Here is a 56543-nt window from a genome sequence, read left to right on the forward strand (position 1 = left end):
GGGTGGCTCTGGATTTTGGTGCCTACAGCCGATGAAGCTGCCAAGCCAAATGCCAAACGGCCAGCGTCCCCCATTGCTCCAACGGTGAGTTCTCCGGGATTCGCTTCGCACGTTGGCGCTACACCTGGCTCATATTCCTCGACTTCGGGCGCAGCTGGTGTCTCCGGCGCATCGTGGACGCGCACCTGGAACAAAGTTCGTCACGGCAAGGAAATCCTGCTGGGCGCCGGGCTCATTCTGGTTGGAACAATCTTGATCGCCCGCCAATTCGGAGTGGATGTTCCTCTGGGAACGTTGATCCCTGCGCTCGCCATCCTTGCTGGTGCCGCAATCGCGTGGATTCAGCTAGACGAAACCCGCCGATCCGGTCTCGTGGACAAAACCAAAGCGAACCAAGCCGGTGGCTGGGCCCGACTCGGTGCGGGTTTGGCGTTGGTCATTGCCGGTGTCCTAGTGATCGTTTCAGGATCAGGCTCTTGGGAACAAAGCGGCGTAGCTCTACTGGCTTCAGTCGCCGTTCTGGGCGGCGTGGCACTTGTGCTTTTGCCGTGGGGACTGAAGTTTTGGCGCGACCTAGAAGCCGAACGAGCAGGGCGAGTACGCGAGACCGAACGGGCGGAAATTGCGGCCCACCTCCATGATTCGGTTCTTCAAACCTTGGCGCTCATTCAACGAAGGGCTGGGAACGAGCAAGACGTCGCCCGCTTGGCGAGAGCCCAAGAACGTGAACTGCGCGAGTGGCTGTTCCGTGACTCAGCCAAAGATGCTGCGGAATTTGGTGAGCAGCTCAAAGCCTTTGCCGCCGAAGTGGAGGACGCCCACGGAGTCCAAATCGACGTCGTTCTTGTGGGGCAGGCCACCACCACCGAACCGTATGAAGCGCTCTTGCAATCAGCGCGAGAAGCCATGCTGAACGCCGCCCGGCATGCTGGCGGCGCCATCAGTGTCTACGCAGAAACCTCGGACACGGGCACGCAGATTTTCGTCAAAGACCGTGGTCCCGGTTTTGATCAAAACGCAGTTCCAGCCGATCGGATGGTTGTACGTGAATCGATTGTGGGCCGAATGAAACGCCATGGCGGAACAGCCGAGATCGTGAGTGGAAGTGACGGCACTGAAGTTCGACTCAGCTTGCCCGCTACACCGCCAGAGAAGAACGAAGGAGCAGCATGAGCGAGCCCGTTACGCCGCGGAACCGTCGGGTGAGAGTAGTCGTTGTGGATGATCACGCCATCTTCCGCTCGGGCCTCAAAGCTGATCTAGACGAAGGCATCGAGGTGGTCGGTGAAGCAGCCAGCGTGGAACAGGCCATCGCAGTGATTACGGCATCGAAACCAGAAGTGGTGCTCCTTGATGTCCACTTGCCAGGTGGTCTGGGGGGTGCCTCTATGGTTTTCGTCAAGTGGCCGAGGGCAGTCGCGGTTCGTAGAAGGTGCCGTCCCTGAGCATTGCGAAGAGGGTGTCGCAGCGGCGGCGTGCCAGGGCGATGAGTGCTTGGTTGTGACGCTTCCCTTCGGCGCGTTTCCGGTCGTAGTAGACCCTCGATGGCGGGTCCTTCAGAGCGGCGAAGGCCGAGAGGAACAGGGCTCTTTTGAGGACCTTGTTGCCTTTTCTGGATGGATGATCGCCGCGAATGGAAGAGCCGGATCGCCAAGTCACCGGGGCCAGCCCCGCATAGGACGCCAGGTGCCCTGCGGTGGCGAAGTCTTTGCCGACGACTTCGGTGAGGATCCGTGCCGCGGTCCTGACGCCCACCGCCGGCAGCGACGTCAGGACCGGATGAAGAGGGTGTGCCTCCACGAGGGCTTCAACCTGAACGAAGACGGTGTCCCGGGATTCGTGGATGTCGGCGAGCATCCGTGCCAGCTGTGGGAGCACAATCGTGGCAGCATTCGTCCCGACCACTGTGACCGTCTGCTGGTCCAGGGCCTCGATGATCTCGCCGGCAAGGCGTTCACCCATCCGGGGCGCGAGCTTTGTCAGCCGGTTCCCGATCCGGCGCCTGCCCGCGTGGCGGAGCGCTTCGGGCGTCGGCCAGGTGCGCAGCAGATCCAGCACGGCAGGATGATCCAGGCGCGGCCCCAGCACGCGCTCCAGTGCGGGATGGATCTGGGTCAGCAGGCCCCGAATCCTGTTCGATGTCGCGGTGGCCTGCTTCGCCAGGTCGTCATCGAAGCCGCAGAGCATGGTCAGTTCGGCGAGCTGCTCGTCTCCGATCTGAAGGGAACGCAGCGTGTGGGGCATGGTGCGGGCCGCTTCGGCGATGATGAACGCATCCCGGGCATCGGTTTTCGCCTCTCCCGGGTGCAGGTCAGCGATCCGGCGCATCGCCAGCCCGGGCAGGTAGCCGACGGTGACGCCGGCCGCCTGGGCGACCGCGACCGGGAGTGCGCCGATGGTGGCGGGCTGGTCCACGACCAGAAGGATGCTGCCGTGCCTGGCCAGCGAGGAAAGTATCTCGCGCAGTCTAGCTTCGTCGTTCGGCAGGGCCTTGTCGAAAAGCTTCTTCCCTGCCCGGTCCAGTGCCACGGCGTGGTGTTCGCCCTTGCCGACATCCAGACCGATGAAGACCTCAATGCTCCCGTGGTTCCCGATCATCTGTACCTCCCAGTCCCAGCAGCTGATAGTAGTGCTGGACTGTCCGCGGTGTCAGAGCCCGGCATCCACGTTACGCACGACGATCCCACACTGTCCTGCCTCTATTAGCGGTCTCTCCGGCACCTGCCGGGCCCCGGTGACAACACCCCCCGGATCATTGACGACTGGGGGCGGCAATCATGCCGGGGCCGGCAGGCCAGCACACCCTTATCCTGCAACAGGAACGGGCTACGAAAAAGGTAACGGGTGGCTCTGGATTTTGGTGCCTACAGCCGATGAAGCTGCCAAGCCAAATGCCAAACGGCCAGCGTCCCCCATTGCTCCAACGGTGAGTTCTCCGGGATTCGCTTCGCACGTTGGCGCTACACCTGGCTCATATTCCTCGACTTCGGGCGCAGCTGGTGTCTCCGGCGCATCGTGGACGCGCACCTGGAACAAAGTTCGTCACGGCAAGGAAATCCTGCTGGGCGCCGGGCTCATTCTGGTTGGAACAATCTTGATCGCCCGCCAATTCGGAGTGGATGTTCCTCTGGGAACGTTGATCCCTGCGCTCGCCATCCTTGCTGGTGCCGCAATCGCGTGGATTCAGCTAGACGAAACCCGCCGATCCGGTCTCGTGGACAAAACCAAAGCGAACCAAGCCGGTGGCTGGGCCCGACTCGGTGCGGGTTTGGCGTTGGTCATTGCCGGTGTCCTAGTGATCGTTTCAGGATCAGGCTCTTGGGAACAAAGCGGCGTAGCTCTACTGGCTTCAGTCGCCGTTCTGGGCGGCGTGGCACTTGTGCTTTTGCCGTGGGGACTGAAGTTTTGGCGCGACCTAGAAGCCGAACGAGCAGGGCGAGTACGCGAGACCGAACGGGCGGAAATTGCGGCCCACCTCCATGATTCGGTTCTTCAAACCTTGGCGCTCATTCAACGAAGGGCTGGGAACGAGCAAGACGTCGCCCGCTTGGCGAGAGCCCAAGAACGTGAACTGCGCGAGTGGCTGTTCCGTGACTCAGCCAAAGATGCTGCGGAATTTGGTGAGCAGCTCAAAGCCTTTGCCGCCGAAGTGGAGGACGCCCACGGAGTCCAAATCGACGTCGTTCTTGTGGGGCAGGCCACCACCACCGAACCGTATGAAGCGCTCTTGCAATCAGCGCGAGAAGCCATGCTGAACGCCGCCCGGCATGCTGGCGGCGCCATCAGTGTCTACGCAGAAACCTCGGACACGGGCACGCAGATTTTCGTCAAAGACCGTGGTCCCGGTTTTGATCAAAACGCAGTTCCAGCCGATCGGATGGTTGTACGTGAATCGATTGTGGGCCGAATGAAACGCCATGGCGGAACAGCCGAGATCGTGAGTGGAAGTGACGGCACTGAAGTTCGACTCAGCTTGCCCGCTACACCGCCAGAGAAGAACGAAGGAGCAGCATGAGCGAGCCCGTTACGCCGCGGAACCGTCGGGTGAGAGTAGTCGTTGTGGATGATCACGCCATCTTCCGCTCGGGCCTCAAAGCTGATCTAGACGAAGGCATCGAGGTGGTCGGTGAAGCAGCCAGCGTGGAACAGGCCATCGCAGTGATTACGGCATCGAAACCAGAAGTGGTGCTCCTTGATGTCCACTTGCCAGGTGGTCTGGGGGGAGGCGGACGCGAAGTTCTCAATGGGTGCCTTGCACTCCTAGGCGAAGTCCGATTCTTGGCCCTGAGCGTTTCCGATGCCGCCGAAGACGTGGTCTCCGTTATTCGATCCGGCGCTCGCGGCTATGTCACAAAAACCATTTCAGGCGCAGAAATTTCAGATGCCGTTCGCAGAATCTCCGACGGTGACGCAGTGTTTTCGCCACGATTGGCTGGGTTTGTTCTAGATGCCTTCGGGACAGTACCAGCGGAGATCGCGGATGACGAGCTAGACAAACTTTCAGCGCGAGAACTTGAAGTGATGCGGTTGATTGCTCGCGGTTACAGCTACAAAGAAGTGGCTAAAGAGCTGTTCATTTCGATTAAAACTGTGGAAACACACGTCTCAGCGGTACTGCGAAAGTTGCAGCTCTCCAACCGTCACGAGCTCAGCAAATGGGCTGCAGACCGCCGCTTGCTTTAGCAGCGATGTGACAGTTCCAGTTTTTTATTCCACTTTTCCGGAACGCTCCCGCACCAAGGCGAGGGAGCGTTCCGGTTTTTCTTGGAGCAAGTGAGCGAGTGTCGTACTTGGTGGCGCCGTATTACTTAGCGGTGCCCAGGAAGTCCTGCAAACGGCGCACACCTTCGGCAAGGTCTTCGTCACCCAGCGCGTAGCTCAAGCGAACAAAGCCCGAGGGGCCAAATGCTTCGCCCGGGACTACAGCCACTTCAACTTCGTCCAGAATCAACGAGGCCAACTCGGCAGAGGTTGTAGGAGTCGCAGTTCCAGCAGCAGTCTTGAACTCCTTACCCAGCAGGCCGCGGACGTCTGCGTAGACGTAAAAGGCGCCCTTCGGCGTCGGACATTCAACACCTTCAATGGCGTTCAAACCAGCAACAATCGCCTTGCGGCGGCGGTCAAAGGCCACCTTCATCTCATCCACTGCCGTCAACGGGCCCGAGACCGCAGCGAGGGCCGCGATCTGCATAATGTTGGAGACGTTGGAGGTGGCGTGGGACTGCAAGTTGGTTGCGGCCTTGATCACGTCCAGCGGGCCAATCATCCATCCCACACGCCAACCGGTCATGGCGTAAGTTTTTGCCACACCGTTGAGGATGACCACTTTGTCGCCTAGCTCAGGGGCTGCGGTGGCAATCGAGGTGAAGGGAACGCCGTCGTACGTCAGGTGTTCGTAGATTTCATCGGTGACCACCCACAGGCCCTTGGAAGCAGCCCAGCGGCCAATCGCTGCCACTTGCTCGGGGCTGTAGACCGAGCCGGTGGGGTTGGACGGGGAAACAAACAGCAAGATTTTGGTTTTTTCGGTGAGCGCCGCTTCGAGCTGCCCAATCGAAACCAAGTAATCCTGCTCGGGGCCAGCGAAAACTTCTACCGGAACACCGCCGGCCAAACGAATGGCCTCCGGGTACGTGGTCCAGAAGGGTGTGGGAACAATTACTTCGTCTCCCGGATCAACCAAGGTCGCGAAAGTGTTGTAGACGGCTTGTTTACCGCCGTTGGTGACAAGAACCTGGGCCGGATCAACCTGGTAGCCAGAATCCCGGAGCGTCTTTTCCGCAATGGCTTTTTTCAGTTCAGGAAGCCCGCCAGCGGGGGAGTAGCGGTGAAACTTGGGCTGCTTCGCGGCTTCAACGGCGGCCTCCACAATGTAGCCGGGTGTGGGGAAGTCAGGCTCACCCGCACCAAAACCGATGACGGGCCGGCCAGCTGCCTTGAGGGCTTTGGCCTTAGCGTCAACGGCAAGCGTCGCTGACTCGGCAATGGCGGAGATCCGGCGGGAAACACGGGCTGCAGTCATCACGATTCCATTTCTGGTGGGACTCGAGGGTGGTCGATTCGACACAACCAACTCTATGCTGGCAAGGCGGGTTCGACGTAGCCGGAGAAGTTGCGTAGACTTATTCCTCGGTGTTGAAAACGCCACGATGGTTTGCGCCTGAGAATCGGTGCATAAATCATTTTGTATCTCGTATACGATTGATTGACGTTCCGCCCGGGAAGCTGGTTGGACAAACACCGGAGTGGTAGTTCGCTCCATAGGGTAGTGGCGCAATTGGTAGCGCAGCGGTCTCCAAAACCGCAGGTTGCAGGTTCGAGTCCTGTCTGCCCTGCGCATGGTTGTCACGGCATGTAGATATGCCGAAGCAAGCACAACTAGTGCAATGAGCAAAGTAATCGGGGCCCGATTGGGTTTCGGTTGAATACATTCCCCAAAGGGAATGGATCACAACAGATGAGTGAGGATCACGGTGACCGATACAGCTGCCCGCAGCTCCAAGGGTCGTCCCGCGAAGCCTAGTTTCTTCGCTCGCATCGCTCTGTTCTTCCGCCAAGTCATTGGTGAATTGAAGAAGGTTGTGACCCCCACCCGCTCGGAATTGATCAATTACACGCTCGTTGTGTTGGTATTCGTTGTGATCATGATGATCATCGTCACTCTGCTGGATCTGGCTTTTGGCACAGGTGTTGGCTGGGTCTTCGGTGGCTCAGGATCGCTGGACAACTAGCTAAAACTGTCCGCAGGCCGCGCGCAAAACACTGAAATTTCAGGTGAAAATGCGGGGTCTGTGGAATTGAGCCATTTAACAGGGCATAAAATGCAATTTGAGGAAGCAGGAGACCAAGTGTCTGAGCAGGAGCTCGAGGTAACCGAGACTGAGCAGGATGAGACCACGTCTGTAGCGGCTGAAGCTGGTACTGACGCAGAGTCGGAGTCTGCTGCGCCCGAAACCGCGGAAGATACTGAGGTCGCCGAGGAAACTGAAGTTTCCGAGGACCAAGACGCAGTAGAGGACGACGCCGATGCGTTGGCTGCCGCTGCAGCCGTCGCTCCCGTTGACCCCGCGGAGGAGTTCAAAGCCAAGCTTCGCCGCCAAGAGGGTGACTGGTACGTCATTCACTCTTACGCAGGCTACGAAAACCGCGTTAAGACCAACCTTGAGACTCGTATCCAGACCTTGGACATGGAAGATTACATCTTCGAAATCCAGGTTCCCATGGAAGAAGTTGTTGAGATCAAGAACGCTCAGCGCAAGGTCATCAACCGCGTTCGTATCCCCGGCTACGTATTGGTTCGTATGGACCTGACTGACGCATCGTGGGGTGCAGTTCGCCACACGCCAGGTGTAACCGGCTTTGTGGGTAACGCTCACAATCCCGTACCGCTGCGTTTGAACGAAGTTTTCTCCATGCTCGCTCCGGTATTCGAAGAATCGCAGGCAGAAAAGGGTTCGCCCATCAAGCAGCCTTCGGCTCAGGTGGATGTGGACTTCGAGATCGGCGAGTCCGTCATTGTGAAGGAAGGTCCGTTCGAGACCCTCAACGCAACGATCTCCGAGATCAAGCCCGAGTCTCAGACTTTGGTGGTTTTGGTTTCGATCTTCGAGCGCGAAACTCCTGTAACCCTCGCATTCAACCAGGTCACCAAGATCTAGTTGAACCACAGTTTTCGCTCCATAACCGTGTTGCTTTAGCGGTTGCGGAAGCGTTCGGTCGCCTCGCCATGGCGGCCACCCAGCTAAGGCGCACTCCTGTTCCTTAGTAAGTTATTGAGAGAAGGACCCTACATTGGCTCCCAAGAAGAAGGTCACCGGCCTCATCAAGCTGCAGATCCAGGCAGGTGCCGCTAACCCGGCTCCTCCGATTGGTCCCGCGCTTGGTCAGCACGGTGTCAACATCATGGAATTCTGCAAGGCCTACAACGCGGCAACGGAAGCCCAGCGCGGCAACGTTATCCCGGTTGAGATCACCGTGTACGAAGACCGTTCATTTACGTTCATTACCAAGACCCCCCCGGCTGCAGAGCTCATCAAAAAGGCTGCAGGCGTTGCAAAGGGTTCGGCTACCCCGCACACCGTTAAGGTTGCCAAGCTGACCCAGGCACAGGTTGAAGAAATCGCAACCACCAAGATGGAAGATCTGAACGCCAACGATGTCAAGGCTGCCGCCAAGATCATCGCCGGTACCGCTCGTTCCATGGGTATCACTGTCGAGTAATTGACACTCAGCTTTACCCTTGCCGGACTTCCGGCGAATCGAAAATTAGAGTGTTGGGCATCTTTGGATGGCCAACTGTGGCAGGGCCCAGCGCGGTCCGCGGACCACAACTGCACAAGGAGAAACAAGCAGCATGGCAAAGCGCAGCAAAGCATATGAGGCAGCCGTAGCCAAGATCGAGGCAGACAAGTTCTACGCCCCGTTCGAGGCCATTACGCTCGCCAAGGACACCAACCCGTCCAAGTTCGACGCGACCGTTGAGGTTGCTTTCCGTTTGGGTGTTGACCCTCGTAAGGCTGACCAGATGGTTCGCGGTACTGTCAACCTCCCGCACGGTACCGGTAAGACCGCCCGTGTTTTGGTTTTCGCAACCGGTGACAAGGCTGAAGCAGCAATCGCTGCCGGCGCCGACTTCGTTGGTTCCGATGACCTGATCGAAAAGATCCAGGGCGGCTGGACAGACTTCGACGCAGCCGTAGCAACCCCTGACCTCATGGGTAAGGTTGGCCGCTTGGGTAAGGTTCTTGGTCCTCGTAACCTCATGCCGAACCCCAAGACCGGTACGGTTACCCCCGATGTAGCCAAGGCTGTGAATGACATCAAGGGCGGTAAGATCGACTTCCGCGTTGACAAGCACTCCAACCTGCACTTCATCATCGGCAAGGTGTCCTTCGACGCTCTCAAGCTGGCCGAGAACTACGCAGCAGCATTGGAAGAGGTGCTTCGTTTGAAGCCGTCCGCTTCCAAGGGCCGCTACATCCAGAAGGCTACGGTTTCCACCACCTTCGGTCCGGGCATCTCCGTTGACCCGAACGTTACCCGCGTGGTGACTGAGGCTTAAGTCTCACTTTTAGTGAAAGACCCGCTGGCATCTGCCAGCGGGTCTTTTTCTTTTTGCACGGGTTCTGTTGGGCGGGGCTCTTTTGGCCGGACTGTTTTGGCCGGGCACCGGTGGAAGTCACGCTCGCTCTATTGCTCGATGTGACTTGAGATCGAGTGGCTCGCCGTTAGGCTGACTGGATGGATGCGCATGGGGTAGTGATCGAGGAGCTGAAACTTCCAGAGACAGTTGGCAGTACGGATGCCGGCGCCTTTTTGGAGTTTAGCGCGCTCACTGACGCGCTGGTGATTGAAACCTGGGGCAGTCTTGATCGTGCTACGCCCATTACCCAGCGGCTTGCAAGCTGGAAGCCTAATGAATATTGGGAATTGAAATTCTGTTTTGTCCGAGTTCAGGGGCAGATGGTCGCCAGGGCGTGGATAATGTTTTCGCTTCAGGACAATCTTGACTCGTGCTACCTCCAAGTCGACGTCCTGCAAGCCTTCCAAGGCCGCGGCCTGGGCAAGATGCTTCTGGACCATGTTGAGGCGGTGGCTGAACAGCGCGGTCGGCATGTGCTGATGGGTTCCTCGGGACACCAAGCCACTTTTGATCCCGACGCCGATGGCTTACTTTCCGCCTCTACCGGCAGCGGCGGACTACCCAAGAACAGCCGCGCCGTACGGTTCGCTCTTACCTCTGGCTACCGGCTAGAACAACCCGAGCGGGTGAGTGCCCTAGAATTCGGTTCTGGCGCTGAGGCCCTGTGGGACCAGCTGGAAGCTGATGCCCTTGCCATAGTGGGGGACAGCTTTGAACTCTTGCACTGGGTAGACGAGTGTCCGGAGGAGTTTGTAGATCAAATGGCTGTGCTGATGTCCAAGATGAGCACCGATGCACCGGCTGGTGGGGTGCAGCTTGAGGCGGAACTATGGGATGCACAGCGGGTGCGTCGAGTAGAACAAGTTGCCAAGGGCGGTGGTGTGACATCTCTGGTGAGTGCTGCTCGGCATGTGGCCACTGGAGAATTGGCAGCGTACACGGTGCTTGAGATCAGTAGCGAGGCGCCCAACGTGGCCAAACAAGATGACACCTTGGTTGCCGCGGGGTACCGCGGGAATCGCTTGGGTGTTCTGGTGAAGTTGCTGAACCTGAGGCGTTTGCGCGCCAATTATCCGCGCGTTGTCCAAATTGTCACAGAGAATGCTGCTGAGAACAGCTACATGCTCAATATCAATATCGCCCTGGGGTTCTGTCCATCTGGATACTCCGGGGAATGGCAAAAAGTTGTGGAGCAAGCCCGTGAACAGTGAGCTGAAAATCGAACAACTGTGGATCCCGGATTCCCTTGAGGATCCGGATGCTGAAGACTTCCTAGCTGCCGTAGAAGTGGCTAGGAAAGTTCGTATGCAAACGTGGGGCACCGACGATCTGGCATACACGCCAATCGAAAAACTATTGGAAGCTCATGATCCTTATGATCGGCTGATTGTTTTGGTGGCCAAGTTGGACGGGCAGATCGTTGGGGTGGTAGATATTTCCTTGCCGTTGGTGGACAACTCTGATCTCGCCGAGCTCACACTGGATATCCTGCCGGACTACCAGCACCGGGGCCTCGGGCGGGAATTGGTGGAAGCCGCAGAACTCTACGCTCGGGCCGAAGGGCGGCGCATGATTCTGGTGGATACGAACCACCCCCTAGCGTCGCTTCCGGACCTTGAAGCCGAGCAGCTACCGCCGGAAACGGGGGCCGGGTATGTTCCCTTGAGTAGCCGTGAGGCCAACTTTGCGCGCCGGACTGGATACACCCTTGAGCGGATCGAGCAGTTCAGCGCCTGTAATCTACCGTTGGACTCGGCCCTGATCGCTGAGCTGGAACTTGAAGCTGACCAAGCCAACGATGATCGGTACCGCCTTCACCACTGGACTGATCATTGCCCACAGAGGTGGCTCAACGCCGTCGCCCAGTTAGAGAATTCGGTGGGTGAAGACGGACGGTACCTCGGAGCCGATTCTGAGCAGATGACTTTTGATTCTTCGATGATGCGTGAAACCGAAGAACTCTCAATAGCGCAGGGGCGGCGCATGGTGGTTACCGCCGTCGAACATATTAACTCGGGTGCGCTAGTTGGAATCACAACTATCGCTGTCCTCGCGCACCGGCAGGACGTGGTCTTTCAAGACGATACTCAGATACTGGAGGAGCATCGCGGCAACAAGCTGGGATTGCTGATTAAAGTAGCCAACATGGAGCGCTTGTGCGAGCAGTTTCCGGACGCGCGGGTGATTTACACCTGGAACGCTCTCGAAAACAGGTACTTGCTGACCGTAAACCGGCAACTGGGCTTCGTGTCAGCGGGCGTCACCGGGATCTGGCAAAAGGAATTGCCGGATTTCTCGCCGGCAACTACGTCTTAACCCTCGGTGCGGGAGACCGGGCCTTTGATTTGGCGCTGCTCGGCCTCTCAGCTAAGCTTGAAGAACCAAAGACCGTCGGTTATTTGGAAATTCACCCCAGATGTTATGACACAACCGTGTGCGCATGCCGCTGGGAACCGTGAATTTTCAATCGAAGGCCCCTAACTTTAAGGGCGGCCGGCGCAGGTGAACGAAGCAACGCTCCATTCTTGAAAGAGAATGTTGAGCCAAGCCCCGTGCATCTGCGCGGGGCGTTTTTAGTTTGTGCGCACATGCGTTAGCCCATCCGGGCGGGGACCAGCAATACTGACTTTATTCCCCGGAAGGAGGGTTATGACAACGCCGAACAAGGTGACCGCAGTTTCTGAGATCACCACCGATTTCAACGAATCGAACGCCGCTGTTCTGACCGAATACCGTGGGCTCTCTGTTGCACAGCTCAAAGAGCTGCGTCGTTCGCTCGGCCAGGACAACAAGTACTCGGTCGTCAAGAACACCCTGACCGCAATTGCAGCCAAGGAAGCTGGTGTCGAAGCATTCGACGGTCAGCTTTCCGGACCTACTGCTATTGCCTTCATCAAGGGCGACGCTGTTGCTGCCGCAAAGAGCCTGACGGACTTTGCCAAGGCCAACAAGCAGCTGGTCATCAAGACCGGTTACTTCGAGGGCAAGGCATTGGACGCCAGCGAGGTTGCCGCACTGGCAGCTCTCGAGTCCCGCGAACTGCAGTTGGCCAAGGTTGCTGGTGTCCTCAAGGCACCTGCTGCTGCTGCTGCACGCATCATTGATGCACTGCGCCTCAAGCTTGAAGAAGAAGGCGGCGCTCCGGCTCCCGCTGCTGAGGAAGCTCCGGCTACCGAAGCTGCAGCCGAAGAAGCTCCCGCTGAAGAAGCTGCTGAAGCAGCTACCGAAGAGAACTAATTCTCTTCTCTCTCATCAAATTCTTGGTGCGCAGGCACCAACCAAAGGAAGGACGCCAACATGGCGAAGCTCAGCAACGAAGAGCTCATTGAAGCTTTCAAGGAATTGACCATCATCGAGCTCTCCGAGTTCGTTAAGCTCTTCGAAGAGACCTTCGAAGTTACCGCTGCTGCTGTTGCAGTTGCTGGCCCGGCTGGCGCCGCTGCTGCTGAAGAGGAAGAGAAGACTGCATTCGACGTCATCCTCGAAGCTGCTGGCGACAAGAAGATCGCAGTGATCAAGGAAGTTCGTGCAATCACTTCCTTGGGCCTGAAGGAAGCTAAGGACCTCGTTGACGGTGCTCCCAAGGCTGTGCTGGAAGGCGCAACCAAGGACGCTGCTGACAAGGCCAAGGAGCAGCTCGAAGCTGCCGGCGCAACCGTTACGGTCAAGTAGTCGATTCCGTTTCACTCAAAACCCCGTCCACTTCGGTGGACGGGGTTTTTTGTTGTCTCCTCGGCGGCGCCTCCCTCGCCGAATGGGTAGATAAAGCTCTTTTGCCCGGCGCCAAAGGGACATTATCTACCCACTCGGCGAAGGTTAACCGCAAGTGAAAGATTGCTATCCGATGCCTACCGATCCGCCGAAACCCTCGCTATCAGCGAGCTTCACTCCTAGACTGTCCAACGCAGCCGGAACAACCAGCCGCACAAAGACCTCGGTCCCACAGGAGCAAACCACCATGCACTCACCAGAGACGAAGATTAGCCGCAGAGCCATGATCACGGCAGCAGCAGTCGGCGGAACCACAGCAGCAGCAATTCTTGGAGCCGCACCAGCCCAAGCCGAGGCCAACGGCGGCCCAGCGGGGCACAACAAGAACTTCCGGCTAACAATCTTGGGCACAACGGATCTGCACAATAACGTTCTGAACTGGGACTACTTCAAAGACGCGCCGTACTCGGATAAAGCAGGGAACCAGATCGGTGTTGCCCAAGCCGCCTCCTTGATCCGTGCAGTTCGGGCTGAACGCGGTCACGCCAACACTCTGACCTTGGATGCCGGAGACATTATCCAAGGCACACCTCTGGCCTACTACTTTGCCAAGATCACTCCGGCTTCGAGCAGCGTCAAGCACCCCATGGCACTGGCCATGAACGCGGTAGGTTATGACGCCGTCGCGCTTGGAAACCACGAGTTTAACTACGGTATTGACCACTTGCGGACCTGGGAAAGCCAACTCACATTCCCAGTCCTGAGCGCCAACGTTCATAGCGCTACCACGGGGGCCAGGGCCTTTAAGCCGTACACACTCAAACGAGTCAAAACAGGCAATGGTTGGGTCACGGTGGGCCTAGTTGGTTTGGTTACCCCGGGCTGTGCCTTGTGGGACCGTGCCAACGTGGAAGGCAAGTTGACCTTCAACGGCATCGTGGAAGAAGCCAAAATAGTTATTCCGGAGGTCAAGCGAGCTGGGGCGGACATTGTGGTTGTCTCTTGCCACTCTGGCGCTACACCCGGGTCCTCCTACGGCGACGCATTGCCGTTCCCGGAGAACGCTTCAAGCCAATTGGCAGAAGAAGTGCCAGGAATTGACGCGATCCTGGTCGGCCACGCACACCAAGAAATTGCGGAACGTTTTGTCACGAACAAGACCACCGGGCAGCAAGTGCTCTTGAGTGAACCGCTGCGATGGGGCATGCGAGTAACCGTGATGGACTTGGACCTGATCAAGGACCGCGGCCAGTGGAAGGTCAACACAGCTCACGCACACCTTTTGGATTCGCGCACAGCTCCTGAAGATGCCGCAGTGGTTGCTGCAGTACGTTCCGGTCACGACGCCACAGTGAAATACGTCAACACTGTGATTGGCAATTCAACGGCAGCACTGACAACTAGAACGGCTTGCTGGGAAGACACGGCAGCTATTGATGCCATCAATTTTGTTCAGGCTTCCACCATCAAGGCGGAATTGGCTGGCGGACCAAACGCTGATCTGCCTGTCCTCTCAATTGCCGCTGCGTTTTCACGTGAAGTTGACGTCAAAGCTGGGGCGCTGACCATCCGGGACATTGCGGGCCTGTACATCTTCGACAACACTCTGCTGTCCATCAAGGTCACCGGTTCCCAAGTCAAGGATTACCTTGAGTGGTCTTCGCAGTATTACAAGACCGTCTCTTCAACCACCGTGCCAGCGGCGGACCTGACCAACGCAGTTACCAACCTGGCGCCCGCCGGGACACCTGACTACAACTACGACGTTGTGTACGGGCTCGACGGATCGCTGAGCTATGACATCGATGTAGCCAAGCCCAACGGCCAGCGGATTGTGGGCCTGAGCTACAACGGAGCCCCCATCGACCCGAAACAAGAATTTGCCATGGCGATTAACAACTACCGCCAGAGCGGCGGTGGGGGATTCCCGGGTGTCACTACCGCCCCGGTCCTGACGAACAGCCAACAAGAAATCCGCCAGCTCATCATCGACTACGTGGTGAACACCGGCACCTTGGACGCCGCTATTTTCGCCAAGACTGACTGGAAGCTCACGGTCAACGGAAGCCCCCTGACCGTCACCCCGTAGCCGGATAGAGTCCCAGAGAAAAACAGTTCAGCAAAAACAACCGAGTAAACACAAGGCGGGCTCCGGGGATACACCCGGAGCCCGCCTTCGTCAGACCCAATAAGAATTACATCGGCTCGCTAATGTCAGCAACCACAGCATCCAAGGACTCCAGCAGAGCATCAGCGTCCACAAATGCACTTCGCCCGTGCGCCCCGGCACCCAAGGAAATCCGTTTGCCCTGCATTGAAGCGTCAGCATAAACCGGCCAAGCGGTTGTGCTGCCCACCGGTGTGATGGTGCCGCGCTCGTATCCCGTGGCCTCGAGGGCAACCTCTGCCGGTGGAAGGGATAACTTGTTGACGCCCAATAGCGTGCGCAACTTCGGCCACGAAATTTGCCTGTCGCCCGGAATGAGCGCAAACAAGAACGAACCATCTTTGTGCTTGACCACCAGCGATTTCACAATCTCTGCCGGATCAATTCCCAGAAGTTCGGCCGCATGCTCAAGGCTCCGCGCAGCGGGCCTCTCCACAATCTCTATGTCCAGACCCCGCAGCTGAGCGTCCTCAACAAAGCGGCGTGCGCCGTCGTGGTTTTCCATGGTGACTACTTAGTCGCGGAAGAGCAGGAGCGCTTCGCCCTGACCGCCACCGCCACACAGCGCCACAGCAGCTTTACCGCCTCCACGTCGCTTGAGTTCGAATGCTGCGTGCACGGCCAGCCGGGCGCCTGAAGCGCCAAGTGGGTGGCCGATGGCAATGGCGCCACCGTGAATGTTGCACTTTTCCAGCGGGTAGTCGAGGTCCTTGAGTGACTGGACAGCTACCGCACCAAAGGCTTCGTTGATCTCAACAAAGTCCAGATCATCTATGCTCCAGCCAGCCTTCTTCAACGCACTGGAAATCGCATTTGCAGGCTGTGAGTGCAAAGAGTTATCCGGGCCCGCAACCTGACCCGGATCACCAAGCACTGCCAAGTATTCGAGCCCGTGGTCTTGAGCGTACGCCCGCGAGGTCAAGACCAACGCGGCAGCGCCATCAGAAAGCGGCGAGGAGTTACCGGCGGTAATCGTTCCATCGGCGGCAAAAGCCGGGCGCAGGGGAGCGAGCGAATCAACAGTGGTCTGTGGGCGCACACCCTCATCGGCGTCGAGCACTAGCGGTTCGCCCTTGCGCTGAGGCACTGTTATCGGTGCGATCTCGGCGGTGAATACGCCATCGGCCTGCGCGGCCGCCGCGCGCTGGTGGGAGGCCGCGGCAACTTCATCCTGAGCAATGCGGCTGATGCCCAGTGAGCCGTTGTTAGTCTCGGTGGACAGCCCCATGGACTGACCGTCGAAGGCGTCGGTGAGGCCGTCATGGGCAGCAACGTCCAAGGCCTCAATGGAGCCGTACGTCCAGCCTTGGCGGGAGCCAGGCAGCAAGTGCGGTGCGCGGGTCATGGACTCTTGGCCACCGGCAACCACGACGGCGGCCTCGCCGCTGCGGATTAATCTCGCCGCGTCGATCACGGCAGTGAGCCCGGAGAGGCAAACTTTGTTGATGGTCAGTGCCGGGACATCCCAGCCGATTCCGGCGGCAATGGCGCTCTGGCGGGCGGGGTTTTGACCTGTGCCAGCCTGAAGGACGTGGCCCATAATGACGGTGTCTACGTCCGCAACGTCAACGCGGGAGTTTTTCAAGGCTGCACGGATAGCATGTGCTCCGAGTTCGACTGCGGTAAAAGGTGCGAGTTGTCCATTGAGCCTGCCCAGCGGGGTGCGCGCGGCGGAAACGATGACAACGTCGTTGTTGTTTTCAGCGGTGCTCATGTGATGTAGCTCTTCCGTTCTTGATCCGTATATGGCCAGATTACCGCCCGGAACGGTGTGAGCTAAATGACATCCCGGTGGTGAACTTCGCTAGTGCGCTTTGCCGAGGGGTCTGGCGGCTGAATAGCCATTTGACTAGCCATTCAGCATAGTTGCCTCCAGAGCAATTCTGGGGTAGACACGCGCCTGAAGATGCCGTATCGTTGATATTTGCGTCTTCCCTCAATACCTTCAGCCTTCATATAGCGGTGGGCTAGCTGTGCTATTGCCGTTTAAGCGGTGCGATTCACACGGATCGTCCCGTAGCGGTTGTCGCCAGCACCGGGTCATATAGCGGAACCGGTCAGGTAGCACCACCAGGTGCCATGCGGGGGAGAGCTGAACAAGCCTGAAGGTCTGTGGAAGGATCCCTCTTGGTCGCCTCGAGCACCTCTAATAACCAAACCGCTAACAACGCCGGCACCACCGATGGTGCGACTCGCCGGCTCTCATTCGCGAAGATTCACGAACCGTTGGATGTTCCGAACCTCCTTGCCCTGCAGACGGACAGTTTCGACTGGCTCGTTGGGAACGAACGCTGGCAGGCAAAGGTTGCAAAGGCCGTAGAAGTTGGGGACGACTCAGTCGCTACCACTTCTGGCCTCTCGGATATCTTCGAAGAGATCTCCCCGATCGAGGATTTCCAGGGCACCATGTCCTTGAGCTTCTCGGAGCCGGAGTTCGCTGACCCGAAGTACACCATGGCTGAGTGCAAAGACCGCGACGCCACCTACTCGGCCCCGCTGTACGTCAAGGCCGAGTTCATGAATAACAACACGGGCGAAATCAAGCAGCAGACCGTGTTCATGGGCGATTTCCCGCTGATGACTGAAAAGGGCACCTTTGTGGTGAACGGCACCGAGCGTGTTGTCGTTTCCCAGCTGGTTCGCTCGCCGGGTGCTTACTTCGAGCGCACAGCTGACAAGACCAGCGACAAGGACATCTTCACTGCGAAGATCATCCCGTCCCGTGGTGCTTGGTTCGAGCTCGAAATCGACAAGCGCGATCAGGTCGGCGTCCGTTTGGACCGCAAGCGCAAGCAGTCTGTGACTGTTTTGCTCAAGGCACTTGGTTGGACCGAAGGCCAGATCCTCGAAGAATTCGGCCAGTACGATTCCATGCGCGCCACGCTTGAGAAGGATGCCACTGAGACGCGCGAAGACGCGCTCTTGGATATCTACCGCAAGCTGCGCCCGGGAGAGCCGCCCACCGTTGACGCCGCTCAGGCTTTGTTGGACAACTTGTACTTCAACGCCAAGCGCTACGACCTTGCCAAGGTTGGCCGTTACAAGATCAACCGCAAGCTCGGCATCGACAAGCCGCTCGGCGACCCGGATGCTTCTGTATTGCACATCGAAGACATCGTGGCAATGATCAAGTTCCTTGTTGCTTTGCACGCCGGCGAGAAGACTCTCAAGGGCAACCGCGAAGGTCAAGAAGTTGATTTGCGCGTTGAGATCGATGACATCGACCACTTCGGTAACCGCCGTATTCGCGCCGTTGGTGAATTGATCGAAAACCAGGTCCGTACCGGTTTGTCCCGTATGGAGCGCGTTGTTCGTGAGCGTATGACCACTCAGGACGTTGAGGCCATCACGCCGCAGACCCTGATCAACATCCGCCCGGTTGTTGCTGCGATCAAGGAGTTCTTCGGAACTTCCCAGCTCTCGCAGTTTATGGACCAGAACAACCCGCTTTCGGGTCTGACCCACAAGCGTCGTTTGTCAGCATTGGGCCCGGGTGGTTTGTCCCGCGACCGTGCAGGCATGGAAGTTCGAGACGTTCACCCGTCCCACTACGGACGTATGTGCCCCATCGAAACTCCTGAAGGCCCGAACATTGGTCTGATTGGTTCTTTGGCTTCCTACGGACGTATTAACCCCTTCGGTTTCATTGAGACTCCGTACCGCAAGGTCATCAACGGCAAGGTAACTGACGACGTCGATTACCTCACCGCCGATGATGAGGTTGAGGTCGTTATTGCTCAGGCAAACGCACCTTTGACCGAGGACAACCACTTCGCTGAAGACATGGTTCTTGTGCGTGAACGTGGCGGTTCGGGTGAGCCTGTGCTTATCCCGGCTGCAGACGTTGAGTACATGGACGTTTCGCCGCGCCAGATGGTGTCCGTTGCAACGGCTTTGATTCCGTTCCTCGAGCATGACGATGCTAACCGTGCACTGATGGGTGCCAACATGCAGCGTCAGGCTGTGCCGTTGGTTCGCTCCGAGGCCCCATTTGTGGGTACCGGTATGGAACGTGCAGCTGCAGTAGACGCCGGTGACGTTGTTATCGCTAAGAAGGCCGGTGTGGTTAGCGAAGTTTCCGCTGACCTCGTGGTCATGCTGAACGACGACGGTACCGAGACTAACTACCGCATCGACAAGTTCTCCCGCTCTAACCAGGGCAACTGCTACAACCACCGCGTTTTGGTCAACGAAGGCCAGCGTCTGGAAGTTGGCGGCATCATCGCTGACGGTCCTGCAACGGACCAGGGTGAATTGGCTCTTGGTAAGAACCTGCTCGTGGCATTTATGTCTTGGGAAGGTCACAACTTCGAGGACGCCATCATCCTTTCTCAGCGCATTGTTGCTGAGGACGTTCTCTCTTCGATTCACATCGAAGAGCACGAGATCGACGCCCGCGACACCAAGCTTGGTGCCGAGGAAATCACTCGCGACATCCCGAACGTTTCCGAGGAAGTCCTCGGCGGATTGGACGAGCGCGGCATCATCCACATCGGTGCTGAAGTTGAAGCTGGCGACATTCTGGTTGGAAAGGTCACACCTAAGGGTGAAACCGAACTGACTCCGGAAGAGCGTTTGCTGCGTGCCATCTTCGGTGAGAAGTCTCGCGAAGTTCGCGACACTTCCCTCAAGGTGCCCCACGGTGAGTCCGGAACTGTTATTGGTGTTCGCGTCTTCGACCGCGACGCTGATGACGAGTTGCCCCCGGGCGTGAACCAGCTGGTTCGCGTTTACGTTGCTGCTAAGCGCAAGATCACCGATGGTGACAAGCTTGCTGGCCGTCACGGTAACAAGGGTGTTATTTCCAAGATCCTTCCGATCGAAGACATGCCCTTCCTTGCTGATGGAACCCCGGTTGACATCGTTCTGAACCCCTTGGGTGTTCCGGGACGTATGAACGTCGGTCAGGTTTTGGAAACCCACCTCGGTTGGGTTGCTAAGACCGGTTGGAAGATCGAAGGCGAGCCGGAGTGGGTCAAGAACCTCCCGAACTTGCCTCGTGAAACCGGCCAGACCACCGTTGCTACTCCGGTGTTCGATGGTGCGCGTGAAGAGGAAATCTCCGGCTTGCTGGATTCCACCAACGTCACCCGCGATGGCGAGCGTCTGATCGACTCCTCCGGAAAGACTCGTCTGTTCGACGGCCGCTCCGGCGAGCCGTTCCCGGACCCGATCTCCGTTGGCTACATGTACATCCTGAAACTCCACCACTTGGTGGATGACAAGATCCACGCACGCTCCACTGGCCCGTACTCCATGATCACGCAGCAGCCGCTGGGTGGTAAGGCACAGTTCGGTGGCCAGCGCTTCGGTGAAATGGAAGTTTGGGCGCTCGAAGCATATGGCGCCGCTTACACGCTCCAGGAACTGTTGACGATCAAGTCGGATGACATCCACGGCCGCGTTAAGGTCTACGAAGCCATCGTCAAGGGCGAGAACATCCCGGAGCCTGGTGTTCCGGAATCGTTCAAGGTCCTCATCAAGGAAATGCAGTCGCTGTGCTTGAACGTGGAAGTACTTTCCACCGATGGCACCACGATTGAGATGCGTGACTCTGATGACGCAGTCTTCACGGCTGCGGAGGAACTGGGTATTGATCTGTCTCGCGCAGAGCCCAGCTCCGTAGAAGAGGTTTAATACCGCGACGACGGCGGGTGGGAACCCGCCGTCGTCCACCTCTTTACCGTAACCACAGACTTGAAGAATTTAGAGAACAAGAGAGAACAGGGACCATATGTCCAGCGAATCCTCCTTCGGCCTCATGCAGATTGGCCTCGCCACTGCGGATGACATCCGTGGTTGGTCTTACGGCGAGGTTAAGAAGCCGGAAACCATTAACTACCGCACGCTCAAGCCTGAGAAGGACGGCCTCTTCTGTGAGAAGATCTTTGGCCCGTCCCGCGACTGGGAGTGCTACTGCGGTAAGTACAAGCGCGTGCGCTTTAAGGGAATCATTTGCGAGCGTTGTGGCGTTGAAGTCACCCGCGCAAAGGTTCGCCGCGAACGCATGGGCCACATTGAGCTTGCCGCTCCGGTAACCCACATTTGGTACTTCAAGGGTGTTCCTTCCCGTTTGGGCTACCTCCTTGACTTGGCACCGAAGGACCTCGAAAAGGTCATTTACTTCGCTGCTTACATGATCACCAGCGTGGACGAAGAAGCTCGTCACAACGAACTGCCTAACCTCCAGGTTGAGCATGACGTTGAGAAGAAGCAGCTCATCGACAACCGCGACTCTGACATTGCCACGATCGCCCGTGACCTCGAGGACGAGCTTGCTCGCCTTGAAGGTGAAGGTGCTAAGGCTGCCGACAAGAAGAAGGCCCGCGACTCGGCTGACCGCCAGATGGCGAACGTCCGTAAGCGTGCCGATGCTGAGATCGAGCGTCTCGAGCAGGTTTGGGACCGTTTCAAGAACCTCAAGGTTGCTGACCTTGAAGGTGACGAGGGGCTGTACCGCGAGCTGCGCGACCGCTACGGACTCTACTTCGAAGGCTCCATGGGTGCCGAAGCTATCAAGAAGCGTCTTGAGAACTTTGACATGGCAGCAGAAGCTGAGCTCCTGCGCGACATCATCGCCAACGGTAAGGGCCAGCGTAAAACCCGCGCCCTGAAGCGTTTGAAGGTTGTCAACGCCTTCTTGACCACGAACAACAGCCCTCTGGGTATGGTTCTTGACGCTGTTCCGGTGATCCCGCCGGAATTGCGCCCGATGGTGCAGTTGGACGGTGGCCGCTTTGCGACCTCTGACCTCAACGACCTCTACCGTCGTGTGATCAACCGCAACAACCGTTTGAAGCGTCTGCTTGATCTTGGTGCACCCGAGATCATCGTTAACAACGAGAAGCGCATGCTGCAGGAAGCTGTTGACAGCCTCTTCGACAACGGTCGTCGTGGACGTCCGGTAACTGGCCCGGGTAACCGCCCGTTGAAGTCCCTGAGCGACATGCTCAAGGGTAAGCAAGGCCGTTTCCGTCAGAACCTTTTGGGTAAGCGCGTTGACTACTCTGGCCGTTCGGTTATTGTTGTTGGCCCGCAGTTGAAGCTGCACCAGTGTGGTCTGCCTAAGCAGATGGCACTTGAGCTCTTCAAGCCGTTCGTTATGAAGCGCTTGGTTGATCTCAACCACGCTCAGAACATCAAGAGCGCTAAGCGTATGGTGGAGCGTTACCGCCCGCAGGTTTGGGATGTTCTCGAAGAGATCATCACCGAGCACCCGGTACTGCTCAACCGTGCACCTACCCTGCACCGTTTGGGTATCCAGGCGTTCGAACCGCAGCTTGTTGAAGGTAAGGCAATCCAGCTTCACCCGCTGGTTTGTGGCGCATTCAACGCTGACTTCGATGGTGACCAGATGGCAGTTCACTTGCCGCTGAGCCCCGAAGCTCAGGCTGAGGCTCGTATCTTGATGCTGTCCTCGAACAACATCTTGAAGCCTTCTGATGGCCGCCCGGTGACCTTGCCTTCGCAGGATATGATCATCGGTCTCTACCACTTGACCACCAAGCGTGTTGGTTCTGCTGGCGAAGGCCGTATCTTCTCCTCGGTTTCGGAAGCCATCATGGCCTACGATTCCCGCGAGCTCCACTTGAACTCGCAGGTCAAGATCCGCCTTGAAGGCTTTGTGCCTTACGCAGGTTGGGAAGCTCCGGAAGGCTGGGAGCCCGGTACTCCGGTTCTCGTTCAGACTTCGCTGGGACAGGTGATCTTCAACGACACCTTGCCCGAGGACTACCCGTGGGTTGAAGCTGTTGCTGACAAGGGCGAACTTTCCCGGATTGTTAACGATCTCGCAGAGCGTTACCCGAAGGTAGTTACCGCAGCAACGCTGGATAACTTGAAGGATGCTGGTTTCCACTGGGCCACCCGTTCGGGTGTCACCGTGGCAATCTCTGACATTGAGGTTCCGAAGTCCAAGCCGGCCATCCTGGCCGGTTACGAGACTAAGGCCGCCAAGATTCAGGGCCAGTACGACAAGGGCTTGATTGACGACGACGAGCGTCGCCAGGAACTCATCGAGATCTGGAACTCGGCTACGAACGAGATCGCACAGGCCATGCGCGATTCGCTCTCTCCGATGAACACGATTAACCGCATGGTGTCCTCTGGTGCACGTGGTAACTGGATGCAGGTTCGCCAGATTGCCGGTATTCGTGGTCTTGTGGCTAACCCTAAGGGTGAGATCATCCCGCGTCCGATCAAGTCTTCCTACCGCGAAGGCTTGTCCGTTCTCGAGTACTTCATCGCTACTCACGGTGCTCGTAAGGGTCTTGCTGATACCGCTCTGCGTACCGCCAACTCGGGTTACTTGACTCGCCGTCTGGTGGACGTTTCTCAGGACGTTATTGTTCGTGAAGAAGACTGTGGCACCGAGCGTGGTCTGATGACCCCGATCGCTGTTGCTGACGCTAACGGCGAGCTGGTTCTGGGCGAGAACGTTGAGAACAGCGCTTACGCCCGTACCTTGGCCGTTGATGTTCTTGACGCTAAGGGCAACGTTTTGGCTGCTGCCGGAACTGACTGCGGTGACGTTGTTATTGCTGAGCTCTTCGCTGCAGGCATCACTGAGATCAAGGTTCGCTCCGTGCTGACCTGTGAGTCCAGCGTTGGAACCTGTGCACTGTGCTACGGCCGCTCCTTGGCTACGGGTAAGACCGTAGACATCGGCGAGGCCGTTGGTATTATCGCCGCGCAGTCCATCGGTGAGCCCGGTACTCAGCTGACCATGCGTACCTTCCACACTGGTGGTGCTGTTTCTGCCGGTGGTGGAGATGACATTACTCAGGGTCTGCCCCGTATCCAGGAGCTCTTCGAAGCCCGTACCCCGAAGGGTGTTGCACCGATCGCTGAAGCGGCCGGCCGCATCACCATTGAAGAGTCCGAGCGTCAGATGCGCTTGGTGATTACCCCGGACGATGGTTCCGAGGAAATTGCTTACCCGGTACTGCGCCGTTCACGCCTTCTCATCGAAGATGGCCAGAACGTCACGGTGGGCCAGAAGCTGATCCAGGGTCCGGTTGACCCCAAGCAGGTTCTGCGCATTATGGGTCCGCGTGCTGCACAGAAGTTCCTTGTGGACGAAGTGCAGGGTGTGTACTTGAGCCAGGGTATTGGTATCCACGACAAGCACGTCGAGGTTATCGTCCGCCAGATGCTGCGTCGCGTTACCGTCATTGAGTCCGGCGACTCGAACTTGCTTCCGGGCGAGCTCGCAGAGCGTGGACGCTTCGAAGACGAGAACCGTCGTGTTGTATCCGAGGGCAAGACGCCTGCTGCAGGTCGTCCTGAACTGATGGGTATCACCAAGGCATCGTTGGCTACCGAGTCGTGGCTCTCCGCAGCCTCCTTCCAGGAAACCACCCGCGTTCTGACGCAGGCGGCTATGGAAGGCAAGAGCGATCCGCTCTTGGGTCTAAAGGAGAACGTGATCATTGGTAAGTTGATCCCGGCCGGCACGGGTCTCCCGCGCTACACCGACGTCACCGTGGAGCCCACTGAAGAAGCAAAGGCCAATCTGTTCACCGGCCCCAGCGCATTCAGCGACTTCTCCTACGACACCTTGGGTGGTGACGGAGCTCCTGAGTTCCACGCCATTCCTTTGGACGACTACGACCTCGGCGCAGGATTCTCTAACTAAGATTCACGCCTAGTTCACATCAGTAGTTCAATCACGACGGCGGTCACTCACCTTAGGTGAGTGACCGCCGTCGCGCGTTAACGGTTGTAGGGAGAGTTGAAGGTTGAATGCGGGTTAGCGGTTGGAGCGTGGCTGGCTGGCTGACTGGGGGATATCAACCTGTGCCGGCTCCATTGGGCGTCTGGCCCCGCGCATGGTAGGCTAGTGACTAATTGTTAGTGTGGCAGTGGATGAATTCCGGGTTGCAGGGTCCTTGTGCAACGAATGCCACATTTTTGCATGCCTAGGAGCTGTTTGATCCCGGGATGCCGATGGTAGGTCTTTGACCGGCGTTGGCAGTGGATCTTCCCCGATCATGCGATCCGACTATTAAGTGCTTCGCCTCGACTGCTAAGAGATTCATCTTTAGGCTCAGGCGGCGGGGCAAAGCAACAAGTGAACGGCCGGGAACGGCCGTTCCAGACAAAACGGAGAACACGAAAGTGCCTACGATTCAGCAGCTGGTCCGCAAGGGCCGCTCGCCTAAGGTCTCCAAGACCAAGGCTCCCGCCCTGAAGGGCAGCCCGATGCGTCGCGGTGTTTGCACCCGCGTATACACCACCACCCCGAAGAAGCCGAACTCGGCTCTGCGTAAGGTTGCACGTGTGCGCCTTAACGGTGGCGTAGAAGTAACCGCCTACATCCCCGGTGTTGGTCACAACCTCCAGGAGCACTCCATCGTGCTCGTTCGCGGTGGTCGTGTTAAGGACCTTCCCGGTGTTCGCTACAAGATCGTTCGTGGCGCACTGGATACCCAGGGTGTAAAGAACCGCAAGCAGGCTCGCAGCCGCTACGGCGCAAAGATGGAGAAGAAGTAATATGCCTCGCAAGGGTCCGGCCCCTAAGCGGCCGCTTGTTGTAGATCCCGTATACGGTTCCCCTTTGGTCACTCAGCTGATCAACAAGGTGCTCGTAGACGGCAAGAAGTCCACCGCAGAGCGCATTGTTTACGGCGCACTCGAAGGTGCTCGTGAGAAGAGCGGCGGCGACCCCGTTGCAGCCCTCAAGAAGGCCATGGAAAACATCAAGCCGAGCCTCGAGGTGAAGTCCCGCCGTGTTGGTGGCGCCACCTACCAGGTTCCGGTTGAGGTCAAGCCGGGTCGCGCCACTGCGCTGGCTCTGCGCTGGCTGGTTGGTTACTCCAAGGCTCGCCGCGAGAAGACTATGACCGAGCGTCTCCGCAACGAGATCCTCGACGCCTCTAACGGTCTTGGCGCTGCTGTAAAGCGTCGCGAAGACACCCACAAGATGGCCGAGTCGAACAAAGCCTTCGCACACTACCGCTGGTAACACTGCAGCGTTCGCCGCTGGTCTACTTGGCCAGCGGCGAACGTGTTGTCCATCCGAAAGGGAAACACTGTGGCACAGGACGTGCTTACCGACCTTAATAAGGTCCGCAATATCGGCATCATGGCCCACATTGATGCTGGCAAGACCACTACCACCGAGCGCATCTTGTTCTACACAGGTGTGAACCACAAGATCGGCGAAACGCACGACGGCGCTTCGACGACCGACTGGATGGAACAGGAAAAGGAACGCGGCATCACCATCACGTCTGCCGCCGTGACTTGCTTCTGGAACCAGAACCAGATCAACATCATCGACACCCCCGGTCACGTTGACTTCACCGTTGAGGTTGAGCGCTCCTTGCGCGTCCTCGATGGTGCTGTTGCTGTATTCGACGGTAAAGAGGGCGTTGAGCCTCAGTCGGAGACCGTGTGGCGTCAGGCTGACAAGTACGATGTTCCGCGCATCTGCTTCGTCAACAAGATGGACAAGCTCGGTGCTGACTTCTACTTCACCGTAGACACCATCATTAACCGCCTCGGTGCAAAGCCTTTGGTTATGCAGCTCCCGATCGGTGCTGAGAACGACTTCATTGGCGTTGTTGACCTGCTCGAAATGCGTGCCTTGGTATGGCCTGGTGACGCTAAGGGTGACGTCACTATGGGCGCCAAGTACGAGGTTCAGGAGATCCCCGCTGACCTCAAGGAAAAGGCAGAGGAGTACCGTGCAGCTCTCGTAGAGACCGTTGCTGAGTCCTCCGAAGAGCTCATGGAGAAGTACCTCGAAGGTGAAGAAATCACCGTTGAGGAACTCAAGGCTGGCATCCGCAAGATGACCATCGCTTCCGAGCTCTACCCGGTCTTCTGTGGTTCTGCGTTCAAGAACCGCGGCGTTCAGCCGATGCTTGACGCTGTCATTGACTACTTGCCGAACCCGCTCGACGTCCCCCCGATGATCGGTCACGATCCTCGCGACGAAGAGAAGGAATTGACCCGTAAGCCTTCCTCCGAGGAGCCGTTCTCGGCTCTCGCGTTCAAGATTGCGGCTCACCCGTTCTTCGGTCAGCTCACCTTCATCCGCGTGTACTCCGGTCACGTTGAAGCTGGTGCACAGGTGGTCAACTCCACCAAGGGCAAGAAAGAGCGCATCGGTAAGCTGTTCCAGATGCACGCCAACAAGGAAATGCCTGTTGAGGGCGCTACCGCTGGCCACATCTACGCAGCTATCGGCCTCAAGGACACCACCACCGGTGATACCTTGTGCGACTCTAACGACCAGATCGTTTTGGAATCCATGAGCTTCCCGGCTCCCGTGATCTCCGTTGCGATCGAACCCAACACCAAGGGTGACCAGGAGAAGCTCTCCACCGCTATCCAGAAGCTCTCCGCCGAGGACCCGACCTTCCAGGTCAACCTTGACGAAGACACCGGCCAGACCATCATCGCCGGCATGGGCGAGCTCCACTTGGATATCCTTGTGGACCGCATGCGCCGCGAATTCAAGGTTGAAGCCAACGTTGGTAAGCCTCAGGTTGCCTACCGTGAAACCATCAAGAACCCTGTTGCGCGTCACGACTACACGCACAAGAAGCAGACTGGTGGTTCGGGTCAGTTCGCAAAGATCCAGATTGCGATCGAACCGTTGGATACTTCCGATGGAGAACTGTACGAGTTCGAGAACAAGGTCACCGGTGGCCGTATTCCTCGCGAATACATCCCCTCCGTTGACGCTGGTATCCAGGATGCACTCAACGATGGTGTCTTGGCCGGTTACCCGGTTGTTGGTATCAAGGCAATCCTGCTCGATGGCGCCTACCACGACGTTGACTCTTCGGAAATGGCGTTCAAGATCGCCGGCCGTATGGCTTTCAAGGAAGCTGCACGCAAGGCTAACCCGATCTTGCTTGAACCGATGATGGATGTTGAAGTCCGCACCCCTGAGGAATACATGGGTGAAGTTATTGGTGACATCAACTCTCGCCGTGGCCAGATGCAGTCCATGGAAGATGCACAGGGTGTAAAGGTCATCCGTGCGCACGTCCCGCTCTCCGGTATGTTCGGATACATCGGTGACTTGCGCTCCAAGACCCAGGGCCGCGCCGTGTACTCCATGACGTTCCACAGCTACGCTGAGGTCCCGAAGGCATTTGCTGACGAGATCATCCAGAAGAACCGCGGAGAGTAGTCCTAGGACTAAGTTCCACAAAAACTTGGCTATTGGTCTGGCAACAGACCCATAGTCAGTGCAGATGGCCGGACGAAGCTAGCCGGACTCCGGCCATCTGCGCAAACAGGCTCTAGGGATTAGAATTAATTCCCGAATCTGCAATTTCATCAAACCCCAAGCCCCCAAGTAGACTTGCTAGAGTTTCTGCCGCGAGAAGCGCGGCCGGCAAGTAAGTCTTTTGAAAACGTTCTAGGAGGAACCTGTGGCAAAGGCAAAGTTCGAGCGGACTAAGCCGCACGTTAACATCGGCACCATCGGTCACGTTGACCATGGAAAGACCACGTTGACGGCAGCCATTTCCAAGGTGCTGTACGACCAGTACCCGGATCTCAACGAGCAGCGCGACTTCGCGTCGATTGACTCTGCTCCTGAAGAGCGCCAGCGCGGTATTACGATCAACATCTCCCACGTGGAGTACCAGACCGAGAAGCGCCACTACGCACACGTAGACGCCCCCGGTCACGCTGACTACATCAAGAACATGATCACCGGTGCTGCTCAGATGGACGGCGCAATCCTCGTGGTTGCTGCTACCGACGGCCCGATGGCTCAGACCCGCGAGCACGTTCTGTTGGCCCGCCAGGTTGGTGTTCCCTACCTGCTCGTCGCACTGAACAAGTCCGACATGGTTGACGACGAAGAGCTCTTGGATCTCGTTGAAATGGAAGTTCGTGAGCTCTTGAGCTCGCAGGGCTTCGATGGCGATGAGGCTCCGGTTGTTCGCGTTTCCGGTTTGAAGGCTCTGGAAGGCGACCCGGTTTGGGTTAAGTCTGTTCAGGACCTCATGGCTGCTGTTGACGAGTCCGTTCCGGACCCCGTACGTGACCGTGACAAGCCGTTCTTGATGCCGATCGAAGACGTCTTCACCATCACCGGTCGTGGAACCGTTGTAACGGGTCGCGCCGAGCGCGGTACCCTCGCGATCAACTCTGAGGTTGAAATCGTTGGTATCCGTCCGGTTCAGAAGACCACCGTTACCGGTATCGAAATGTTCCACAAGCAGCTCGACGAAGCTTGGGCTGGCGAGAACTGTGGTCTGCTGCTTCGCGGTCTGAAGCGCGACGACGTAGAGCGTGGCCAGGTTGTTGTAAAGCCGGGTTCCATCACCCCGCACACCGACTTCGAAGGCAACGTCTACATCCTCTCCAAGGACGAAGGCGGACGTCACAACCCGTTCTACTCCAACTACCGCCCGCAGTTCTACTTCCGTACGACTGACGTTACCGGTGTTATCACCTTGCCTGAGGGCACGGAAATGGTTATGCCTGGCGACAACACCGAAATGACTGTCGAGCTGATTCAGCCGATCGCCATGGAAGAGGGCCTCGGCTTTGCTATCCGTGAAGGTGGCCGCACCGTTGGTTCGGGACGTGTTACCAAGATCATCAAGTAATTATTACTTGAGATTGGCCCACTGAGTACCTGGTACTCGCCGGTGCCGCAGGGCCCCGGTCCACACACTTTCGAGTGTGAGGACTGGGGCTTTTCTGCGTCTGCGGTCTGGCTTGTGGTGTGGAGTTCATCACCTGACTGGTAGCCTTCAGGGCATGGGATTCTTGATTTTTCTGGTTGTTGTTGTAGTTGCCGTTGGTGGATACTTTTACATCAAGCGCAATTTTGCCTCGGAGATTGACCGCGCCAAGCGGATAAACCGCGCCAACAAGCGCGGGGAGTAGTCTTCCAAAGGTCGACGAGGGGACGGCACCTTGAGTGCAGCCCCAAATTATCGCGTCCAGCCGGCGAGTGGATTAATCCCTGGTGCAAAGTGGGGGAGCGGAGCTGGATTCGCTATCTTGGCGAAAATCAGCAATACTGGATGAGTTGTTCAAGCGCTTCTTCGTGTCCCGATTCGGATAATGCCGAGTGTCAGGGTCCAGGTTGAAGCCCAAACATAACCCACCCCCATGGAATGTGGCGCAGGTCTGTGACTTTTTTGTCCTAGAAACCGCGACACGCCCGACCGCGGGGGTCGGTTGCTTCGGCAGGTTGAGGAACCCGGATTAAATTCGGATTCAGCCTGTGCGATGGGTGGTAGTTACGACTTCGAATGCTTCGGCAGCCACATGCAACAGGAAAGTGAACAGAGCAGCCCTAATACCTAGAGCCGCACTTACTGAAAGCGAGTCAGGCGACATGGCGGGACAAAAAATCCGCATCCGGCTGAAGTCATATGACCACGAGGTCATTGATGTTTCAGCACGGAAGATCGTTGAGACGGTCACGCGCGCAGGCGCAACGGTTGTTGGCCCAGTGCCGCTTCCGACCGAGAAGAACGTTTACTGTGTAATTCGTTCTCCCCACAAGTACAAAGACAGCCGCGAGCACTTCGAAATGCGTACTCACAAGCGTCTGATCGACATCATTGACCCCACGCCTAAGGCTGTAGATTCGCTCATGCGTCTCGACCTGCCGGCTGACGTGAACATCGAAATCAAGCTTTAGGGAGGTGCTGAGAGACTATGACCGCAACCCGTAATGTAAAGGGCCTGTTGGGCACGAAGCTCGGCATGACCCAGGTCTGGGACGAGAACAACAAGCTCATCCCAGTAACTGTCGTCCAGGCTGACTCAAACGTCGTTACCCAGCTGCGCAATGCAGAGGTAGACGGATACGTCGCCGTACAGATCGGCTACGGCCAGATCGACCCGCGCAAGGTCACCAAGCCGCTTGCCGGCCACTTCGAGAAGGCTGGCGTTACGCCTCGCCGTCACGTTGTTGAAATGCGCACCGCAGACGCTGACACCTACGAACTGGGTCAGGAGCTCTCCGTAGAGCTCTTCGAAGCCGGCCAGAAGATCGACGTCGTCGGAACCTCCAAGGGTAAGGGCTTTGCCGGTGTTATGAAGCGTCACGGCTTCCACGGTGTTGGCGCTTCCCACGGTGCTCACAAGAACCACCGTAAGCCCGGTTCCATCGGTGGCGCATCCACCCCGAGCCGCGTCTTCAAGGGTATGAAAATGGCCGGTCGCATGGGCGCCGTCCGTCACACCACGCTGAACCTCACGGTTCACGCTGTTGACGCTGAGAAGTCGCTGCTCCTGATTAAGGGTGCCGTCCCCGGTGCCCGCGGCCAGGTCGTATTCGTACGCACCGCCGTGAAGGGAGCCTAGTTCAATGGCAAACACAGTCAAGGTAGACCTGCCTGCAGAGATCTTCGACGTACAGACCAACGTGCCGTTGTTGCACCAGGTTGTCGTTGCACAGCTCGCTGCTGCTCGCCAGGGTACTCACAAGACCAAGACCCGCGCTGAAGTTTCCGGTGCAGGCCGTAAGCCGTTCAAGCAGAAGGGTACAGGTCGCGCTCGTCAAGGCTCGATCCGCGCTCCTCACATGACCGGTGGTGGCATTGTCCACGGCCCGACCCCGCGTGACTACAGCCAGCGGACCCCCAAGAAGATGAAGGCTGCCGCACTGCGTGGCGCTCTCTCTGACCGCGCACGTAACGGCCGCATCCACGTGGTTGCAGACTTGGTAAATGGCTCCGCGCCGTCCACCAAGGAAGCACAGATCACGCTGCGCTCCGTATCCGAGCGTAAGAACCTGCTCGTTGTTATCGACCGCGCCAACGATGTTGCAGCACTGTCTGTGCGCAACCTCGAGAGTGTTCACGTTCTCTACGTAGATCAGTTGAACACCTACGACGTGCTCGTCGCCGACGACGTGATCTTCACCCAGGCTGCCTACGAAGCATTCGTTGCTCAGAAGGACAGCAAGAACGAGGAGGATGCCAAGTGAGCGCAGCCACCATCAAGGACCCGCGCGACGTCGTATTGGCGCCCGTGGTTTCGGAGAAGAGCTACGGCCTGATCGACGAGGGAAAGTACACCTTCTTGGTGGACCCTCGCTCGAACAAAGCCGAGATCAAGCTGGCCGTAGAGAAGATTTTCTCTGTCAAGGTCGAATCGATCAACACCATCAACCGTGCCGGTAAGCGCAAGCGCACCAAATTCGGCTGGGGTCAGCGCAAGGGTACCAAGCGTGCCATTGTCTCCCTCAAAGAAGGCACAATCGACATCTTCGGCGGTCCGCTCTCGTAGCGGAGACCACTTTAACGAGGAAATAAATTATGGGAATCCGTAAGTACAAGCCGACTACCCCGGGCCGTCGTGGCTCGAGCGTAGCCGACTTCACAGAAATCACGCGGTCGACTCCGGAAAAGTCGTTGGTCCGTCCGTTGCCCAAAAAGGGTGGACGTAACAACACCGGTAAGATCACGACCCGTCACAAGGGTGGTGGACACAAGCGTCAGTACCGTCTGATCGACTTCCGTCGCCACGACAAGGACGGCGTCAACGCCCGCGTTGCCGAAATCGAGTACGATCCGAACCGCACGGCTCGCATCGCGCTCCTGCACTACGTTGATGGCACCAAGCGTTACATCATCGCTCCTAACAAGCTCAACCAGGGCGACTTCGTAGAAGCAGGTGCCAACGCTGATATCAAGCCTGGCAACAACCTGCCTTTGCGCAACATCCCGGTTGGTACCACCATCCACGCAGTTGAACTGCGTCCCGGTGGCGGTGCCAAGATGGCTCGCTCTGCTGGTGCTTCGGTACAGCTGGTAGCCAAGGAAGGTCGCTTCGCTCAGTTGCGTCTGCCCTCCGGTGAAATCCGCAACGTTGACGTGCGCTGCCGCGCAACCGTCGGCGAGGTGGGCAACGCCGAGCAGTCCAACATCAACTGGGGTAAGGCTGGCCGCATGCGCTGGAAGGGCGTTCGCCCGACAGTCCGTGGTGTAGCTATGAACCCGGTTGACCACCCGCATGGTGGTGGTGAGGGTAAGACTTCCGGTGGACGTCACCCGGTCAACCCGAACGGTAAGCGCGAGGGCCGCACCCGCCGCCCGAACAAAGAGAGCGACAAACTTATTGTTCGTCGCCGCCGTACTGGCAAGAACAAGCGATAGGAGCCTGGACACATGCCACGCAGCCTGAAAAAAGGTCCTTTCGTTGACCAGCACCTCTTTGTGAAGGTAGCCAGGGAAAACGAAAAGGGCACCAAGAATGTCATCAAGACCTGGTCCCGCCGTTCGATGATCATCCCCGACATGCTCGGGCACACGATCGCCGTACACGATGGACGCAAGCACATTCCGGTGTTTGTCACCGAGTCGATGGTCGGGCACAAGCTCGGCGAATTCGCTCCCACGCGGACATTCCGCGGCCATGTTAAGGACGACCGTAAGGGCAAGCGCCGCTAGGCGCCTGCACTTACGTCTTAGACGAGAGAAGGAAAGCAATGGAAGCCAAGGCAATTGCGCGTCATATCCGCGTAACGCCTATGAAGGCCCGGCGCGTCGTCAACCTTGTTCGTGGTAAGCAAGCGAATGAGGCTCTGGCAATTCTGAAGTTTGCCCCCCAGGCAGCTTCGGAGCCGGTTTTCAAGGTAGTTCAGTCGGCCATCGCCAACGCCCGCGTTCTTGCGGACAAAGACGGTGTCGCATTCGACGAGGGCGACCTCTTCATCAGCGAGGCCTTTGTTGATGAGGGCCCGACCATGAAGCGGTTCCAGCCGCGTGCTCAGGGTCGCGCATTTCAGATCAAGAAGCGCACCAGCCACATCACTGTGGTTGTCGCTACCCCTGAGAAAGAGGAGGCTCGCTAAGTGGGACAGAAAGTAAACCCGCACGGGTTCCGACTCGGCATCACCACTGACCACGTTTCGCACTGGTTTGCTGACAGCACCAAGCCGGGCCAGCGTTACAAGGACTTCGTTCGCGAAGACATCAAGATCCGTCAGCTTATGTCCACGGGCATGGAGCGCGCCGGTATCGCCCGCGTAGAGATCGAGCGCACTCGCGATCGTGTTCGTGTGGATATCCACACTGCACGTCCGGGTATCGTTATCGGTCGTCGTGGAGCCGAAGCAGACCGCATCCGCGGCGAGCTCGAGAAGCTCACGGGCAAGCAGGTTCAGCTGAACATCCTCGAGGTCAAGAACCCCGAGATGGAAGCTCAGCTTGTTGCTCAGGGCGTTGCAGAGCAGCTGACTTCACGTGTGGCTTTCCGCCGCGCAATGAAGAAGGCAATGCAGTCCGCTCAGCGTGCTGGTGCCAAGGGTATCCGTATCGCTTGCTCGGGCCGTCTCGGTGGCGCCGAAATGTCTCGCTCGGAGTTCTACCGCGAAGGCCGTGTGCCGCTGCACACCCTGCGTGCGAACATCGACTACGGCTTCTACGAGGCCAAGACCACCTTCGGCCGTATCGGCGTGAAGGTTTGGATCTACAAGGGCGACGTCACCTCCAAGGAACTGGCTCAGCAGCAAGCTGCAGCTCCGTCCCGCGGCCGTGGCGCCGGTGACCGTCCGGGCCGCCCGGCAGGTGACCGCCGTCGTCGTAACGACCGTCCGGCAGCAGACGCAGCTCCCGCAGCTGCAGAAGCACCGGCAGCTGAGGCAGCTGTAGCCGCACCGGCTCAGGCTGTAGAAGGAGGACAGGCTTAAATGCTTATCCCACGTCGAGTCAAGCACCGTAAGCAGCACCACCCGGGTCGTTCCGGCGCTGCTACGGGCGGCACGAAGGTCTCCTTCGGTGAATGGGGTATCCAGGCATTGAGCCCGGCATACGTCACCAACCGTCAGATCGAGTCTGCTCGTATCGCGATGACCCGCCACATCAAGCGTGGCGGTAAGGTCTGGATCAACATTTATCCGGACCGCCCGTTGACGAAGAAGCCGGCCGAAACCCGCATGGGTTCCGGTAAGGGTTCTCCGGAGTGGTGGGTCGCAAACGTCAAGCCGGGACGGGTTCTCTTTGAGATCTCCGGCGTCGAAGAATCGGTAGCCCGCGAGGCCCTGCGCCTGGCGATCCACAAGCTCCCGTTGAAGGCACGCATTTTGCGTCGCGAAGGTGGTGAGTAGAAATGTCAGTAGGATCCAAGGAACTTGCATCCGCACAGCTGGACGGTTTCGACAACGAGCGCCTCGTTGAAGAACTCGGTAAGGCTAAGGAAGAGCTGTTCAACCTGCGTTTCCAGTCCGCCACCGGTCAGCTGGAGAACCACGGTCGTTTGCGCGCTGTCAAAAAGGACATCGCACGCATCTACACCGTTCTGCGTGAGCGCGAGCTGGGCATTCGTGCCGAGGTTGCTCCCGTAGCCGTAGAGGCCAAGGAAGAAAAGAAGTCCAAGAAGGCTGATGCCAAGAAGGCCGACAAGGCTGACAAGGCAGAGACCAAGGAGGACTCCAAGTGACTGAAAAGGACAAGAACGTGACGGAAACTGTTTCCGCTCAGGATCGCGGTGACCGTAAGACGAAGCGCGGCTACGTCGTCTCCGACAAGATGGATAAGACCGTCGTTGTTGAGGTCGAAGACCGTGTGAAGCACGCTCTGTACGGCAAGGTTATTCGCCGTACTTCCAAGATCAAGGCACACGACGAAGAGAACGTGGCCGGCATCGGCGACCTCGTACTCCTCGCCGAGACCCGCCCGCTCTCCGCTACCAAGCGTTGGCGCCTGGTCGAGATCCTCGAGAAGGCTAAGTAAGGTTCAATACCCTACCTAGTTCGAGGCACTCTCAACTGTGCTAAAAGAACCCCCATGCCCCTTAGGGTGTGGGGGTTCTTGCGTTGCCTGTGGTATTGGCTCGAGTAGGGCTGAAGGCGTAAACATGCTAGGATATTGAGTTTGTATGGCGCGAATCGTGCGTTATGCATTCCTCGTAAACAATCGTGCCAGTGCATACTGTGCCAGACCAGACCACCCCAGGGCAGGTTTCGGCCGTGGACTCAGATGTTTCTGGAACGAGCGTTTAGTCCTGTGCTGGCAAAATCCAGGCAGGTCAAGAGACACCCCGATCAACCGTTCCGCAAGGCTCATTCCGTAAGCATGATTTCGGTCTGAGAACCAGCGCGACGCAAGGAGTAAAAATTGATTCAGCAGGAGTCGCGACTCAAGGTCGCCGACAACACGGGTGCTAAGGAAATCCTTACCATTCGCGTTCTCGGTGGATCTGGCCGTCGCTACGCAGGCATTGGCGACGTAATCGTCGCAACCGTCAAGGATGCAATCCCGGGCGGTAACGTCAAGAAGGGTGACGTCGTAAAGGCTGTCATCGTTCGTACCAAAAAGGAACGCCGCCGTGTGGATGGTTCCTACATCAAGTTTGACGAGAACGCAGCTGTGATCTTGAAGGCAGACGGTGACCCTCGTGGTACCCGTATCTTCGGACCGGTTGGCCGCGAACTTCGTGACAAGAAGTTCATGAAGATCGTTTCTCTGGCCCCGGAGGTGCTGTAACTCATGGCGAAAATTAAAAAGGGTGACCTCGTTCAGGTCATCACCGGCGCAAAGCAGGAACGCGGCGGCGACCGTGGCAAGCAGGGCAAGGTTCTGCGCGTAATCCCCGAGACCAACCGTGTGTTGGTTGAAGGCATTAACCGCATCACCAAGCACACCAAGGCTGGCCAGTCGGACCGCGGCACCAAGACCGGTGGCATCGAGATCGTCGAAGCCCCGATCCACGTTTCCAACGTTGCACTCGTTGACCCGTCCACCAAGAAGCCCACTCGCGTTGGCTTCCGCGTTGAGACGGTAGAGCGCAATGGCGTAAAGCGCGAAGTTCGCGTCCGCGTATCCAAGAGCTCCGGGAAGGACATCTGATGACTGAGACTCTCGAGACTCCAGCAGGCAAGATTGTTCCTCGCCTGAAGACCAAGTACGCAGACACCATCAAAAAGTCGCTGCAGGACGAATTCAGCTACGCCAACGTGAACCAGGTTCCGCGTTTGGTCAAGGTTGTTGTGAACATGGGTGTTGGAGATGCCGCCAAGGACTCCAAGCTGATCGACGGCGCTGTCCGCGATCTCACCCTGATCACCGGCCAGAAGCCGCAGGTCACTAAGGCTCGTAAGTCGATCGCACAGTTCAAGCTGCGCGAAGGCATGCCCATCGGTGCACACGCAACCATGCGTGGAGACCGTATGTGGGAATTCGTGGACCGTCTGGTAACGCTGGCACTGCCGCGTATCCGTGACTTCCGCGGCCTCAACGGCAAGCAGTTCGATGGTAACGGTAACTACACCTTCGGTCTGACCGAGCAGGTTATGTTCCACGAGATCGACCAGGATTCCATCGACCGCACTCGCGGTATGGACATCACGGTAGTGACCACCGCAAAGACCGACGACGAAGGCCGCGCACTGCTTAAGGCGCTTGGCTTCCCGTTCAAGGCCGAAGACTAATCTAACTACGTAACAGGTCCTTCGCCGAGGCTTTGTGCCACGTCGAGGAAACCAGTACGAGGAAGGGCTATAGCCCAAAATGACTATGACAGATCCTGTCGCAGACATGCTTACGCGTCTGCGCAATGCAAACTCGGCGTACCACGACTCCGTGTCCATGCCGTACTCCAAACTGAAGGCACGCGTTGCCGACATCCTGAAGGCTGAGGGCTACATTGCCTCCTGGAAGGAAGAAGAAGCAGAGGTTGGCAAGAAGCTGACCCTCGAGCTGAAGTTTGGTCCGAACCGCGAGCGTTCCATTGCTGGCGTCCGCCGTATTTCCAAGCCGGGCCTGCGTGTATACGCAAAGTCCACCAACTTGCCTCACGTGCTCGGTGGCTTGGGTATCGCAATCCTGTCCACCTCTTCCGGCCTCTTGACTGACAAGCAGGCTGGCAAGAAGGGCGTGGGCGGCGAAGTCCTCGCGTACGTCTGGTAACGGGAAAGGAAGAGAATAATGTCACGTATTGGACGTCTCCCCATCACCGTTCCGGCCGGCGTAGAAGTCAAGGTCGACGGTTCCGTCGTCTCCGTCAAGGGTACTAAGGGCGAGCTGAGTCACACTGTGGCCAGCCCGATCGAGGTCACCTTGGAAGATGGAACCCTGACGGTTACCCGCCCGAATGACGAGCGCGAATCTCGCTCGCTCCACGGTCTGACACGCACCCTGATCTCTAACATGATCGAGGGCGTTACTAACGGTTACGAGAAGAAGCTCGAAATCGTTGGTACCGGTTACCGCGTACAGGCCAAGGGTGCAGACCTTGAGTTCGCTCTTGGTTTCAGCCACCCGGTAAGCATCACTGCTCCGGATGGTATCTCCTTCGCAGTAGAGGGCCCCACGAAGCTCTCCGTTGCAGGAATCAACAAGCAGCAGGTCGGCGAGGTCGCTGCTAACATCCGCAAGCTGCGCAAGCCGGACCCGTACAAGGGTAAGGGCATCCGTTACGCCGGCGAAGTTATCCGCCGCAAGGTCGGAAAGGCTGGTAAGTAACCATGGCCATCAGCATCAATAAGAAGCGCACTGCCAACAAGAGCAAGGCTGCGGCTCGTAACCGTCGCCAGCTCCGCATTCGCAAGCGCGTTGTAGGTACTGCGGTACGCCCCCGTTTGGTGGTAAACCGCTCTGCACGTCACGTATTCGTCCAGGTTGTCGATGACAGCAAGGGCCTGACCGTGGCTTCCGCCTCCACTTTGGAAGCAGATCTTCGTGCATTCGATGGAGACAAGACTGCCAAGGCTAAGCGCGTAGGCGAGCTCGTTGCAGAGCGCGCCAAGGCTGCTGGCATCGAGGCTGTTGTCTTCGACCGCGGTGGTAACAAGTACCACGGCCGTATCGCCGCCGTCGCAGATGGCGCACGTGAAGGTGGTCTGGCACTGTGACCGAAGCGAACAACGAAAAGGAAACTCAGGTGACTGAAGCTGCAGCAGCTGTTGCAACTGAGACCACTGACGCAGCAACCACCACCGATGACCGCCGCGGCGGCAAGCGTGGTGAGCGCGGCGAGCGTGGTCAGGGCCGCAACGACCGTGGTGGCCGTGGTGGCCGCGATGGTGGTCGCGATGCCGAGAAGAGCCAGTTCGTAGAGCGCGTTGTAACCATCAACCGCGTTGCCAAGGTCGTCAAGGGTGGTCGTCGCTTTAGCTTCACCGCTCTCGTCGTCGTTGGTGACGGTAACGGTATGGTCGGCGTTGGCTACGGCAAGGCTAAGGAAGTTCCGGCTGCTATCGCAAAGGGCGTTGAAGAGGCTAAGAAGTCCTTCTTCCGCGTTCCTCGCGTTGGTAGCACCATCCCGCACCGTGTGCAGGGTGAAGCTGCCGCAGGTGTTGTAATGCTGCGTCCGGCTTCCGCCGGTACCGGTGTTATCGCTGGTGGTCCGGTCCGTGCGGTATTGGAGTGCGTGGGTATCCACGACATCCTCTCCAAGTCGCTCGGTTCTTCCAACGCAATCAACATCGTTCACGCGACTGTTGACGCTCTGAAGCAGCTCGAAGAGCCCGCTTCCGTGGCAGCCCGCCGTGGCTTGCCGCTGGATGAGGTTGCTCCTGCTGCTCTGGTGCGCGCACTCCAGAACCAGAAGGCAGGTGCCTAGTAATGGCTAAGAACCTGACTCCCTCCGACGCACAGTTGGAGATCACTCAGATTAAGGGCGTCATTGGCGTCAAGGCGAACCAGCGCGAGACTCTTCGGTCCCTCGGCCTCAAGCGGATCGGACACACTGTTGTTCGCACCGCCGATGCCGTTACCGTTGGCATGCTCAACACGGTTCCGCACCTGGTAAAGGTAGAGGAGGCGAAGTAAATGGCAGAGAAGAAAACCGCTGACAAGGTCCAGGACGCTGCTGCTGAGAAGCAGAACGCTCTGAAGGTTCACCACCTGCGTCCCGCTCCTGGTGCCAAGACCGCCAAGACCCGTGTTGGTCGTGGTGAAGGTTCCAAGGGTAAGACTGCTGGCCGTGGTACCAAGGGTACGAAGGCTCGCTACCAGGTCAAGGCCGGCTTTGCCGGTGGCCAGCTGCCGTTGCACATGCGTCTTCCGAAGCTTCGCGGCTTCAAGAACCCGTTCCGCGTGGAATTCCAGGTTGTTAACCTGGACAAGCTCTCTGAGCTGTTCCCCGAGGGTGGCGCAGTAACAGTAGCCGACTTGGTTGCAAAGGGTGCAGTTCGCAAGAACCAGCCCGTCAAGGTGCTCGGCACCGGTGACATCACCGTCAAGGTTGACGTTACCGTCGACGCATTCTCGGCATCCGCTGCAGAGAAGATCGCAGCCGCGGGCGGAAGCACCACTGCTCTCTAACGAGATCCAGTGAAGCTTGACGCTTAGCAATGAACTCCCGGTGCATGGAATAACACTTCATGCACCGGGAGTTTTTGCCATTTTATGGGCACTCAATTACTGTGCCTGCCCGTGCACCCGTTAGACTCGGTTGTTGGGTTTGCTTGACCTACATCACATGACTTTATAAACAACTCAGGAGGACGCTTGCTAAGCGCATTTGGACGGGCCTTTCGTACGCCTGATCTGCGACGCAAGTTGTTGTTCACACTGGCAATCATCACTATCTTCCGCTTGGGTGCTTTTATCCCCTCGCCGGGTGTGAGCTACCAGAACGTTCAGCAATGCTTGAATAGCGGTCAGGCCCAAGGTGGTCTCCAGCAACTCGTCAACCTGTTCAGCGGCGGTGCACTCCTTCAGGTGTCCATCTTTGCGCTGGGCATCATGCCTTACATCACCTCGAGCATCATTGTTCAGTTGCTGCGCGTAGTGATTCCCCGCTTCCAAGAGTTGTATGAGGAAGGCGCTCAGGGGCAGACCAAACTGACCCAGTACACGCGTTACCTCACTATTGCATTGGGCCTTTTGAACGCCACAACATTGGTGTCCTTGGCACGTTCAGGTCAGTTATTGCAGGGCTGCCAGTTGCCGATCATTCCGGACAGCAGCATTGTGACAACCATCTTGCTGATCATCACCTTGACGGCCGGTACGGGCCTCATTATGTGGATGGGTGAATTGGTCACTGAAAAGGGCGTCGGCAACGGCATGTCCTTGATGATCTTCACATCCATCGCAGCCGGCTTCTTCCCGTCCATGAACTCGATCCTGACGTCCAAGGGTTGGGGCACCTTCTTGATCGTTATCGCCGTCGGTCTTTTGACCGTGGCGCTGGTGGTTTTTGTGGAGCAGTCGCAACGGCGAGTCCCCGTCCAGTACGCCAAGCGTATGGTGGGCCGCCGCACCGTGGGTGGAACCAGCACGTATATCCCCATCAAGGTGAACATGGCCGGTGTTATCCCGGTGATCTTTGCTTCGTCGATGTTGTACCTGCCGGCACTGCTGGCTCAGTTCAACACCCCGCGTGACGGTAGCGCTATGCCGGGCTGGGTTGAATGGATCAACAACAACCTCACGCGCGGCGATCACCCGATCTACATGCTCATCTACTTCCTGATGATCATCTTCTTCACATACTTCTACGTCTCGATCACCTTCAACCCTGAAGAGGTCAGCGACAACATGAAGAAGTATGGTGGATTTATCCCGGGTATCCGGGCCGGTAAGCCGACTGCAGACTACTTGCAGTACGTGCTGTCCCGGATCACCTTGCCCGGTGCTTTGTACTTGGGTTTGGTGGCGTTGATTCCGTTGATTGCGCTGGTGTTAGTTGGCGCTAATCAGAACTTCCCGTTTGGTGGTACTTCCATCTTGATCATGGTTGGTGTGGGACTCGAGACGGTGAAGCAGATTGACGCACAGCTTCAACAACGGCACTACGAAGGGCTTTTGCGATGACGAGAATGCTGATCATTGGACCTCCCGGTTCGGGTAAGGGAACTCAAGCCGAGCGGATTTCCGGTCGCCTTGGAATTGTTGCCATTTCCACGGGAGACATTTTCCGCGCCAATGTTAAGGGCGAGACGCCTTTGGGGCTTGAAGCGAAGAAGTACATGGATGCTGGTGACTTTGTCCCGGACTCCGTGACCAACAAGATGGTTCGCGATCGTCTGAGCCAAGATGATGTGGAAGTTGGCTTCTTGCTCGACGGTTACCCGCGGACCACCGCCCAGGTGGATGAGCTAGATGACATTCTGGCCAGCAGCGAACAAAAGCTCGACGTCGTTTTGCAACTGACGGCCGACGACGAGGAACTCGTTAAGCGCCTTTTGGGCCGTGCCATTGAGACTGGCCGAAGTGACGACAACGAGACAGTGATCCGTCACCGTTTGGACCTCTACCACGAGCAGACCGAGGCTGTTGTCGGCAAATACGCTGACCGTGGCATTTTGACTCAGGTTGACGGTATCGGCGGCATAGACGAGGTCACCGATCGTGTGATGGCAGCCATCAAGTCAGCCACCGATAGCAAGTAGTACTTCTGAGAGCTCTCAGATGATTGACCTCCGGGCCGGGCGCTGCGAAAGCAGTTAGCTCGGCCCGAGCCGCTTGTGCGGCACATCAGTAAGAACACAGCACACCGAATAAAGGGAAGTACATGGCCTTCAGCCAGCCGCGCGTTGAATTCAAAACCGATGAGCAGATGCACTTGATGCAGGAAGCTGGGCTACTGCTCAGTCGTGCTCTGGATGCTGCGGTGGCCGCGGCGGTCCCGGGGGCTACCACGGATGACTTGGACCGGGTATTCGCGGAGGTAGTGGACGCTGCTGGCGCTCAATACAACTTCTTGAACTACCACGGCTACCCCAAACACATTTGTGCTTCAGTGAATGAAGAAGTGGTCCATGGCATCCCGGGCCCGCGTGTGCTGCAGGATGGAGACATTATCTCCATTGACGGCGGTTGCATCGTTAAGGGCTGGAATGCCGATTCTGCTCGCACCGTTTTGGTGGGCACTGTGGACCCGGAGGATCAGCGCTTGTCTGATGTCACTGAGGAAGCCATGTGGCGGGGGATCGCCGCCCTGGCAAAAGCTAAGTTTGTGGGGGAGATTGGCGACGCCATTGACGATTACGTTTCATCAGTTCCCGGCAAAAAACTGGGCATTCTTGAAGACTACGTTGGTCACGGCATTGGAACCGAAATGCATATGGCCCCCGACGTTTTGAATTACCGCAGCCGGCACCGTGGGCCCAAGGTGCGTCCGGGAATGTGCTTAGCCATTGAGCCGATGCTGGTCCGCGGTGACATTGAAACGGCTGTCCTTGAAGACGATTGGACAGTTGTAACAACTGATGGTTCGCGGGCGAGCCAATGGGAGCACTCGGTTGCAGTGCACAGTAAGGGGATCTGGGTTCTCACGGCGCCCGACGGCGGCGCAGCGCGACTGGAGCCGCTCGGCGTCGTACCCGTTCCGATTCCCTAACCACCCGCGGAACTGCCCCTAGCACCGAACGCTAGCAACGAACGCTAGCAACGAACGCTAGCAACGAACGTTAGTAACGACTCGCCGTAACGCTGCTAGTAATACTGCTAGTAACACTTCAAGTAACACTCCACAACGCAAACTGACCAGCAGTTGTGACTGTCCCAAGCTGGGAACAGCCACAACTGCTGGTCAGTTGAGTTAAGCCGCTAGGAACTTACGCTTTGAGCTTGGGCTTAACATCCTTGGTGTAGATGCCTTCAAGCGTGGATTTGAGGGTCTTCATGGCTTCCTTGACGTCGCCCTTTTGGGTCAGGATTGACGCTGCAGCCTTAGCCATTTCCTGATCAGCGCCCGGCAAGAAGACGCGTGCGTTGTCCTGAACGCGGGTCACGGCCAGCTGGTCCATCGCCGTTTTGATTTGTGGGGTTTTGGCCAGAACAGCAGTCATGTCAGCGGAGGTGCGGGTTGGCATGTAGCCGGTTGCTGCCGAGAAAGCAGCAGTGTTTTCCGGTTCGGTCATAAACTTCAAGAACATACCGGCTGCAAGCTGCTCTTCCTTGCTTACGCCGCTGGGGATACCCAAACCTGCTCCGCCGGTGGGGCAAACGCCTGTGGTTTCTTTGGAGCCGCCGGGCAAAAAGCCCACACCAACGTTGAAGCTCGCAGACTTCAATATGCCGATGAGGGAACCGGTGGAAGACAACGTTGCCGAGGCAATGCCAGCAGCGAAGTCATCAGCAGATTCCTTCGAAGAAACGCCTGCCCAACCGTCCTTGTACACGGAATCTTGAGCCCACTGCAGCGCAGCAACCGAAGCGTCAGAGTCGCACGTGATGTCCCAATCTTTGGACCATCCGCCGCCTTCGCCCCACAGGTTGTTCTGCAGAGTCCAACCAGCGTAGCCAGCCAGCGCCGGGTACATAAATGCGTACTGGGCCTTAGAAGCGGCCTTGAGCTTTGGCGCCCACTCAGCGAATTCTTGCCAGGTCTTCGGTGCGCGGTCCGGCAAGCCAGCAGCCTTGAAGTGGTCTTTGTTGTAGTAAAACAACGGTGTTGAGCGGCCGTAGGGGAGCGCCCACTGCTTTGAGTCGTATTTGTAGTCGTCCACTAGGGACTTACGGAAATCATCAACTTTGACGTCCAGCTGCTTGATGAGAGAGTCCAAGGAAATGATGTTCTGGTTCATGTAGTAACGGAACCACCACACGTCGGAGAGGACCACAAGAGCAGGCAAGCCGCTCTTGGCAGCCTGAGCCGTCTGGAACTTCTGCGCAATCTCTTCGTAGTTGGAACCGGCAGTGACCAAGTTGACCTTGATTGTGGGGTTGGCCGCCTCGAACTTGGCGATGATTTCCTTCTCAACATCCTGGGACTTGCCCGGGTGGTTGGACCAGAAGTCGATGGACGTTGCCGGCTTCACGCCAGAAAAGTCTACTTCCTGGGTTGACGCCGAGGAGTTGTTGGAGGCAGTGGAGGGGCCACCACACGCGGAGATAGCAGCGGCTCCGGCGCCAGCGCCGGCTAAGGAAAGGAAGAGCCGGCGGTCAAGATTGAGGGACATGATGAACCTTTCAGAGGGAGTGGTGTTATTTGAAGGGAGTTAGCTCAGCCGGTGACTGAACCTTGAGTGAGACCCGCGACGATGTATCGCTGGAGCATGGCAAAAATAATCAAAATCGGAATAATCACCAGGACGGCGCCGGCCATAAGAATTCCCCAGCCAGAACCGTTGCCTTCGGAGTTCTGCAGGAGCGTTAGGCCCACTGGCAAAGTCATTGCCTCGGGTTTGTCAGTGATGATGAGTGGCCAGATGTAGTCATTCCACTCGCTGACCACGGTGACCAGACCCACGGTGGCGATGGAGGGAACTGACACCGGAACTACCACTTGCCACAAACGACGCCAGTGCCCAGCGCCGTCGATCTCTGCAGCCTCAAGAATGGATCCGGGCAGAGTCATAAAGTGTTGGCGAAGCAAGAACGTACCGAAGGCAGTTCCCAGTCCGGGCAGGATGATGCCCCAGAGAGTGTTTTTGCCGCCCATACCCGCGATCAGCAGGTAATTGGGAAGGATGGACACTTGGGCCGGAACCATCAGGGCCACAAGAATCAAAACAAACATCACGTTTTTGAAGGGGAATCGCACAAACACCAACGCATAGGCGGTGAGGATAGCGAGGACCACTTTGATGGTGGATCCCACAGCCGTGACGATCACTGAGTTAGCAAAGAACTGCCCAAACGGAACAGTGGTCATAGCCACTGTGTAGTTTTCCGGGTTCAGAGTCTGCGGCAGGACTTTCAAATCTAGGGTGACAATCTCGCCCGGCTGTTTGAAGGAACTTAAGATCATCCACAGCAAGGGAAGGAAAACCACCATTGTGGCCAGGATCAGTGGCACATATCCGCCCACAATGGTCTGCACAAGATTACTGCGAGTAAAAACGCGTTGTGGCTCAGTTGTGCTATTTCGATGCCCCTTCCTAGGACGGTCACGTTTTGGAAAGGACGACGCCGGGAGGTCAGTCAGTGAATCGGTGCGGCTCACGCGTAATGCACCTTCCGTTCAACGAAGCGAAGTTGCAAGACAGTGATGATTAGCAGGATCACAAAGAGAATGACCGATACGGCGGCCGAATAGCCGGCACGGTTGTACGCGCCGAAGGCTTGAAGGTAAGCCTCATAAATCAGCGTGCTGGTGCCGTTGCCCAAGGGGGTCATAATCCGGATCAGGTCAAAGGCCTGAAGAGAACTGATCATGGTGGTGATCAGCAAAAAGAACGTAGTGGGGGAGAGGAGTGGAAGGCTCACGCTCCAGAACCGCCGGAAACCGCCAGCGCCGTCGATGGCCGCTGCCTCCATTACGTCCTTGGGTAGGGACTGCAGTCCGGCCAGGTAAACCACCGCGCAATAGCCCAGGTTCTTCCAGATATAGACAATGATCACCATCAGCAATGAGAGCTGGGGATCATTGATCCACTCCGGGCTCTGCTGGCCTAAGCCACGCAGAATCCAGGCGAGAACGCCGTAACCGGGATCAAAGATAAAAAGCCACACAAGTCCAACGCCCACCCCGGAAAGAACGTAGGGCGCAAAAACAGCGGACCGGGCGAAGGTGGTGCCGCGTACTTTGGAATTGAGCGCCAACGCCACGAGCAACCCCAGCACCATTGACCCGCCCACGGTAGCGAGGGTGAATATCCCGGTGGTGCCCAGAACGCGGGGCGCGTCCGAACTCGTGAAGAACGTTATGTAGTTCCCCAGGCCGACCACTGTGGCGTTGGCCGAACCTAAGGTCCAGTCCAACGTTGAGTAGTAGATGTTGTTGAACAACGGCAAATAAGTGAAGACAGCAATCAATGCAAGGTTGGGGAACGCGAACGCCAAGAAAGTCCAGAAGTCTCTTCGACTGCGCGCACTCATACCGCGCTGCTTGAGTTGGTGAGGTTGCTTGGGCGTGCCCTGCGTGTTGGCGGTGCTTAGTTTCGTGGACCGCCGGACCTTGCCGGCCCGGCCTGGCGAAACACCAGCCGCCTCGGGCGCAAGGCTGCCCCGAGGCTGGGTGAGGGATTCGTTGTGGCTCATGTAGGTCTCTATCTGATTTCTCTGGCGCCGGTGGATGCTTAGCTTTAGCGGGAGCCGAAGGGAGTGACTCGCCTGATTCTCGGCACCAGGTTCTAGGCCACTTCACCACAAGCACGGAGCGCATTTGAGCCGTTTTGGGCCCCTAAAGCATTTATTCGACGAGCTTTTGTTAGGCGTTTACGCGTTGTTTCACTCAGCGACGGCCCAGGTTTGACCAAGACTTCCGCCGAGCCAAGTGCGTGCGTTCTGAGGAACCATGGGCTAACATGTGCCGATTTAACTTCCGAAGGGAAATGACGTAGAGTTATTTGTTGGTTGTCTGCCCTGCCGTGCCCTAGTGCCGGTGGAAAGAGAACTAAAACCCAAAAATGTTCACGGTGTGATTCGAATGCGTCGTGACAACAACAGTTAGCGGAGGATATGGCCAAGAAGGACGGGGTCATTGAGATCGAGGGCGTTGTGACAGAGGCTCTTCCCAATGCGATGTTTCGCGTTGAGTTGACCAACAAGCACATCGTTCTGGCACACATCTCAGGAAAAATGCGTCAGCACTACATCAGGATCCTCCCAGAGGACCGCGTGGTGGTGGAGCTCAGCCCGTACGACCTCACTCGAGGCCGTATTGTCTACCGCTACAAATAAACCGCTGAAAGCCTGAGGCGAATTTCACCGACGGCCACCTCAGTACTCACTGCAAACACGCAAAGGAATGCCATGAAGGTCAAGCCGAGCGTCAAGCAGATCTGCGACAAGTGCAAAGTGATCCGCCGTAATGGCCGGGTCATGGTGATCTGCGAGAACCCGCGCCACAAGCAGCGTCAGGGCTAATTCCCTTAGGGAATTACCCTCCAGGAAACTGGACTGCTTAACCCACGCAAGTAAATAAAGGCAGCACAAGCTGAATTGGGACGTATTGAGCCCGGACAGCTAACCCCCGGTCGGAGGCTGGGGCCGCACTGAAAGTGCGGGTGTACTGCCTACGACCTCCGGTTTATACAAGGAGCACTGCCACTATGGCTCGTCTCGCTGGCGTAGACATTCCCCGCGAAAAGCGGTTGGAAATTGCGCTTACATACATCTACGGCGTGGGCAAGACCCGTGCACACGAAACCCTGGCTGCCACCGGCATCAGCGCTGACGTCCGCGTTAAGGACCTCACCGACGCCGAGCTGGTTCAGCTGCGTGACTACATTGAAGGCAACTACAAGGTTGAGGGTGACCTTCGCCGCGAAGTAGCTGCAGATATCCGCCGCAAGGTTGAAATCGGTAGCTACGAAGGCCTGCGTCACCGCAAGGGCCTGCCAGTACGCGGACAGCGTACCAAGACCAACGCTCGTACCCGCAAGGGCCCGAAGCGGACCGTCGCCGGCAAGAAGAAGGCTACTCGCTAAGTCCTTCCGGACTAACGAAGCTTTCCCCATAACTTTCTGTAGGAGAAGAAATGCCCCCGAAGACTCGTGGCGCGGTTCGCAAGCCGCGTAAGAAGGACAAGAAGAATATCGCGCTTGGCCAGGCGCACATCAAGAGCACCTTTAACAACACCATCGTGTCCATCACGGACCCCACTGGTGCTGTCATCTCATGGGCATCCGCCGGTGAAGTTGGCTTCAAGGGCTCGCGTAAGTCCACTCCGTTCGCCGCACAGCAGGCCGCAGAGTCCGCTGCAAAGCGCGCTCAGGAGCACGGTTTGCGCAAGGTTGACGTATTCGTAAAGGGTCCGGGCTCAGGCCGCGAGACCGCCATCCGCGCACTGCAGGCTGCTGGCCTGGAGGTTGGCTCCATTCAGGACGTCACCCCCAGCGCTCACAACGGCTGCCGTCCGCCGAAGCGCCGCCGCGTCTAATTGTTAATAGCCACCAGCGATGGTGCGTGAGGAGTATTACTCCCACGCACCATTAGCTGGCTAGGCTGGAAACGATTGGTACGGACCGACGTCGATTTCCACCACCTGTGTTGCGTCATATAGCGGATGCTCGCCGAAAGGAAACCTAAGTGCTCATTGCACAGCGCCCCACCCTCTCAGAAGAGGTAGTCTCCGAGAACCGTTCACGGTTCGTCATTGAACCGCTTGAGCCTGGCTTCGGCTACACTCTCGGAAACTCCCTCCGCCGTACCCTGCTCTCCTCCATTCCCGGTGCTGCTGTAACCAGCATCCGGATTGATGGTGTGTTGCACGAATTCACCACCGTTCCCGGTGTAAAGGAAGATGTCACTGAGATCATCCTGAACATCAAGAGCCTTTCGGTGTCTTCTGAGCACGATGAGCCGGTTGTTGCTTACCTGCGCAAGCAGGGCCCCGGAGTCGTCACCGCCGCGGACATTGCTCCTCCGGCCGGTGTTGAATTCCACAACCCGGATCTGCACATTGCCACGCTTAATTCGAAGGGCAAGTTCGAACTCGAACTGACCATCGAACGCGGCCGTGGTTACGTTTCGGCAGCTCAGAATAAATCAGGCGAGTCCGAGATCGGCCGTATTCCGGTTGACTCGATCTACTCACCCGTGATGAAGGTGACCTTCCGCGTGGAGGCCACCCGTGTTGAGCAGCGCACTGACTTCGACAAGCTCATTGTCGACGTGGAAACCAAAGCAGCCATCACCCCGCGTGATGCTGTGGCTTCCGCCGGCACCACCTTGGTGGAGCTGTTCGGTCTGGCACGCGAGCTGAACACCGCAGCTGAAGGTATTGAGATTGGCCCGTCGCCTACGGACGCTGCTTTGGCCGCTGACATGGCTCTGCCGATCGAGGATCTGGACCTTACGGTTCGTTCCTACAATTGCCTCAAGCGTGAGGGCATCCACTCCGTGGGTGAACTCGTTGCTCGCTCCGAGGCAGACCTGATGGACATCCGTAACTTCGGTGCGAAGTCCATTGACGAGGTCAAGGCAAAGCTGGTTGAACTGGGTCTGTCCCTCAAGGACTCCCCTCCCGGTTTTGATCTTGCAGCCCGTGCCGCAGCCATTGAAGAGGACGACGCCGCTTTCGGCGACGACGAACTCTAAACAGCAGATTCCGGCTGCCGATTCGCTGAGCGATTCGGCTGGCCATTCCAACAGGAGAAATAACTATGCCTACCCCCACTAAGGGTCCGCGCCTCGGAGGCGGAGCGGCTCACGAGCGTTTGATGCTCGCGAACCTGTCCGCAGCGCTCTTTGAGCACAAGCGGATTACCACCACCTTGACCAAGGCCAAGCGCCTCAAGCCGTACGCAGAGCGTCTCGTGACGTTCGCAAAGCGCGGGGACTTGTCCTCACGCCGTCGTGTGCTTGCTTTGATCAGCAACAAGGGCATTGTCCACGAGCTGTTCACCGACATTGCCCAGGCAGTGGAGAACCGCGACGGTGGCTACACCCGCATCACCAAGATCGGTAACCGTAAGGGCGACAACGCTCCTATGGCCGTGATTGAACTCGTTCTCGAGCCGCTTTCCGCTAAGCAGTCCGTTGTTGCCGAGGCCAGCACTGCTGCTGCCAAGGCTGCCCCGGCCGCTGAGGAAGCTGTTGTTGCCGAGTCCTCTGAGGTTGAAGCTGTTGAGGCTGATGCTGCAGAGTCCACCGAAGCTAAGTACGCTGGCTCCAAGCCTGCTACCGAGGACAACGTTGCTCCTGAGGGCTACGAGGTCAAGGGCAACGAGGACTCCATGAAGTTCCACGTTCCCGGCTCACGCTGGTACGACGCTACTGTTGCCGAAGTTTGGTTTGACTCAGCTGAGTCCGCCGCAGCTGCTGGCTTTGCGCCTGCAGGTGGCGAAGCCGCTCAGGCAGTAGAAGCAGAGTAATCTGCCTCTTCGTCCGCAGTAGTATTCGTTGATGAACGAGCTCAAACCCGCCACCCCCACTTTTGGGGGTGGCGGGTTTTTGCGTGTCCGCTTAGATTTGGCGTACGACGGCGGCCCTTTCAGCGGGTGGGCCACTCAACCGGGGCTGGTAACGGTTCAAGGCAGCCTCGAGGAGGCACTTGCGTTGATGTTGCGACGCCGGGTACGGGTCACGGTTGCTGGCCGTACCGACGCCGGAGTACACGCGAGTGGGCAAGTGGCCCACATCGATCTCACCCCGGAGGAATGGGGTTCGCTGCCTCGCGGGAATGAACTCGCGCCGGGGGAGGCGTTGCGCCGCCGCTTGGATGGCGCCCTCAACCGGGTTCTGGGCGACGACCATTCGGCACTGGTCATCCGTAAAAGCGAATTGGCTGATCCTGGTTTTGATGCGCGCTTTTCAGCCTTGTGGCGCCGCTACAGCTATCGCATTGTTGACCTGCCTCAGTACCGGGACCCGTTGAGCCGGACAGTGACCTTGTGGCACAAGCACGCCTTGGACGTTGAGGCCATGAATGCTGGTGCCAGAACGCTTTTGGGTCTCCAAGATTTCCGGGCGTTTTGTAAACCCCGCGAAGGCGCAACCACCATCCGGGAACTTCAGCGCTTTGAGTTCACACGAGGCCAAGACGGTGTCATCACCGTGGCAGTTCAAGCCGATGCGTTCTGCCACAACATGGTCCGTGCACTCGTTGGATCTACGCTGCGGGTAGGAGACGGCCGGGAAAAGCCTGAGTGGCTGTACGCTCGTTTGCAGGCTGGTATTCGGGACGCAAAGTCAGTTCTCGCTGCCCCACACCCTTTGGTCCTAGAAGAGGTTGCCTACCCCGGGCCGGAGGAACTCGCCGCCCGCGCAGAACTGACGCGAGCCCGCCGGGCGTAGTTTCGGATGACATAACGGATCCCCCCGGCTCTGGGTGCCGAGGGGATCCTGACTGGGGGCCGCGCTGCTAGGAGAACGCGGCAATTATGTTCATCACTGCAGGGCCCAGCAGGATGATGAACAGTGTGGGGAAAATACAGAAGATGAGCGGGAAGAGAATTTTCACCGGGATTTTCATGGCGTGTTCCTCAGCCCGTTGACGACGTTTGATTCTCAACTCGTGCGCCTGAATCTTGAGGACCTTCGCAATCGGTACGCCGTAGGTATCGGCCTGGATAATAGCCCGGATAAAACTGCGCAGTTCCGGCACCTGAACTCGTTCAGCCATGGCCTGGTAGGCCTCTTTGCGCGACCGCCCCACCTGAATGTCCTGAAGCGTTCGGATGAGTTCCTCAGCTAGTGGCCCATCACCATTTTGCCCTGCCCGTCCCATGGCTGCTTCGAATCCCAAACCTGCTTGGACGGAAATGAGCATCTGGTCCAGAGAATTGGGGAGCTCCTTTTGAATGGCAGCCCGGCGTTTCTCTGCCTGGCTTCGCAATAGCAAATCAGGGGCGAAGAAACCGAAGGCTAGGGATCCTATAAAGATCAAAAAGCGTATGGGCGAAGGACTGGCGAGTAACACCATCAGCCCAAGCGCGCCCAGAACCAGGGCAAGAAGAGGTTTGACTGAAATAAGCCGCTCGAGCGGCCAGTCTTTAGGCCGTCCTGCAGCCGCCAGCTGCCGGTCAAGCCAAGCTTCGTAGCTTTTGGGTGTGAGCTGCCGGGAGAAAGTTGTCCAACTTTCGCCCAATGCAGGCTTGTCGGATTGAACTCTCTCACGCAAACCTAGGTTGCTTTGAATATTGCGGATCCCGGCGCGGTCTGGGCTCAACACAAGCCAAACCATCACGGAGATGGGAACTACTATTGCCAGCATTGCGCCGAGGGCTATGGGTGACATGAGGTCCTCCTAATACTTCGGCTTGATCAGACGGCTGAGCCAAAAACCGCCGATTGCTAGCATGATGGCCGCAACGATCAACATCAGCAGCCCAGGGAGGGTAGTGGTGAAGGTGACTGCGTAGCTTGGATTGATAAACAACAACGCGACGAACAAAACAATAGGAAGGGCCATAAGGACTATTGCCGACATCCTGCCCTCGGCACTGAGTGCTTGGACTTGGCGTTGGATCTGGTTCCGGTCACGGATGGTCTCTGCAAGGTGGTCCAGCACTTCAGCGAGCTCACCGCCTACTTCGCGGTGAATTTCAATGGCTTGCGCCACCCAGTCGAAGTCCTCGCTACCCGTTCGTTTGGCGACGTCCTGCATCGATTCGTTGAGCGCACGGCCAATGCGGACCTCGTTAACGATTCTGCTTAGCTCTTGGCTCATGGGCGCTTCGCCTTCGGCCGCAGCTGCATCGATGGCACGCAAAAGGCTGTGCCCGGCGCGCATACTTCCGGTGAACATTTGTAGAGTGTCAGGTAGTTGGTCTGCGAAGGCCTTTTGACGCTTGGCGGTAGTTATGGCCAACCACAACAGCATGCCACCGGGGAAGGCAACTAGCAGGACAATGGCGAGCGCCAGGCCGCTGAGGATGTACCCAATCAGCCCTCCAAGGACTGCACCGGCTGCCATCATGAGAAGGAAGTCGGCGGGCTGCATTTTCAGCCCGGCCCGCTCCATCTTCTCCCGGTCCACCGGGGCGCTTGTTCCTGTTTTGAGCCGCCTGTTAATCAGTCCCACGGCCGAGTCTGTCAGCCGGGTCAGGCCAGATACTGTATTGACCTGGTCTGGACGCCGCCGTGTCAAAGGTATGACTCTGGTCGGTTGGAAAACCACCGTAAATAAGAGCACCAATGCTGCGAAGACCAATATGATCCCCACAACGAGCATGCTCACCGGAAGCTCGGTGGTATTCATCGGTGGCCCCTGACGACTGGCGCACCAAATACTTGTGGTGAAACGTGGATTCCTAGTTCTTCAAATCGGTCAGTGAATCGGGGACGGACACCGGTGGGAACCGCGTGACCTAGGAAACGTCCGGTCAGATCAATGCCGGCAGCGTAGTCGAAGACAAAGGCGTCCTGGAGGGTGACAGTGTCCCCTTCCATGCCTTGAACCTCAGTGACATGGGTAATGCGCCGTGTCCCGTCTCGAAGTCTGGAAATGTGCACAATGAGGTTCACTGCCGAGGCAACTTGTTCGCGGATGGCCCTGAGCGGCAAGTCCATGCCGGACATCAGTACTAGGGTTTCCAAACGGGCAATGGCGTCACGCGGCGAGTTGGCGTGAACCGTGGAAAGTGACCCATCATGGCCGGTGTTCATAGCTTGGAGCATGTCTAAGCTTTCACCACCGCGGACTTCACCCACCACAATCCGGTCTGGCCGCATACGGAGCGAGTTACGGACCAGGTCACGGATGGAGATTTCGCCGCGGCCCTCAATGTTGGGTGGCCGGCTTTCCAGACGCACCACATGATCTTGTTGGAGTTGAAGCTCCACCGCGTCCTCAATGGTGATGATGCGGTCGGTTGCAGGGATAAAGGAGGAGAGCACGTTGAGCATGGTCGTTTTGCCGGTACCGGTACCTCCGGAGACGATGATGTTCATCCTTGCCAGCACACAGGCCTTGAGCAGCTCGGCGATTTCCGGTGACATACTTCCGAACTCGATGAGCTTCTGAACCGTCAGTGCTTCACGGGCGAACTTGCGGATGGTGAGGGCTGCACCGTTGAGCGCTAAGGGCGGGATAATTGCGTTCACACGTGAGCCGTCGGCCAAACGCGCATCAACCAACGGGGACGACTCGTCAATACGCCGGCCTACACGGGAGACCACACGCTCAATCACCCGGCGCAAGGCATCTTCGCTGGCGAACTTTGTGTCAGTTTTGATGAGCTTGCCTTGGCGTTCAACGTAGATTTGATCAGCGCTGTTGACCATAATTTCCGTGACACTTGGGTCATCGAGATAACGTTGGATGGGCCCGTGGCCTAGGACATCGTCAATGATTTCGCGGATGAGCCGTTGGCGCTCGCCGCCTGAGAGTGGAACTTGTTCCTCATCCACCACGGCTTTGAGCTCGTCCTTGACGAACTTATGGAGTTCAACTTCGTCCAGGGACGAATCGGTGATTCGGGAACCGAGCCGCTCGTACAGCGCTTCACTGGCGCGTTCCTTGAGCCCGTTGAGTGCCTCACTCGCCGCAGACGCCGTCGGAGTTTCTGTCTTGACTTCCACAGCGGATTGTTCAGCTGCGTGCGCAGTAGCAATGGTTCCCAAAGTAGTGGCCGTGGCCGGGGGCGCGAGCACCTCTGGGCCCGAATTTTTTGCGGCAAGTCGGTGTGAGAGGTTCATTGCATAACCGCCCTTCGGTGTAGCCGCTTGTGGGGGCGGGCTTCCCAATTTGGTTTGAAACGCTCCACCAATTGACGGAGTGCTTTCGCTGCAGGGTCGCGCCGGCCCTCTTGAAGGACTGGCACACCTTTGTTGGTGGCGAAGGGCATGGTGCGTGTTCGTGGGATCACCACGTCCACGGGAGAACCGATCGTCGCTTCGATGTCTTGAATGGAGATCCCGGATTTCCGGTCCGCCATATTGAGTACTACGTGCCGTTCCTCGGGAAGCAGATCCAGTTCAGCGAGCACGTTGAATCCGGTGCGCAAGCCACGAACGCTGGGGATGTCCATTCCGCACACCCATACGGCATCGGTGGCTTCCTCAAGGGTTGCCAGGACGTGTTCACCCAAGCCCGGGGCGGTGTCTACCACCACGTACTGGAACTCTTGGCGAAGTTGCTTGAGCAGATGGGTGATGTGCGCGGCAGTGATGTTGTCCATCTCGATCGGATTCCGCGGTGCGCACAGCGCGTAGATGTTGCTGGGGTGCAGGGAAAGGTAGGTTTTCAGGACCATTGAGTCTTGACTGCCTGCGCCAGCCACTGCATCAGTGATGGTGTATTCGGGATCGATCAATAGCCCGCTGGCAACGTCACCAAATTGCAGGTCCAAGTCAACGATCACCACACTCATGGGTGCAATCCCGCCCAAACCAACTGCCAGGTTGGTGGCAATGGTTGTTTTGCCTACCCCACCTTTGGGTGACATCACTGCGATCACGCGACCGCCGTCGGCGTTTGGTCCTTCTCCTGCGGATGGTGCCAAACCACGACGCCGACCTGCCGCCGCGAGTGCGGCGCGTTCCACCGTTGCACGGATGGTCTCTGTGTCAGCGCCCGGAGTAAGGATGTCCCGGATGCCGGAGCGCATGGCTTGAAGTGAGAGTTCATCCTGCTCAGTCGCAACCAGAAGCAGGGCGATGTCCGGGTACTGAAGGTCCATCGCAGCGGCGAACTTGAGTGTCTCATCCAGTGGCAGTCCTGGACCAAAAATTAGCACTTCCGGTGGTTCGCCACCTTTTTGACTGTATTGCTGGCTGCCTTGTTCGCCCAAGATCTCCTCGGGGCTTTGTGGAAGGTAGTCGGCTTCAAAGTGGGCCAGCATTCCACGCATGGGATTGGTGGCTAGGCGGACCCGGTGGGCAAAGTCCTTGTCTGGTGTGATGAGGAGGAAGCGGCTCATTTCAGCACCTTGGTGGAGTCCACCACACCGCTAGAGTCTTCCACTGAAGCAGAGGTTTCCTTGGAGAAATACACTTTTCCAAACTCGACGGCGTAGACGATCCGTTGGGCGTCTGCTGCGCTGACGGCAATGGTCATCAGGTAGGTGTCATTGGCGGACGAGCTTGAGGACTTGCTGGAACTAAGTGCGCCACCGCCGCTGGACTGTTGAGCCTCGCCCTGCGTTTGGGCAGCCTGCCCGCTGCTGTACTGGACTGCCGTTACAAGCACCTTGTGGAAGGTGAGCTGTGTGCGATCCGGGGTGGTGTCAGTTTTGGGGATGGAGAGGAAAACCCCAGCCGTATCACCGGCTTGGATTCGGCCACCTGCTACACGGTCAATAGGCAGCCGGATGCTGACTTCCTGTTTTCCGGCGGGCACTTCTACCCGCGCAGG

59 protein-coding genes, 1 tRNA gene and 3 pseudogenes (1 of these 63 running past the window's edge) are annotated in these 56543 nt (G+C 57.6%); 51 read left to right on the plus strand and 12 right to left on the minus strand.

The features are described from left to right. The coding region (locus ACQQCD_RS00005; RefSeq protein WP_430266349.1) for a sensor histidine kinase at nt 1–1173 on the plus strand (1173 nt) is incomplete at its 5' end. Further along, nucleotides 1170–1382, plus strand: a pseudogene (locus tag ACQQCD_RS00010) (response regulator transcription factor); the annotation flags it as partial. The gene ACQQCD_RS00005 and the pseudogene ACQQCD_RS00010, both read left to right, overlap by 4 nt. 16 nt (nt 1383–1398) lie before the next feature. Here ACQQCD_RS00010 and ACQQCD_RS00015 read toward each other — a convergent pair. After that, nucleotides 1399–2663 (minus strand): annotated as a pseudogene (locus tag ACQQCD_RS00015) (IS110 family transposase). Between the two features lie 182 nt (nt 2664–2845). On the opposite strand from ACQQCD_RS00015, the pseudogene ACQQCD_RS00020 reads away from it, so the two are divergent. Both ACQQCD_RS00020 and ACQQCD_RS00025 read left to right on the plus strand, forming a co-directional pair. Continuing rightward, nucleotides 2846–4015 (plus strand): annotated as a pseudogene (locus ACQQCD_RS00020) (sensor histidine kinase); the annotation flags it as partial. Beyond that, nucleotides 4012–4683 (plus strand): LuxR C-terminal-related transcriptional regulator, encoded by a 672-nt coding sequence (locus tag ACQQCD_RS00025; RefSeq protein WP_430266350.1) that lies wholly within the window; start codon nt 4012–4014, stop codon nt 4681–4683. The pseudogene ACQQCD_RS00020 and the gene ACQQCD_RS00025, both read left to right, overlap by 4 nt. 121 nt (nt 4684–4804) lie before the next feature. On the opposite strand, the gene ACQQCD_RS00030 is transcribed toward ACQQCD_RS00025, so the two are convergent. Next, nucleotides 4805–6022: a pyridoxal phosphate-dependent aminotransferase gene (locus ACQQCD_RS00030; protein ID WP_430266351.1), complete on the minus strand. Its 1218-nt coding sequence runs from the start codon at nt 6020–6022 to the stop codon at nt 4805–4807. 240 nt (nt 6023–6262) lie between these two features. On the opposite strand from ACQQCD_RS00030, the gene ACQQCD_RS00035 reads away from it, so the two are divergent. The 10 genes from ACQQCD_RS00035 (at nt 6263) to ACQQCD_RS00080 (ending at nt 14942) form a co-directional block, all read left to right on the plus strand. After that, a tRNA-Trp gene (locus tag ACQQCD_RS00035) sits at nt 6263–6335 on the plus strand. Between the two features lie 138 nt (nt 6336–6473). Then, nucleotides 6474–6731, plus strand: coding sequence for a preprotein translocase subunit SecE (secE, locus tag ACQQCD_RS00040; protein ID WP_430266352.1), 258 nt, complete (start codon nt 6474–6476; stop codon nt 6729–6731). Nucleotides 6732–6848: 117 nt separating this feature from the next. Continuing rightward, nucleotides 6849–7658 carry a transcription termination/antitermination protein NusG gene (gene nusG / locus ACQQCD_RS00045; protein ID WP_430266353.1) on the plus strand — a complete coding sequence of 270 codons (810 nt, stop codon included), beginning with the start codon at nt 6849–6851 and terminating at the stop codon, nt 7656–7658. A 133-nt stretch (nt 7659–7791) separates the two neighbouring features. Then, on the plus strand, nt 7792–8220 hold the full coding sequence (gene rplK, locus ACQQCD_RS00050; protein ID WP_430266354.1) for a 50S ribosomal protein L11: 429 nt from the start codon (nt 7792–7794) through the stop codon (nt 8218–8220). 133 nt (nt 8221–8353) lie between these two features. Beyond that, the gene (gene rplA / locus ACQQCD_RS00055; protein WP_430266355.1) at nt 8354–9061 is read left to right on the plus strand and encodes a 50S ribosomal protein L1; all 708 of its coding nucleotides are present in this window, start codon (nt 8354–8356) and stop codon (nt 9059–9061) included. Nucleotides 9062–9240: 179 nt separating this feature from the next. After that, nucleotides 9241–10353 carry a GNAT family N-acetyltransferase gene (locus ACQQCD_RS00060; protein WP_430266356.1) on the plus strand — a complete coding sequence of 371 codons (1113 nt, stop codon included), beginning with the start codon at nt 9241–9243 and terminating at the stop codon, nt 10351–10353. Next, nucleotides 10343–11458, plus strand: coding sequence for a GNAT family N-acetyltransferase (locus ACQQCD_RS00065; RefSeq protein ID WP_430266357.1), 1116 nt, complete (start codon nt 10343–10345; stop codon nt 11456–11458). The genes ACQQCD_RS00060 and ACQQCD_RS00065 overlap by 11 nt, the downstream gene beginning before the upstream one ends. Nucleotides 11459–11791: 333 nt before the next feature. Continuing rightward, nucleotides 11792–12379 carry a 50S ribosomal protein L10 gene (gene rplJ / locus ACQQCD_RS00070; RefSeq protein WP_430266358.1) on the plus strand — a complete coding sequence of 196 codons (588 nt, stop codon included), beginning with the start codon at nt 11792–11794 and terminating at the stop codon, nt 12377–12379. Between the two features lie 60 nt (nt 12380–12439). Further along, nucleotides 12440–12814: a 50S ribosomal protein L7/L12 gene (gene rplL / locus ACQQCD_RS00075; protein ID WP_430266359.1), complete on the plus strand. Its 375-nt coding sequence runs from the start codon at nt 12440–12442 to the stop codon at nt 12812–12814. 286 nt (nt 12815–13100) lie between these two features. Beyond that, nucleotides 13101–14942, plus strand: coding sequence for a bifunctional metallophosphatase/5'-nucleotidase (locus tag ACQQCD_RS00080; RefSeq protein ID WP_430266360.1), 1842 nt, complete (start codon nt 13101–13103; stop codon nt 14940–14942). A 106-nt stretch (nt 14943–15048) separates the two neighbouring features. On the opposite strand, the gene ACQQCD_RS00085 is transcribed toward ACQQCD_RS00080, so the two are convergent. Together ACQQCD_RS00085 and ACQQCD_RS00090 are read right to left on the minus strand one after the other, a co-directional pair. Next, nucleotides 15049–15525 (minus strand): aminoacyl-tRNA deacylase, encoded by a 477-nt coding sequence (locus ACQQCD_RS00085; protein WP_430266361.1) that lies wholly within the window; start codon nt 15523–15525, stop codon nt 15049–15051. Between the two features lie 9 nt (nt 15526–15534). Beyond that, on the minus strand, nt 15535–16734 hold the full coding sequence (locus tag ACQQCD_RS00090; RefSeq protein WP_430266362.1) for an acetyl-CoA C-acetyltransferase: 1200 nt from the start codon (nt 16732–16734) through the stop codon (nt 15535–15537). A gap of 413 nt (nt 16735–17147) precedes the next feature. Between ACQQCD_RS00090 and rpoB the strand changes: the two genes are divergently transcribed. The 30 genes from rpoB (at nt 17148) to map (ending at nt 43253) form a co-directional block, all read left to right on the plus strand. Next, nucleotides 17148–20657: a DNA-directed RNA polymerase subunit beta gene (gene rpoB / locus ACQQCD_RS00095; RefSeq protein WP_430266717.1), complete on the plus strand. Its 3510-nt coding sequence runs from the start codon at nt 17148–17150 to the stop codon at nt 20655–20657. 97 nt (nt 20658–20754) lie between these two features. Then, nucleotides 20755–24657: a DNA-directed RNA polymerase subunit beta' gene (locus ACQQCD_RS00100; protein WP_430266363.1), complete on the plus strand. Its 3903-nt coding sequence runs from the start codon at nt 20755–20757 to the stop codon at nt 24655–24657. Between the two features lie 482 nt (nt 24658–25139). Continuing rightward, entirely contained in the window at nt 25140–25514 is a 375-nt protein-coding gene (gene rpsL, locus ACQQCD_RS00105) for a 30S ribosomal protein S12 (protein ID WP_055239341.1), read from the plus strand. Nucleotide 25515: 1 nt separating this feature from the next. Then, entirely contained in the window at nt 25516–25986 is a 471-nt protein-coding gene (rpsG, locus tag ACQQCD_RS00110) for a 30S ribosomal protein S7 (protein WP_427015310.1), read from the plus strand. A 69-nt stretch (nt 25987–26055) separates the two neighbouring features. Then, nucleotides 26056–28170: an elongation factor G gene (gene fusA / locus ACQQCD_RS00115; RefSeq protein ID WP_430266364.1), complete on the plus strand. Its 2115-nt coding sequence runs from the start codon at nt 26056–26058 to the stop codon at nt 28168–28170. Between the two features lie 244 nt (nt 28171–28414). After that, nucleotides 28415–29605 carry an elongation factor Tu gene (tuf, locus tag ACQQCD_RS00120; RefSeq protein WP_430266365.1) on the plus strand — a complete coding sequence of 397 codons (1191 nt, stop codon included), beginning with the start codon at nt 28415–28417 and terminating at the stop codon, nt 29603–29605. Between the two features lie 154 nt (nt 29606–29759). Then, nucleotides 29760–29888 carry a hypothetical protein gene (locus ACQQCD_RS00125; RefSeq protein ID WP_430266366.1) on the plus strand — a complete coding sequence of 43 codons (129 nt, stop codon included), beginning with the start codon at nt 29760–29762 and terminating at the stop codon, nt 29886–29888. Nucleotides 29889–30345: 457 nt separating this feature from the next. Then, the gene (gene rpsJ / locus ACQQCD_RS00130) at nt 30346–30654 is read left to right on the plus strand and encodes a 30S ribosomal protein S10 (RefSeq protein WP_003803825.1); all 309 of its coding nucleotides are present in this window, start codon (nt 30346–30348) and stop codon (nt 30652–30654) included. A gap of 17 nt (nt 30655–30671) precedes the next feature. Continuing rightward, a complete protein-coding gene (gene rplC, locus ACQQCD_RS00135) occupies nt 30672–31322 on the plus strand; it encodes a 50S ribosomal protein L3 (RefSeq protein ID WP_430266367.1) in 651 nt (216 codons plus the stop codon). 4 nt (nt 31323–31326) lie between these two features. Further along, complete coding sequence (gene rplD / locus ACQQCD_RS00140) at nt 31327–31947, plus strand: 50S ribosomal protein L4 (RefSeq protein WP_430266368.1); 621 nt, start codon at nt 31327–31329, stop codon at nt 31945–31947. Beyond that, on the plus strand, nt 31944–32249 hold the full coding sequence (gene rplW / locus ACQQCD_RS00145; protein ID WP_430266369.1) for a 50S ribosomal protein L23: 306 nt from the start codon (nt 31944–31946) through the stop codon (nt 32247–32249). Before rplD ends, rplW begins: the two co-directional genes overlap by 4 nt. A gap of 29 nt (nt 32250–32278) precedes the next feature. Then, nucleotides 32279–33118, plus strand: a complete 840-nt coding sequence (gene rplB / locus ACQQCD_RS00150) for a 50S ribosomal protein L2 (protein ID WP_430266370.1) — start codon at nt 32279–32281, stop codon at nt 33116–33118. Between the two features lie 12 nt (nt 33119–33130). Continuing rightward, on the plus strand, nt 33131–33412 hold the full coding sequence (rpsS, locus tag ACQQCD_RS00155) for a 30S ribosomal protein S19 (RefSeq protein ID WP_003803803.1): 282 nt from the start codon (nt 33131–33133) through the stop codon (nt 33410–33412). 38 nt (nt 33413–33450) lie between these two features. Next, nucleotides 33451–33816: a 50S ribosomal protein L22 gene (rplV, locus tag ACQQCD_RS00160; RefSeq protein WP_430266371.1), complete on the plus strand. Its 366-nt coding sequence runs from the start codon at nt 33451–33453 to the stop codon at nt 33814–33816. Next, nucleotides 33817–34653, plus strand: a complete 837-nt coding sequence (gene rpsC / locus ACQQCD_RS00165; RefSeq protein WP_430266372.1) for a 30S ribosomal protein S3 — start codon at nt 33817–33819, stop codon at nt 34651–34653. It abuts the gene before it with no gap. Beyond that, entirely contained in the window at nt 34654–35070 is a 417-nt protein-coding gene (rplP, locus tag ACQQCD_RS00170; protein ID WP_430266373.1) for a 50S ribosomal protein L16, read from the plus strand. Between the two features lie 2 nt (nt 35071–35072). After that, the gene (rpmC, locus tag ACQQCD_RS00175; RefSeq protein WP_430266374.1) at nt 35073–35402 is read left to right on the plus strand and encodes a 50S ribosomal protein L29; all 330 of its coding nucleotides are present in this window, start codon (nt 35073–35075) and stop codon (nt 35400–35402) included. Then, entirely contained in the window at nt 35399–35695 is a 297-nt protein-coding gene (gene rpsQ / locus ACQQCD_RS00180) for a 30S ribosomal protein S17 (RefSeq protein ID WP_430266375.1), read from the plus strand. The genes rpmC and rpsQ overlap by 4 nt, the downstream gene beginning before the upstream one ends. Before the next feature lie 384 nt (nt 35696–36079). Further along, complete coding sequence (gene rplN / locus ACQQCD_RS00185) at nt 36080–36448, plus strand: 50S ribosomal protein L14 (RefSeq protein WP_056626628.1); 369 nt, start codon at nt 36080–36082, stop codon at nt 36446–36448. A 3-nt stretch (nt 36449–36451) separates the two neighbouring features. After that, nucleotides 36452–36811, plus strand: coding sequence for a 50S ribosomal protein L24 (gene rplX / locus ACQQCD_RS00190; protein WP_430266376.1), 360 nt, complete (start codon nt 36452–36454; stop codon nt 36809–36811). Next, the gene (gene rplE, locus ACQQCD_RS00195; RefSeq protein WP_430266377.1) at nt 36811–37392 is read left to right on the plus strand and encodes a 50S ribosomal protein L5; all 582 of its coding nucleotides are present in this window, start codon (nt 36811–36813) and stop codon (nt 37390–37392) included. Before rplX ends, rplE begins: the two co-directional genes overlap by 1 nt. A 79-nt stretch (nt 37393–37471) precedes the next feature. Continuing rightward, complete coding sequence (gene rpsH, locus ACQQCD_RS00200) at nt 37472–37870, plus strand: 30S ribosomal protein S8 (RefSeq protein WP_430266378.1); 399 nt, start codon at nt 37472–37474, stop codon at nt 37868–37870. 18 nt (nt 37871–37888) lie between these two features. Beyond that, a complete protein-coding gene (gene rplF / locus ACQQCD_RS00205; RefSeq protein ID WP_430266379.1) occupies nt 37889–38425 on the plus strand; it encodes a 50S ribosomal protein L6 in 537 nt (178 codons plus the stop codon). Between the two features lie 2 nt (nt 38426–38427). Beyond that, nucleotides 38428–38814 carry a 50S ribosomal protein L18 gene (gene rplR / locus ACQQCD_RS00210; protein WP_430266380.1) on the plus strand — a complete coding sequence of 129 codons (387 nt, stop codon included), beginning with the start codon at nt 38428–38430 and terminating at the stop codon, nt 38812–38814. Between the two features lie 29 nt (nt 38815–38843). After that, nucleotides 38844–39524 carry a 30S ribosomal protein S5 gene (rpsE, locus tag ACQQCD_RS00215; protein WP_430266381.1) on the plus strand — a complete coding sequence of 227 codons (681 nt, stop codon included), beginning with the start codon at nt 38844–38846 and terminating at the stop codon, nt 39522–39524. 2 nt (nt 39525–39526) lie between these two features. After that, entirely contained in the window at nt 39527–39733 is a 207-nt protein-coding gene (rpmD, locus tag ACQQCD_RS00220) for a 50S ribosomal protein L30 (protein ID WP_430266382.1), read from the plus strand. Beyond that, nucleotides 39734–40228: a 50S ribosomal protein L15 gene (rplO, locus tag ACQQCD_RS00225; protein ID WP_430266383.1), complete on the plus strand. Its 495-nt coding sequence runs from the start codon at nt 39734–39736 to the stop codon at nt 40226–40228. 186 nt (nt 40229–40414) lie between these two features. Beyond that, entirely contained in the window at nt 40415–41725 is a 1311-nt protein-coding gene (secY, locus tag ACQQCD_RS00230; protein ID WP_430266384.1) for a preprotein translocase subunit SecY, read from the plus strand. Between the two features lie 5 nt (nt 41726–41730). Beyond that, nucleotides 41731–42303, plus strand: a complete 573-nt coding sequence (locus tag ACQQCD_RS00235) for an adenylate kinase (RefSeq protein ID WP_430266718.1) — start codon at nt 41731–41733, stop codon at nt 42301–42303. 122 nt (nt 42304–42425) lie between these two features. After that, a complete protein-coding gene (map, locus tag ACQQCD_RS00240; RefSeq protein WP_430266385.1) occupies nt 42426–43253 on the plus strand; it encodes a type I methionyl aminopeptidase in 828 nt (275 codons plus the stop codon). Between the two features lie 217 nt (nt 43254–43470). On the opposite strand, the gene ACQQCD_RS00245 is transcribed toward map, so the two are convergent. The 3 genes from ACQQCD_RS00245 to ACQQCD_RS00255 form a co-directional block, all read right to left on the minus strand. Beyond that, nucleotides 43471–44817, minus strand: coding sequence for an ABC transporter substrate-binding protein (locus ACQQCD_RS00245; RefSeq protein WP_430266386.1), 1347 nt, complete (start codon nt 44815–44817; stop codon nt 43471–43473). Nucleotides 44818–44861: 44 nt separating this feature from the next. Continuing rightward, a complete protein-coding gene (locus tag ACQQCD_RS00250) occupies nt 44862–45680 on the minus strand; it encodes a carbohydrate ABC transporter permease (RefSeq protein WP_430266387.1) in 819 nt (272 codons plus the stop codon). A gap of 119 nt (nt 45681–45799) precedes the next feature. Then, nucleotides 45800–46678, minus strand: coding sequence for a carbohydrate ABC transporter permease (locus tag ACQQCD_RS00255; protein ID WP_430266719.1), 879 nt, complete (start codon nt 46676–46678; stop codon nt 45800–45802). A 582-nt stretch (nt 46679–47260) separates the two neighbouring features. Between ACQQCD_RS00255 and infA the strand changes: the two genes are divergently transcribed. The 7 genes from infA (at nt 47261) to truA (ending at nt 51541) form a co-directional block, all read left to right on the plus strand. Then, on the plus strand, nt 47261–47482 hold the full coding sequence (gene infA, locus ACQQCD_RS00260; RefSeq protein ID WP_009358723.1) for a translation initiation factor IF-1: 222 nt from the start codon (nt 47261–47263) through the stop codon (nt 47480–47482). A gap of 72 nt (nt 47483–47554) precedes the next feature. After that, nucleotides 47555–47668 carry a 50S ribosomal protein L36 gene (gene rpmJ, locus ACQQCD_RS00265; protein WP_011775570.1) on the plus strand — a complete coding sequence of 38 codons (114 nt, stop codon included), beginning with the start codon at nt 47555–47557 and terminating at the stop codon, nt 47666–47668. A gap of 185 nt (nt 47669–47853) precedes the next feature. Then, on the plus strand, nt 47854–48231 hold the full coding sequence (gene rpsM, locus ACQQCD_RS00270) for a 30S ribosomal protein S13 (RefSeq protein WP_430266388.1): 378 nt from the start codon (nt 47854–47856) through the stop codon (nt 48229–48231). Between the two features lie 50 nt (nt 48232–48281). Beyond that, complete coding sequence (gene rpsK, locus ACQQCD_RS00275; RefSeq protein WP_430266389.1) at nt 48282–48683, plus strand: 30S ribosomal protein S11; 402 nt, start codon at nt 48282–48284, stop codon at nt 48681–48683. 149 nt (nt 48684–48832) lie between these two features. Further along, nucleotides 48833–49843: a DNA-directed RNA polymerase subunit alpha gene (locus tag ACQQCD_RS00280; protein ID WP_430266390.1), complete on the plus strand. Its 1011-nt coding sequence runs from the start codon at nt 48833–48835 to the stop codon at nt 49841–49843. 65 nt (nt 49844–49908) lie between these two features. Further along, nucleotides 49909–50619, plus strand: a complete 711-nt coding sequence (rplQ, locus tag ACQQCD_RS00285; protein ID WP_430266391.1) for a 50S ribosomal protein L17 — start codon at nt 49909–49911, stop codon at nt 50617–50619. Nucleotides 50620–50650: 31 nt separating this feature from the next. After that, a complete protein-coding gene (gene truA / locus ACQQCD_RS00290) occupies nt 50651–51541 on the plus strand; it encodes a tRNA pseudouridine(38-40) synthase TruA (RefSeq protein ID WP_430266392.1) in 891 nt (296 codons plus the stop codon). A 67-nt stretch (nt 51542–51608) separates the two neighbouring features. Here the strand turns inward: truA and ACQQCD_RS00295 are convergent, their stop codons facing one another. The 5 genes in view from ACQQCD_RS00295 to cpaB are tightly spaced (at most 9 nt apart) and all read right to left on the minus strand, a layout consistent with a single transcriptional unit that may run on beyond the window. Beyond that, entirely contained in the window at nt 51609–52484 is an 876-nt protein-coding gene (locus tag ACQQCD_RS00295; protein ID WP_430266393.1) for a type II secretion system F family protein, read from the minus strand. Between the two features lie 9 nt (nt 52485–52493). Beyond that, on the minus strand, nt 52494–53447 hold the full coding sequence (locus ACQQCD_RS00300) for a type II secretion system F family protein (protein ID WP_430266394.1): 954 nt from the start codon (nt 53445–53447) through the stop codon (nt 52494–52496). Beyond that, complete coding sequence (locus ACQQCD_RS00305; RefSeq protein WP_430266395.1) at nt 53444–54886, minus strand: CpaF family protein; 1443 nt, start codon at nt 54884–54886, stop codon at nt 53444–53446. Before ACQQCD_RS00305 ends, ACQQCD_RS00300 begins: the two co-directional genes overlap by 4 nt. Beyond that, nucleotides 54883–56109 carry an AAA family ATPase gene (locus tag ACQQCD_RS00310; RefSeq protein ID WP_430266396.1) on the minus strand — a complete coding sequence of 409 codons (1227 nt, stop codon included), beginning with the start codon at nt 56107–56109 and terminating at the stop codon, nt 54883–54885. Before ACQQCD_RS00310 ends, ACQQCD_RS00305 begins: the two co-directional genes overlap by 4 nt. Then, on the minus strand, nt 56106–56543 hold the 3' portion of the coding sequence (cpaB, locus tag ACQQCD_RS00315) for a Flp pilus assembly protein CpaB (protein WP_430266397.1). It continues 333 nt past the right edge of the window; 438 of the gene's 771 nt are visible here — the last part of the coding sequence; its start codon lies off the right edge, out of view — the gene reads right to left on this strand; the stop codon is at nt 56106–56108. The genes ACQQCD_RS00310 and cpaB overlap by 4 nt, the downstream gene beginning before the upstream one ends.

The organism is Pseudarthrobacter sp. J1763 (assembly GCF_050490295.1).
In the GTDB taxonomy this organism is placed as follows: domain Bacteria; phylum Actinomycetota; class Actinomycetes; order Actinomycetales; family Micrococcaceae; genus JBNPEO01.

What these genes read in the sequence shown, in the direction of transcription:
- rpsH (WP_430266378.1), top strand. Translation starts at nt 37,472, where the DNA reads ATGACTATGACAGATCCTGTCGCAGACATGCTTACGCGTCTGCGCAAT.
- rpmC (WP_430266374.1), top strand. Translation starts at nt 35,073, where the DNA reads ATGTCAGTAGGATCCAAGGAACTTGCATCCGCACAGCTGGACGGTTTC.
- ACQQCD_RS00085 (WP_430266361.1), bottom strand. Translation starts at nt 15,525, where the DNA reads ATGGAAAACCACGACGGCGCACGCCGCTTTGTTGAGGACGCTCAGCTG.
- rplC (WP_430266367.1), top strand. Translation starts at nt 30,672, where the DNA reads ATGACCGCAACCCGTAATGTAAAGGGCCTGTTGGGCACGAAGCTCGGC.
- rplB (WP_430266370.1), top strand. Translation starts at nt 32,279, where the DNA reads ATGGGAATCCGTAAGTACAAGCCGACTACCCCGGGCCGTCGTGGCTCG.
- infA (WP_009358723.1), top strand. Translation starts at nt 47,261, where the DNA reads ATGGCCAAGAAGGACGGGGTCATTGAGATCGAGGGCGTTGTGACAGAG.
- rplJ (WP_430266358.1), top strand. Translation starts at nt 11,792, where the DNA reads ATGACAACGCCGAACAAGGTGACCGCAGTTTCTGAGATCACCACCGAT.
- rplO (WP_430266383.1), top strand. Translation starts at nt 39,734, where the DNA reads ATGGCAGAGAAGAAAACCGCTGACAAGGTCCAGGACGCTGCTGCTGAG.
- ACQQCD_RS00100 (WP_430266363.1), top strand. Translation starts at nt 20,755, where the DNA reads ATGTCCAGCGAATCCTCCTTCGGCCTCATGCAGATTGGCCTCGCCACT.
- rpsM (WP_430266388.1), top strand. Translation starts at nt 47,854, where the DNA reads ATGGCTCGTCTCGCTGGCGTAGACATTCCCCGCGAAAAGCGGTTGGAA.
- ACQQCD_RS00030 (WP_430266351.1), bottom strand. Translation starts at nt 6,022, where the DNA reads ATGACTGCAGCCCGTGTTTCCCGCCGGATCTCCGCCATTGCCGAGTCA.
- ACQQCD_RS00245 (WP_430266386.1), bottom strand. Translation starts at nt 44,817, where the DNA reads ATGTCCCTCAATCTTGACCGCCGGCTCTTCCTTTCCTTAGCCGGCGCT.
- map (WP_430266385.1), top strand. Translation starts at nt 42,426, where the DNA reads ATGGCCTTCAGCCAGCCGCGCGTTGAATTCAAAACCGATGAGCAGATG.
- ACQQCD_RS00310 (WP_430266396.1), bottom strand. Translation starts at nt 56,109, where the DNA reads ATGAGCCGCTTCCTCCTCATCACACCAGACAAGGACTTTGCCCACCGG.
- ACQQCD_RS00300 (WP_430266394.1), bottom strand. Translation starts at nt 53,447, where the DNA reads ATGAATACCACCGAGCTTCCGGTGAGCATGCTCGTTGTGGGGATCATA.
- rplQ (WP_430266391.1), top strand. Translation starts at nt 49,909, where the DNA reads ATGCCTACCCCCACTAAGGGTCCGCGCCTCGGAGGCGGAGCGGCTCAC.
- truA (WP_430266392.1), top strand. Translation starts at nt 50,651, where the DNA reads ATGAACGAGCTCAAACCCGCCACCCCCACTTTTGGGGGTGGCGGGTTT.
- rpsG (WP_427015310.1), top strand. Translation starts at nt 25,516, where the DNA reads ATGCCTCGCAAGGGTCCGGCCCCTAAGCGGCCGCTTGTTGTAGATCCC.
- ACQQCD_RS00295 (WP_430266393.1), bottom strand. Translation starts at nt 52,484, where the DNA reads ATGTCACCCATAGCCCTCGGCGCAATGCTGGCAATAGTAGTTCCCATC.
- rplE (WP_430266377.1), top strand. Translation starts at nt 36,811, where the DNA reads ATGACTGAGACTCTCGAGACTCCAGCAGGCAAGATTGTTCCTCGCCTG.
- rpsK (WP_430266389.1), top strand. Translation starts at nt 48,282, where the DNA reads ATGCCCCCGAAGACTCGTGGCGCGGTTCGCAAGCCGCGTAAGAAGGAC.
- rplV (WP_430266371.1), top strand. Translation starts at nt 33,451, where the DNA reads ATGGAAGCCAAGGCAATTGCGCGTCATATCCGCGTAACGCCTATGAAG.
- ACQQCD_RS00025 (WP_430266350.1), top strand. Translation starts at nt 4,012, where the DNA reads ATGAGCGAGCCCGTTACGCCGCGGAACCGTCGGGTGAGAGTAGTCGTT.
- rplL (WP_430266359.1), top strand. Translation starts at nt 12,440, where the DNA reads ATGGCGAAGCTCAGCAACGAAGAGCTCATTGAAGCTTTCAAGGAATTG.
- rplF (WP_430266379.1), top strand. Translation starts at nt 37,889, where the DNA reads ATGTCACGTATTGGACGTCTCCCCATCACCGTTCCGGCCGGCGTAGAA.
- rplA (WP_430266355.1), top strand. Translation starts at nt 8,354, where the DNA reads ATGGCAAAGCGCAGCAAAGCATATGAGGCAGCCGTAGCCAAGATCGAG.
- ACQQCD_RS00255 (WP_430266719.1), bottom strand. Translation starts at nt 46,678, where the DNA reads ATGAGTGCGCGCAGTCGAAGAGACTTCTGGACTTTCTTGGCGTTCGCG.
- rplP (WP_430266373.1), top strand. Translation starts at nt 34,654, where the DNA reads ATGCTTATCCCACGTCGAGTCAAGCACCGTAAGCAGCACCACCCGGGT.
- ACQQCD_RS00305 (WP_430266395.1), bottom strand. Translation starts at nt 54,886, where the DNA reads ATGAACCTCTCACACCGACTTGCCGCAAAAAATTCGGGCCCAGAGGTG.
- rplX (WP_430266376.1), top strand. Translation starts at nt 36,452, where the DNA reads ATGGCGAAAATTAAAAAGGGTGACCTCGTTCAGGTCATCACCGGCGCA.
- rplD (WP_430266368.1), top strand. Translation starts at nt 31,327, where the DNA reads ATGGCAAACACAGTCAAGGTAGACCTGCCTGCAGAGATCTTCGACGTA.
- ACQQCD_RS00090 (WP_430266362.1), bottom strand. Translation starts at nt 16,734, where the DNA reads ATGAGCACCGCTGAAAACAACAACGACGTTGTCATCGTTTCCGCCGCG.
- rplR (WP_430266380.1), top strand. Translation starts at nt 38,428, where the DNA reads ATGGCCATCAGCATCAATAAGAAGCGCACTGCCAACAAGAGCAAGGCT.
- ACQQCD_RS00080 (WP_430266360.1), top strand. Translation starts at nt 13,101, where the DNA reads ATGCACTCACCAGAGACGAAGATTAGCCGCAGAGCCATGATCACGGCA.
- rpsS (WP_003803803.1), top strand. Translation starts at nt 33,131, where the DNA reads ATGCCACGCAGCCTGAAAAAAGGTCCTTTCGTTGACCAGCACCTCTTT.
- ACQQCD_RS00060 (WP_430266356.1), top strand. Translation starts at nt 9,241, where the DNA reads ATGGATGCGCATGGGGTAGTGATCGAGGAGCTGAAACTTCCAGAGACA.
- rpsJ (WP_003803825.1), top strand. Translation starts at nt 30,346, where the DNA reads ATGGCGGGACAAAAAATCCGCATCCGGCTGAAGTCATATGACCACGAG.
- ACQQCD_RS00125 (WP_430266366.1), top strand. Translation starts at nt 29,760, where the DNA reads ATGGGATTCTTGATTTTTCTGGTTGTTGTTGTAGTTGCCGTTGGTGGA.
- ACQQCD_RS00235 (WP_430266718.1), top strand. Translation starts at nt 41,731, where the DNA reads ATGCTGATCATTGGACCTCCCGGTTCGGGTAAGGGAACTCAAGCCGAG.
- rpmD (WP_430266382.1), top strand. Translation starts at nt 39,527, where the DNA reads ATGGCTAAGAACCTGACTCCCTCCGACGCACAGTTGGAGATCACTCAG.
- rpmJ (WP_011775570.1), top strand. Translation starts at nt 47,555, where the DNA reads ATGAAGGTCAAGCCGAGCGTCAAGCAGATCTGCGACAAGTGCAAAGTG.